This is a genomic window from Albidovulum marisflavi, from assembly GCF_025751435.1.
GTDB classification, from domain to species: Bacteria; Pseudomonadota; Alphaproteobacteria; order Rhodobacterales; family Rhodobacteraceae; genus Albidovulum; species Albidovulum marisflavi.
Genome location: NZ_JAOWKY010000003.1, coordinates 330,481 through 385,272 on the forward strand (window position 1 = coordinate 330,481; position 54,792 = coordinate 385,272).

Here is a 54,792-nt window from a genome sequence, read left to right on the forward strand (position 1 = left end):
TGCAGTCTGCCGCGGTCGCGCTTGGAGCCTGGCTTGCGATAAGGGGCCAACTGAGCGGCGGCGCGATCGTCGCGGGATCGCTGCTCTTGTCACGCAGCCTCGGCCCGTTCGAACAGGCGCTGGCCATCTGGCCGTCTGCGTGCAGGGCCTGGCGGTTTTTGCGCCAGAGCGCGCCGGCGCCTACGACGCGGAGACCTTGGCAGGCTGGTGCCGGGATCGAGGCGCAGGGACTGACAGTGCGGCCAAACGGTCTGTGCATCCTGGATGATATCAGTTTCACCGTCGGCCCTGGCCAAGTCATGCTGGTCCTGGGGCGCTCGGGTTCGGGGAAAAGCGCGCTGATCAGAGCGATTGCCGGCGCGATGCCGCTGGACCAGGGGCGTTTGACGCTTGGCGGCGCAGCGATCTCGTCATCCGGTGCCTTCGCGCGGCCAAGCTTGGGATACCTGCCGGAACGACCGGTCTTCGGGCCGGGCAGCGTCGCCGAGGTCATCGCTGGATGGGGGGCGGCCCGATCTGCCGCGCGGGCGGCGGGGATTGAGGGGGCTATTCTTTCGCTGCCACAGGGCTTTGACACGCCGATATCGACCGCCGAGGATATCCTGTCCGGCGGGCAGCTACGCCTTTTGGCTCTTGCCCGGGCCTTGTCCGGGAATCCGGAGGTTCTTTTGCTGGATGACCCCGACCCCGGCGGTGATGCCGAGGCGAGGGCCGTCCTTTTTGCCGCGTTGCGAGCGGCACGCGAGAGGGGCGCATGCGTCGTCGTGGCTGCGCGGCAGTCTACGCTTCTGCCGCTTTGTGATCTTGTCCTGATTCTGGAAGGTGGTCGGGCCCGTGCCTTTGGTCCCGTGGCAGAGGTTCTTCGCGACCTGCCGCGCCACCACTGGCAGTCCGCGGCTGGCCCGAAGGCAGGGGCGGCCTGATGCCGCGAAGGCAGAAATCCCCGGCGCTGCGCGGCAGTATCCTTCTGGGGCTGGTGGCGCTGTCGCTGTTCGTCGGGGCGACGGTCCCCGCCTCGGTGTTCATGTCGATCGACGGCGCCCTTATTCTGTCCGGACGCGTGCAGAACATGCCGGAGCCGGTGCAGGTTCAGGTTGTGGATGGCGGGGTCTTGCTGGATGTCACCGTCTCTCCGGGGCAGCGCGTTCGCCAGGGTGAAACGGTCGCACGGCTGGACGCTAGTTCGCTTGCGGCCGAGCGCGACCTGCTGCGGCGAGAGCGCTTTGAAGCGGCCCTGCGCCGCGAGGTTTATCTGGCCGAAAAGGCAGGCCGCGCGACGCTTGACCTGACGTGTTGCGGTGACGCGACCGTTTCGGATCCGGTCTGGGCCTCCGCACGTCGTGCTGCCGCGCTGGATCTGTTCGACGCGCGCCGCGACAGCCGCCGCGCGGACATGGATGTCCTGATAGCGCAGTTGCAGGACGCCACCAGTCGGCGTGAGGGGCTTGAGGCAGAGCGAACGATCCTTGAACGTCGCGTTTCGCTTGCCGCTCGGGATCGGGCACAGGTCGCGAGGCTCGCAGACGCCGGGCTTGCACTTGCCTACCGCGTTGGCGCTCTGGAGCGGGAGGAAGCCGATATTGCCGGAGCGATCGCCCGGCTTGACGCGGCAATCCACCAGGCTCAACGCAACGGGCAGGCGGCCGCGCAAGAGATTGACGCGCGCAGGGCGTCATGGCGGCGGGAAACCGAGGAGTCCTTGGCTGAAGCTGATCACGAGGCGGTTCTGTTGGGCGCGCGGATTGCCGAAGTTGACCGGCGGATCGCTCGTTCGCGGATCGTGGCGCCGGTCGGTGGAACCGTGGTTGACCAGCCTCCCGTTCCCGGCGCCGTTCTGGCCGCGGGGCAGGTCGTCGTGACACTCGCCCCCGCCGGGGCAGCGCTGCGCGTGATCGCACCGATTGACCCCGGCGATATGGATGCGGTTCGGTCCGGTCAGCCAGCGCGGCTCAGGCTGACGGCGTTTTCCGGCGCGATGACTCCCGAAATTCCCGCACGGCTCGAGAAGCTTTCCGTCATGCCCCTGACGGACGAACGCAGTGGAAGGCTTTACTACGAGGCCCGTTTCAAACCCGAAGCCGCGGCGTTGGAATCCCTGCCCCGACCGGGCCTTCTGTCCGCGATGCCGGTCGAGATCTTCGTTCGGACCGAACCGAGAACGCCGCTCACGTTCCTGAGCCGCGCGCTGTCGGACTACTTCGCGCGTGCCCTGCGCGGCGGCTGATCACATGGTTGGAAGCGCCGCGCGTTCCACCATGCTGCGCAACGCAAAGGACGACCGCACCGACCTGATACCGGGCACTCGCATCAGGCGTTCCTCGAGAAATCGGTCGAAATCGGCGAGATCGGCGGCAACGACCCGCATGAGGATGTCGCGCGACCCGGTCATCAGATGACACTCCATCACCCGGTCGAAGCCGCGGATTGCGCGCTCGAACGTGTCGATCGCCTCTTTCGACTGCGTTTCCAGTTCAACCCATATGAATACCGACACCGGCAGGCCCAGGGCCTTCTGGTCGATCCGCGCCGTGTAGCCGCGAATGACGTGGTCGCCTTCCAGTCGCGCGACGCGCCGTGCGCAGGGCGTCGGGGACAGTCCGACGGCGTTGGCGAGGTCGGTCATGCTCATTCGGCCGTCCCGCTGAAGCGTGGCGATGATGCGCCGATCGATGGCGTCCATGGCGGAAATCTCCATACTTGTGTCAAAAAATAGAGAAAAACCGCGCTATGTCCAGATTGGCGATCAGAGAACGCCGAAATCCCCCAAAGTCTTGGTGATATACTCTGCACGGGAAGAGTGCGGAGGACACTATGCAAATCACCCGGCTGGACATCGACAGCCATGAGGAAGTCTATCGGCTTCGGGATCCGAACAGCGGGTTGACCGGTTTCATTGCGATCCATTCCACGCAACTTGGCCCCGCGGCGGGCGGTCTGCGCATGCGCCCTTACGAGGACGAGAGCGAGGCGCTGCGGGATGTGCTCCGGCTATCACACGGCATGACCTTGAAGAACGCCGCGGCCGGGCTCCCGTTGGGGGGCGGCAAGGCGGTGATCATCGGCGATCCGGCAGCCCGCAAGACGCCCGCGCTTCTGCAGGCCGTCGGGCGTGCGGTCGAAAGCCTTGAGGGGCGTTACTGGACGGCTGAAGACATGGGGATGACGACGGCTGACATGGCCGTCATTGCAACTGAAACACGCCATGTCGCAGGCTTGGCCGAGGGGCTCCATGGGTCCGGCGATCCATCCCCCGTCACGGCGCGGGGCGTGTTCAATGCGATCCGCACCGCACTTCGCCAGCGTTTCGGCGCCGATGATCTTGCGGGACGGGTCGTTGCGGTCCAGGGGTTGGGCAATGTCGGACGCAATCTTTGCGCGTTGCTTCACGCCGCGGGTGCCCGGCTGATCGTGGCCGATGTCGATCCGGTTCGCGTCGTGCAGGCGGTTGAGGACTGGGGGGCAGAGGTGGCCGAAGTGGCCCGTATCCACGCTTCAAGCGCCGACGTATTTGCGCCGTGCGCGATCGGCGGGATCCTGAACGAACGGACCGTGCCGGAGGTCGCCGCCGCCATCGTCGCGGGTGCCGCGAACAACCAGTTGGCCGCGCCAGGGGACGCCGTGGCGCTGCATCGGCGCGGCATCCTGTACGCTCCGGATTTCGTCGCGAACGGCGGCGGGATCATCAACGTTGCCGCGGAAATTCTGCGATGCCCCGACCGCGAAACCTGGGTCGCCGAGAAACTCGCGCGGCTTGACGCGACGATGGGCGCGATCTTGGCACGCGCCGCCGCCGAAAATGTCGGGCCGAACGAGGTCGCGGAGCGGGTGGTGGCGGAGCGCATGGCCGCGCAGGCCGCATGAGGGACTTGACCTTGACCGCCGGCGGGTCGATCAATGGCCGGCTTTGAGGCAGGAGGCAATGGGATGAAATTCTCGGTTCCCGACATGAGTTGCGGCCACTGCAAGGCGGCGGTCGAGCGTGCCATCGTATCGCAGGACGCTGCGGCCCGCGTTACGGTCGATCTTGGCGCCCGGGAGGTCGAGGTGGAAGGCGCCCTTGATGCGGACAGGGTGATCGCCGCCCTCGCGTCCGAAGGCTACCCCGCAACCCGGCTTGGCTAAGGCCGGGATTGCCAACGGCGTTCTTGGTGGGCATACTCTCGCGCCGTGAACCATGGCTGGGCTAAAAAGGCCGTGCATAGGGGGCAGTATGAAGATCGCGCGTCGGGTCGCGGCGATTGCCGCATCGGGTTTTATTTGTGCTGGGGTGGCTCAGGCAGGGCCTGTCGAAACCGCGTGCCTGAAGTCGGGAAGCGCCTCGGCAAGCCCGGCTATCTGCACCTGCATCCAGTATGTCGCGGACATGACGCTTTCCGGCTCCGACCAGAAGATGGCCGCCAAGTTCATCAAGGATCCCGACAGGGCGCAGGAAATTCGCACCTCCGACAACGCCAAGCACGAGGCGTTCTGGCTGCGCTACAAGAACTTCGGTGAAACCGCCGAAACCTTCTGCGCTCAGGGCTGAGACGCGATCCGATCCAGAAATCCGTCGGCCGCGCGCTCGATCAGATCCAGCGCCGCGTCGAAGTCCCGCGTGAAATAGGGGTCGGGCACCTCGGTCGCGCCGCAGCCGGGGGCGTGGTCGAGAAACAGCCGGACGGGTGTCTGATTTCCCTTGGGGCGCAGGGCTTCGACCGCCTGCTGGTTCGCGCGATCCATGACAAGGACGACGTCGAAGCGCCCAAAGTCCTGCGCCAGGAATTGACGCGCCCTGAGCGGTGCCAGGTCGTAACCGCGAAGCGCGGCGGCGCGGATCATGGGCGGATAGGGTGGTTGTCCCACATGCCAGTCGCCGGTTCCTGCGCTGTCCAGCGACACCGCCACGCCGCGTTCGTGCGCCTTGGCACGGACGACAGCTTCGGCCGCCGGTGATCGGCAGATATTGCCGAGACAAACGAAGATAGCATTGAGCGTCATGATGTCAGCGCTACGCGAGCGTCCTGACCGATGTCAATTCCGGCCGCTGGACATGCGGCGGAAACGGGCCTTGCGGGCCCACTCCGCCGCACGATTGCCGGTTCTTAGCGGCTGTTGTCGACCGGGATTTCGACCGTGATTTCACCGGCCTGTTCGAAGGTCAGAGTGACGGTCAGCGCTTCGCCCGGCGCGTCCTTGAGCCCCATGAACATGAGGTGATCACCGCCGCGGGCCAGCGCATGGGTGCCGCCGGCGGGGAGGGCGATGCCGTCCTCGATCGCCATCATCTGCATCGTGCCGTCAGCGGTCTGCTTGTGGGTGTGCAGTTCCGCCTTCATCGCCACATCCGAGGCTGCGCCGACCAACCGGTCATCGACGTCGGAATGATTTTCGATCATGAAGAAGGCCGCGCCTGCGTTGGACCCCGGCATGATGCGGGCATAGGCGTCAGAGATCATCATGCCGTCTTCCGCGAAGGCGGGGGTGGCGACGGCGAGGGAAAGCGCGGCAAGCGCGGATTTGAACGTTTTCATTGTCTTGTCCTGTCAGTGAAGTTTGGGTTTCAGTTCAGGACAAATCTCGGTGGATCGCGCGCCGTGTTGCCGGGAAGAACGCGCCCCTCGCCGTGGCGGGCCGGGTCGATCAAATTCAGGCGTTGCCATAGCTGAAGCGGAGTGGTCTCGGGCGGCGCGGCGGAGAGCGCCGCCAAGAGGTTGGAGGCAAGGTCAGGGCAAAGGTGGCTTTGTCCGGTCGGGCGGCCCTGCGAATCAAGCGTGATCTGGACCAGGCCGCCGCCCGAGCAAAGGACAACGACCTGGCCCGTCTCGTCGAAGGCCTGGCCGCGCGCGAATGCCGTTGCGAAGCCTGTCAGCATCAGAACGAGCGACAGGGCAAAGGCGGCAAATGTGCGGGGCAAGGGCGTCATGCAGATGGGATACAGCTTTGCGGGCAACTTGCCGAGGGGGCGAAATGAAGCGGCCCCGCCTTTCGGTCGGGGCCGTTCGAAACCTGTCGATGGGCTGGCCTCAGGCGGCCTGCGCCTTTTCGATGTCTTTCTTGATCTTCAGCGCCTTGGACGACAGCTCTTCGTCCTTCGCCTTGGCAAGGAAGGCGTCAAGCCCGCCGCGGTGGTCGACCGTCCGCAGCGCGGCGGCAGAAATGCGCAGCTTGAACGACTGGCCCAGAGCATCGGAGATCAGGGTGACTTCGTTCAGGTTGGGAAGGAAGCGGCGACGCGTCTTGTTGTTCGCGTGGCTCACGTTGTTGCCCGACATCGGGCCCTTACCGGTCAGTTCGCAGACGCGCGACATTTTCTTTTCCTTCGTTCGGCTGGACCCGGCGCCCTTGGCCGAACCCTCATGTCCATAACATTCTGGACGCGGCAGGGGCCACGCCTTGAATTCTGTCGGGCGCTCATACGCGGAATCGCTTTGAGCGTCAAGCGCGACAGGGTGCATTCACCCACGGCGGCTCTCTGGACAGATGCCATCCGCGCGCGCATCCTGCCGCCATGCCCCACGATCATCACGACCACCCGCATACGCTTCTGCCTTCCGACCCCGCGCTGCGCGTCAAGGCGTTGGAGACGATCCTGACCCGGAAGGGCCTGGTCGATCCCGCTGCGTTGGATGCGATCCTCGAGACCTACGAGAACCAGGTGGGGCCGCACCTTGGGGCCAAGGTCGTGGCGCGGGCCTGGTCCGAGCCGGATTTTCTTGCAGAACTTCGCCAAGATGCCTCGGGCGCGATCGCGTCAATGGGAATATCGGGGCGACAGGGCGAACATGTCGTGGTGGTTGAAAACACGCCAGACGTGCACAACATGGTCGTCTGCACACTCTGCTCCTGCTATCCGTGGCCGCTTCTTGGTATCCCGCCCGCCTGGTACAAGTCCGACGCCTATCGCGCCCGCGCCGTGCGCGAGCCGCGCAAGGTTCTGGCCGAGTTCGGCGTGACCCTGCCCGAAAGCCAGAAGGTCCGGGTTTGGGATTCGACGGCAGAGGTCCGCTACCTTGTCATCCCCATGCGTCCGGCAGGCACCGAGGGGCTTGGACCCATGGAACTGGCGGACCTGGTCACCCGCGATTCGATGATCGGAACCGGCGTGCCAAGGGCGCCCGAATGACCCGCGTCCACGACATGGGCGGGCGCTACGGCGACGGGGAAATCGTGCCAGAGCCGCAGGGTATCGTGCCGTTCGAAAGGGAATGGCACCGCACGGCGCTGGCGTTGACGATTGCGGCCGGTGGTTTGGGCGCCTGGAACATCGACGGATCGCGCCATGCGCGGGAATGCCTCGCGCCAAAGGATTACGCGCGGTTTTCGTATTACGAGAAATGGATCGCGGCGCTGGCCGATCTGCTGGTTGCCAAGGGGCTTGTCACCGAGGCCGAACTGGCTGCCGGCAGTGCGGACGCTGCCCCCCCCCATCCCAGGCTGTTCCAGGCCGCGTCCGTCGCGCCCGCGCTGGCCAAGGGCTCGCCTTATGCGCGACAGGGGGGCGCCCCTGCCTTCGCGGTCGGGGACCGGGTTCGGGCGCGTCTGCCCGCGCGCAACAGCTTTGTTCCCGGCGGCCACACCCGCCTGCCCGCGTATGCAGCGGGGCATGTGGGGACCGTCGTCCTGATGCACGGCGCCCATGTCCTTCCCGACACGAATGCCCACGGCCTGGGCGAACACCCCCAGCCGCTCTACACGGTCGCGTTCGACGCAGCCGAGCTTTGGGGCGAGCCAGAGAGGGCAGGCGACGAGGTCACGCTGGACCTTTGGGAAAGCTACCTGGAGCGCGCATGACCAAGGATCATGCCCCATTCGACGAACCCTGGCAGGCACAGCTTTTCGCGTTGACCGTCGCGTTGAGCGAGGCCGGGCATTTTTCCTGGCCTGACTGGACACGCGCCTTCGGCGCCACTCTCCAACTCCACGGCGCGGCGCGGCCGCTTGACGGGCGGGACGACTATTGGAACGCCTGGCTGGTCACGCTGGAAGGGATGCTCGAACACTCGGGCGCCGCCGCGCGGGACGAGGCGGAGGCCATCCGCGTCCTGTGGGAACGGGCCTATCTTTCCACGCCGCACGGCCAGCCGGTGCGGCTGGACCGGTGACCAGGCCGTTCTGGACCTAAATTCCGGACGCGCCTGGACCTATCCCGGCAGCCCGCTTCCGTGTGAACTGGTCGATGATGCCGGCCCCGCCGGCCCTTATTCGCATTGCGAGGGTAGAATCATGACCATTCCCGTACTCGGAAACGACCTGACCGAGGTGATCGAGGCGGACCGCGCCCACCTCTGGCACCACCTGATCCAGCACAAGCCCTTCGAAACCGTAGACCCGCGGGTCATGGTCGAAGGCAAGGGTATGCGCGTCTGGGACGCCAAGGGGGTCGAGCGCATCGACGCCGTCTCGGGCGGCGTCTGGACCGTCAACGTGGGCTATGGGCGCGAGACGATCGCCAAGGCTGTGTATGAACAGCTGGTGAAGATGAACTACTTCGCCAACTCTGCCGGGTCGATTCCCGGCTCGCTCTTCGCCAAGCGCCTGATCGAGAAGATGCCGGGGATGAGCCGGGTCTACTACACGAACTCGGGGTCCGAGGCCAACGAAAAGGCCTTCAAGATGATCCGCCAGATCGCCCACAAGAAGTACGGCGGCAAGAAGTACAAGATCCTGTATCGCGACCGCGACTACCACGGTGGCACGCTGGCAACGATGTCGGCAGGCGGCCAGGACGAACGCGTGATGCAGTACGGACCGCTGGCGCCCGGGTTCGTGCGCGTGCCCCATTGCATGGAATACCGTCGTCATCAGCAGGACGGCGCACCGGTCGAGAACTACGGCGAATGGGCGGCCGACCAGATCGAACAGGTGATCCTGCGCGAAGGTCCCGACACCGTGGGCGGCCTCTGCCTTGAGCCGGTGACCGCCGGCGGAGGCGTCATCACGCCACCGGAAGGCTACTGGGACCGCGTGCAGGAGATCTGCAAGAAGTACGACATCCTGCTGCACATCGACGAGGTCGTCTGCGGCGTGGGTCGCACCGGCACCTGGTTCGGCTATCAGCACTACGGCATCAAGCCCGATTTCGTGACCATGGCCAAGGGCGTGGCCTCGGGCTATGCCGCGATCGCCTGCTGCGTCACGACCGAGGCGGTCTTCGACATGTTCAAGGACAACGCCGACGATCCGATGAACTACTTCCGCGACATCTCGACCTTCGGCGGCTGCACCGCGGGTCCGGCGGCGGCGCTTGAAAACATGCGTATCATCGAGGACGAGGGCCTTCTGGAGAATACCGTGAAGATGGGCGAGCGTACGGTCGCCAACCTGCGCGCGCTGATGGAAAAGCACCGGGTTATCGGCGATGTGCGCGGCAAGGGGCTGTTCTGCGGGGCCGAGCTTGTCGCCGACCGCCAGACCAAGGAACCCGTGAGCGAAAAGCAGGTGGCCGCGGTCGTGGGCGAATGCTTCGCCCAAGGCGTGATCATCGGATCCTCCAACCGCTCGGTGCCGGGGTTGAACAACGTGCTCTGCCTCAGCCCCGCGCTGATCGCCACGGCCGATGACATCGACGCGATCACCGGTGCAATCGACACGGCGCTTACCAAGGTCTTCGGCTAAGGGGCGGGATTGACGAAAAGGGGTTCGCCCGCCCGGCGCGGGCGAACTCAAGGCAGCCGTCGGATTGTTTCGGCATCAGGAAGGACAGATCGTGCAGGGAAGGATTGATGGAGCCAGATCCGCCGTGCAATAAGTCCAGTCATGCCGATCCCGGTCGAAACCTTTTTCCTTGCACCCGATGCCGGCGGAACGCTGCAGCAGCAGATCCGCGCGATGATCGCGGACGGGATCCTTGCGGGCCGGCTGCGGGCGGGGGACAAGCTGCCCTCAAGCCGGCGGCTGGCGGACCATCTGGGGGTCAGCCGGATCACGGTGACGCTGGCCTACACCGACCTCGTGGCAGGCGACTACCTGTGGGCGCGCGGCCGTTCGGGGCACTACGTTTCCGAGACCGCGCCAACCCGGCCCGATGTGCGGCGCCTTCCCAATGCTCCGGAAAGCGCGGTCGATTGGTCTGCACGGATCGTCGGAGATTTCTCGGGCCATGGCATCGTCGGCCGGCCGGAGGACTGGCGCAGCTATCCCTATCCCTTCATCTACGGGCAGGCCGATCCGGCGCTGTTCGATCACCAGAATTGGCGGCAATGCGCGCTGCGTGCGCTTGGCCGGCGGGATTTCGACGCGCTGACCGAGGACTACTACGAACGCGACGACCCGATGCTGATCGAATATGTCCTGCGATCGCTTCTGCCTCGGCGCGGGATCGCCGCAGCGCCGACCGAGGTGTTGCTGACGCTCGGCGCGCAAAACGCGCTTTGGCTGGCGACACAGGTCCTGCTGGGGCCGGGGCGCCAGGCAGTGACGGAAAATCCTTGCTACACCGGACTTCGGTCCATCCTCGGGCAGACCGCCTCGAACGTTCTTGCGGTCGATGTGGACGAAGAGGGGCTGCCCCCAGATGCAGTTCCCGCAGGGGCGGACGTGGTCTTCGTGACGCCCTCGCATCAGAGTCCGACGAACGCGACCATGCCGGTCCAGCGGCGGCTGGCGTTGCTCGACCGCGCCGGCCGGGACGATTTCGTCATTGTCGAGGACGACTACGAATTCGAGATGTCTTTCCTCCGGCCAGCCGCGCCCTCGCTCAAGTCGCTCGATGCCGAGGGACGCGTGATCTACGTGGGCTCTTTTTCCAAGTCGCTTTTCCCGGGGGTGCGGCTCGGCTACATCGTTGCGCCCGAAGCCTTCGTGCGCGAGGCGCGGGCGCTGAGGGGGGCGGTCTTCCGTCATCCCCCCGGCCATGTGCAGCGCACCGTCGCGTATTTCCTGGCGCTTGGTCATTACGACGCCCATCTGAACCGGCTGCATCAGGCCTACCGGCGACGGCGCGTGGTGATGAACGAAGCCATACGCGCGGCGGGGCTGACGGTCGCGGGCCGCGGCGACTTCGGCGGCTCAAGCTTCTGGATGGCCGCGCCGGAGGGCGTCGATTCCGAGGACCTGGCGCAACAGTTGAAAACGCGCGGCGTCCTGATCGAGCCGGGGCGCAAGTTCTTTGCCCCCGGTCGCGACACACGGAACACCTACAGGATCGCCTATTCGTCGATTGCGCCAGGGAAGATCCCGGAAGGCATCGCGCGCATCGCCGAGGCGATCGGCGAACGGGCGGACGCGGCGCGATAAGGCATGAAGCCCGCGCATGAGACGGGCAGGGGAGGATGAATGACGCGGCACGAACCCAGGCTTGATACCTCGCCCAAGGTGTCCGACGAAATTCGGCGGACCACGTGCTACATGTGTGCCTGCCGCTGCGGCATCAACGTGCACATGACATCCGGCAAGGTGAGCTACATCGAGGGCAACCGGGATCATCCGGTGAACAAGGGCGTGCTGTGCGCAAAGGGCGCGTCGGGCATCATGCAGGTGACCGCGCCTTCGCGGCTGACAAGGCCGCTGCGCAGGGTGGGGCCGCGCGGGTCCGGCGCGTTCGAAGAGATCAGCTGGGACGAGGCTTTGGGAATCGCGACCCAGTGGCTGGCGCCCCTGCGCGCCACCGCGCCCGAAAAATTCGCGTTCTTTACGGGCCGCGACCAGTCGCAAAGCTTCACCAGTTTCTGGGCGCAGGCCTTCGGGACGCCGAACTATGCCGCGCATGGCGGCTTCTGTTCCGTCAACATGGCGGCGGCGGGCATCTACACCATGGGCGGGGCGTTCTGGGAATTTGGCCAGCCCGACTGGGAACGGACGCGGCTTTTCGTGCTTTTCGGGGTGGCAGAGGATCACGATAGCAACCCGATCAAGATGGGTATCGGGCGGATAAAGTCGCGCGGGGGCCGCGTGATCGGCGTCAACCCGATCCGAACCGGATACAATGCCGTCGCTGACGACTGGATCGGGATCACACCGGGGACGGACGGGCTTCTGATCCTCTCTCTGATCCATGAGCTTCTGAAGGCGGGAAAGGTGGACTTGGACTACCTTGCCAGCTGGACCAACGCCCCCTGCCTGATCGATGAGACCGCGGGGGAGGAAAAGGGGCTGCTTCTACGCGACGACCTCGGCAAGCCGCTTGTCATCGACCGACGGACGGGGGACGCCGTCCCCTACGACACCGCCGGCGTGCGGCCCGACCTTGGGGCAACGCACAACGGGTGCAGGACCGTGTTCCAGCACATGGCGGAACGCTACCTTCGGGAGGACTACGCACCCGAGGCGGTGGCCGACAGATGCGGAGTTCCGGCCGCGCGCATCCGGGCGCTTGCCGCCGAGATCGCCGAGACGGCATTCAACCAGACGATCGAGATCGACCAGCCCTGGACCGATTTCCGCGGAGAGACGCACGAAAGGATGGTGGGCCGCCCGGTCAGCTTCCACGCCATGCGCGGCATCTCGGCCCATTCCAACGGATTTCAGACCGCCCGCGCGCTGCATGTGCTCCAGATCCTGCTCGGCACGGTCGAGGTGCCGGGGGGCTTCCGCTTCAAGCCGCCCTATCCGAAACCCGCGCACGCGCATCCGACGCCGCACAGCTACTTCATGCCCGGCCGGCCGCTGGACGGCCCCCACCTTGGTTTTCCGCAGGGGCCCGAACACCTTGCGCTGAAGCTGGATGACCAGACGCCGGCGCGGATCGACAAGGGGTTCACCTGGGAAAACCCGCTTTCGGCGCATGGGCTTATGCATATGGTCATTCCGAACGCGGTCGCGGGCGATCCCTACCGCATCGACACGCTGATGCTTTACATGGCCAACATGTCCTGGAACTCCTCCATGAACACCCGCGAGGTGATGGAGATGCTGACCCGAAAGGACGGCAACGGCGACTACATGATCCCGCGCATCATCTATTCCGACGCCTACGCGTCCGAGATGGTGGCCTACGCCGACCTGATCCTGCCGGACACGACCTATCTTGAGCGCCACGACTGCATCAGCCTTCTTGACCGTCCGATCTGCGAGGCGGACCATGCGGCCGACGCGATCCGCTGGCCGGTGGTGGAGCCGGACCGGGACGTGCGCGGGTTCCAGTCAGTGCTGGTCGACCTGGCGGGCCGGCTTGGCCTGCCGGGCTTCGTCACGGACGACGGACGCCCCAGGTATCGCGACTACGCCGACTACATCGTCAACCATCAGCGCCGGCCGGGCGTCGGACCGCTTTTCGGGTATCGGGGGCATGGCAAGGACGTGGGTCGGGGCGCGCCCAATCCCAATCAGATCAATGCCTATATCGCGAACGGGGGCTTCTTTGCCGCCGAGGTTCCGGACGGCGCAAAGTTCTTCAAGCCCTGGAACCGAGCCTATCAGGACTGGGCGGTCAGCATGGGCTTCTACGATACGCCCCAGCCTTACCTGTTCCAGCTTTACTGCGAACCGATGCGGCGCTTCCAGCTGGCGGCCGAGGGTTATCACGAACGCCAGCCGCCCGATTTCCTGCGTGACCGCATCAAGGCCACAATGGACCCGCTGCCGATCTGGTACGAGCCCTTCGGGGAGGAGGTCGGAGCAAGCTATCCGCTGCATGCGCTGACACAGCGGCCGATGGCGATGTATCATTCCTGGGGGTCGCAGAACGCCTGGCTCCGGCAGATTCACGGCCACAACCCGCTTTACGTGCCCACCACCGTCTGGACGAAGCATGGTTTCAAGGAGGGCGACTGGGCGCGGCTCTCCTCGCCCAACGGGGCGATCGTTGTGCCGGTTGCGCATATGGCGGCCCTGAATGGGGATACGGTCTGGACCTGGAACGCCATCGGCAAGCGCAAGGGCGCCTGGGCGCTTGACACGGCCGCACCGGAAGCGACGAAGGGGTTCCTGCTCAATCACCTGATATCCGAGCTTCTGCCCGACCGGGGTGACGGTCACCGCTGGTCGAATTCCGATCCGATCACCGGACAGGCCGCCTGGTTCGATTTGCGTGTCCGCATCGAACGCGTCGATCCACCGGACGAAGCGATGCCGGCATTTCCCGCGATCCCCTCACCCGTTCCTGCCGCGAAAAGGAACCGGCCATGACGTCTCTTCCTCCCCCCTCCGACAAGAAGCTGGGACTTGTCATCGACCTTGATATCTGTGTCGGGTGCCACGCCTGCGTGACCGCCTGCAAGGGCTGGAACGACCAGGGCTACGGCGCCCCCCTGTCAGATCAGGACGCCTGGGGCGCGAACCCCTCGGGCACCTTCCTGAACCGCGTGCACAGCTACGAGATCACACCGGAGGGCGGCGTCCCCCAGCTGGTGCATTTCCCCAAGTCCTGCCTGCATTGCGAAGATGCCCCCTGCGTGACGGTTTGTCCGACCGGGGCCAGCTACAAGCGGGCCGAGGACGGTATCGTCCTGGTCAATGAAAGCGCCTGCATCGGCTGCGGCCTGTGCGCCTGGGCCTGCCCCTATGGCGCGAGGGAGCTGGACCAGGCCGCGGGCGTGATGAAGAAGTGCACGCTCTGCGTGGACCGGATCTACAACGAAAACCTGCCCGAGGTGGATCGCACGCCGGCCTGTGTCCGCACCTGCCCGACCGGAGCGCGTCATTTCGGCGATCTGGGCGACCCCGACAGTGCCGTCAGCAAGCTGGTCGCGGAACGCGGCGGGATGGAGCTGATGCCGGAACAGGGCACGAAACCCGTCAACCGCTACCTTCCCCCGCGTGCCAAGGACCGGCTGGAAGAGACCGCGCCCCTTGCCCCCCTTCTTGACATTCAGGCGACCGGCTTTGCCGGCTGGCTCGACCGACTTCTGGATCGTATCTGATGCATCCTGCGCCATCCGTAATCATCTTCTCCGTCCTGACCGGCCTGGGCTTCGGGCTACTTGCGATGCTGGGTTTCGGGCTGGCGCCCGCGACCGGCTGGGCTGCGGTCGTGACCTATGGTGCCGGCTATGCCCTTGCGACGGCCGGGCTGATGGCCTCGACGTTTCATCTGGGCAATCCACAGCGTGCGCTCAGGGCCTTTACCCAATGGCGCACCAGCTGGCTGTCGCGCGAGGCATGGGCCTCGGTGGCCGCGATGATGCTCATGGCGCCTGTCGCGGCCTCGGCGGTTTTCGCCGGTCGCCTGATGCCGGTTCTGGGCGCGCTGGCAGCCGTGCTTTGCCTTGTGACCGTGGTGACGACGTCGATGATCTACACCCAGCTCAAGACCGTCCCGCGCTGGAACCACTGGACCACGCCCGCCCTTTTCCTTGGGCACGCGATCGCGGGTGGCGCGCTGCTGGCGGGGCTTGGTAACGCCCCCGTGCTGCTTTTGTTGCTGGGGTTGTTCCTGGCCTTGACCTTCCGCACGGGCGACGGCCGCTTCGCCGACCGGGGCCACACGCTTGCGACGGCCACGGGCTTGGGCGGCGGGTCTGTGCGGTCCTTCGCGCCGCCGCATACGGGCTCGAACTACCTGATGCGGGAAATGATCTTCGTCGTCGGGCGCAAGCATGCGGTGAAACTCAGGACCCTCTCGATCCTGCTGGTTTCGGTGCTACCTGCGCTTGTCCTGCTTGTCCTGCCCGCCGGATTGATCGCCACCCTGCTGGCTGCGGTCCTGCACCTGATCGGGGCCTTCATCGGGCGATGGCTGTTCTTTGCCGAGGCCGAGCACGTCGTCGGGCTTTACTACGGGCTGCGCTGATCAGCCGCCGTGCGGTTTGGCCAGCCGGCTGGACAGCAGGTCGCCCGTTTCTGAAAGGATGGGATAGGCCACCATCGAGAACGCGGTGTTGATCTGCTTCAGTGCCCTCAGCGTTTCCTGGTGGATGTTCGAGGTCTCGATGCTTTCGACCCGGCCCAGCTTGAGCCGGTCCAGATGCGACCGCTGGAGATCCTGTTCCAGCGCGCGGACGTGCTCCTTTTCCTCGACCAGGGCCCGCGCGGCGTCGGGGTTGAGCGTCATCAGGACATTCAGCGCCGACTGTGCATTCGAAAGAACCCGGTCGTGGAAATCGCGGACCTCCTTGCGTCCGGTTTCGGAAAACGCGGTGCCGCTGTCGTTCAGCCGCTTGGCCAGCCCCACCATCGTGCGCGCGACCGCATCGCCTGCGCTTTCCAGGTTCACCGCCATGTTGGCCAGTTCCAGGCCCTTGTGGGTCACTTCCTCTTCGGCGTGCGCGCGGTTGAGCTTGGCGAGGTAGAGTTTCGTTTCGAAATGCATCTTGTCGATGTCGGCTTCCTTGGCCGTGATCGCTTCGGCCACCTGGTCGTCCCAACGGTCGTAAAGACCGATGACGGTCCGCAGCATCGCCTCGATCCCTTCTCCCATCTGAAGAACTTCGCGCGAGGCGCAGGCCAAGGCGCGATCCGGGTCCGTCAGGGCTGCGGGATCAAGCGCGCTGACGCGCGACAGGATCGCGGGACTGGAGGGGGGCGTGACGAGGCCGGAAACAAGCCTCAGCACCGGAGCCGTGAACGGAAGTGCTGCCAACGCAAGGACAAGGTTGAAGCCCAGGTGCAGGTTGATGACCTGGCGGGCGGGCGACGATCCAAGCAGGTCGGGCGTCAGCAAGGACGCCGACACGGACAACAGGGCGATGGCCGCCCCCCCGCCGCGCAGGACAAGATTGGCGATCACGATCCGCCGCGCTTCGATCTCGGCCGTGAGCGTGAGGATATAGGCGATGAACGCGCCGCCAAGGTTCGCGCCCAGCACCATCGCCATGCCCGCAGGCACCGGAAGGACGCCCTCTGCTGCCAGCGTGACGAACAGCAGGACCGCGGCGACCGAGGAATGGACGGCCCATGCGAATAGCGCGCCGATGACGAAGGCGGTCACCGGGTCGCCGCCCAGGTAGCGCATCGCGGCCACCAGCGCCGGCGCGTCGCGCAAGGGTTCGGTCGCCTCGCGGATCATGCCAAGCGAGACGAAAATCAGGGCAAGCCCGATCAGGACGCGGCCCGCCTGGCGAAACTCTTTCCGCTCTGCCTTGAGAAACAGGACCACGCCAAGCACCAGCAGCAGCGGCACCGCCCAGTCAGCGCGCGACAGCAGTATCTGCGCCACGATCGCCGACCCGACGTCCGCGCCCAGCAGGATCGCAAGGCCCGCCGCCGCGGCCAGCGTTCCTGCGGACACGAAGTTCGAAGTCAGGATCGCCACCGCCGTCGAGCTTTGCAGAAGGACGGCAGCCCCAAGGCCGGAAACCGCCGCGACCCACCTGTTTTCGCCACCGCGCCGCAGCCAGCGCCGCAATTGCACAGACCAGCCCCGCTCAACCCCGGTCCTGACCAGCCGCACCGCCCAGATCAGAAGCGCGGCGGCACCCGCGACATGCAGGACGAAGAGAAGAGGGGAGTTTTCCAAGGTGCCGGACCTCGCTTCGCTGGCATGGCAGGTGTTACAAATATGTCTTGAAACCGTCACAAAAGCCGCGCGAAAGCAAGGGCTGTCGGTCACGGGGGCATTGACCATCATAGCGGGACTGCGCCTGATGTGACCAGCACAGGAGTTCGGCTTGGCATTCACCCTAAGGCAGTTGCAGTTCTTCGTGGCGGCGGCGGAACGTGGCAGCGTGTCCGGCGCGGCGCGCGCGCTGTCCATTTCCCAGTCGTCGGTGACCGAGGCGATCCAGTCGCTTGAGGACGACCTGGGCGTCATGTTGTTCGAGCGTCGCGCAAGGGGGCTGGACCTGACGCACAAGGGTTCGCTGTTCCTGCGCCACGCGACGCAGATCCTGGGGGACGTCTCCAACGCGCGCATGGCGTTCCGGGACGAGATCAGCAGCGCCTCCGGCCGCCTGTCGCTTGGCGTGACATCCCTTGTCGCCGGTTATGTTCTGTCCGACATCCTTTCGCGGTTCCGTCGCGCCTGGCCTCAGGTCGAACTGTCCGCGATCGAGGATAACGGCGACTACCTTCAACACCTGCTGATCGGCGGCGAACTGGACGTGGCGGTCATGCTGACATCGACCATTCGCGACCGCGCGGCGCTGCAGGTCGAATCCCTTCTGGTGTCGCCCTACCGGCTTTGGCTGCCGCTGGGCCATCGCTTGGCCGACGCCGAGGCGATCACGCTGGACGATCTTGCCGGCGAGCAGCTGATCGTGCTGACCGTGGACGAGATCGAGGAATCCACCCGCCGCCTGATGGGTGCGCTTTCGGTCAAGCCCGATATCGCCTTCCGAACCAGGTCGGTCGAGGCCGTCCGCTCGCTGGTCGCCACGGGCGCGGGGGTGGCGCTGCTGCCATCGCTGGTCTACCGGCCCTGGTCGCTTGAGGGCGACCGGATCGAGATCCGCGATGTGTCCGGGGATCTGCCCTCGGTTCAGGTGGGTCTGGTCTGGCGCAAGGGCGCGCCCCTGTCCGCCGTGTCGCGCAACTTCATCCGCTCGGCGCAGGGGGCCGTGCCGGAGCGATAGAGCCATCGGTTTTTCCGATGTCACCTATCTTCCTTTTGATATTGCGAATGATGAATGTGGCGCGCAGTCTGTAGGCGACGCGCCGGGGCCCGGTTTCGGTCGGCTGTCCATGCGACGGGCCACAAGTCTGGTTGGCGCGCCCAAACGATAACCGGAGGTCCATCATGAAATCACTTCTCGTTTCCACCACGGCGATGGCGATGGTCGTCGCCAACGCCGCCGCGGCAGACATGATCACCGAACTGGGCGCCCCTGAAGGCCAGGTCGATATCGTCGCCTGGCCCGGCTACATCGAACGGGGCGAAACCGATCCCGCCTTCGACTGGGTCACCAAGTTCGAGGAAGCCTCTGGCTGCAAGGTCAACGTCAAGACCGCGAACACGTCGGACGAGATGGTGGCGCTCATGAACGAGGGCGGCTTCGACCTTGTCACGGCGTCGGGCGACGCATCCCTTCGCCTGGTCGCGGGCGGCCGCGTCCAGCCCGTCAACACCGACCTCATCCCATCGTGGGCGACGGTCGACGACCGCCTGAAGGACGCGCCCTGGCACACGGTCGACGGGGTTCACTATGGAACACCCTATATGTGGGGTCCCAACGTCCTGATGTACAACACGACCGTCTTCCCGGAGCCGCCGACCTCATGGTCGGTCGTGTTCGAGGAGCAGATGCTGCCCGATGGCCAGTCCAACAAGGGGCGCGTTCAGGCCTATGATGGCCCGATCCACGTCGCGGACGCGGCGCAGTACCTCATGGCGCACAAGCCCGAACTTGGCATCACCTCGCCCTACGAGCTGAACGAAGATCAGTACGCGGCAGCGCTTGACCTGTTGCGCGGGCAGCGCGAACTGGTCAGCCGCTACTGGCACGATGCCTTCATCCAGATGGACGACTTCAAGAACGAAGGCGTGGTTGCCTCCGGTTCCTGGCCGTTCCAGGTGAACCTGCTGGCGTCCGAGGGTCAGCCGATCGCCTCGACCATTCCGTCCGAAGGGGCGACGGGTTGGGCCGATACCACGATGATGCATGTCAACGCCGCCCATCCGAACTGTTCCTACCTGTGGATGGAGCACACGCTGTCGTCGAATCTGCAATCGGATCTGTCGGTCTGGTTCGGCGCCGTGCCCTCGGTCCCGGCGGCCTGTTCGGACGGGCGCGGCATGCAGACCCAGGAGGGTTGCGACGCCAACGGTCTGGCCGATTTCGAGAAGATCCACTTCTGGACCACGCCGGTTGCGAACTGCAGCCAGGGTGAGGGTGCCTGCGTTCCCTATTACCGCTGGGTCTCCGACTACATCGGCGTGATTGGCGGCCGGTAAGGCACAACGCCACGCCCTGCCTCCGAACGGGGGCAGGGCGCCGATTTTCCGCGCGCCGCGACAGCCGGCGACACGCCCCATAGCCTCTCACCTCTTCGCGGGGGTGGGGCAGGCCAAAACCGCCTTTTCCTTCGGTAATCCCCATGACAGCTGCCGTCGAATTCCACAATGTCTCGCGCCACTTCGGTACCGTACGCGCCGTGGACCGTGTCGATCTCGCGATCGACGAAGGGTCGTTCTTTGCCATGCTTGGGCCGTCGGGCTCTGGCAAGACAACCTGCCTGAGGTTGATTTCGGGCTTCGAAAAGCCGACGACGGGATCGATCCGCATCTTCGGCGAGGATATGGGCGACGTCCCGCCGAACCGGCGGCATGTGAACACCGTCTTTCAGGACTATGCGCTGTTTCCGCACATGAACGTGCGCGACAACGTGGCCTACGGACTGATGGTCAAGGGGGTGGAGCGCCGAACCCGCCACGAAAGGGCTGAGGAACTGCTGTCCTTGGTCAAGCTCGACGGTTTCGGAGAGCGCAAGCCCGCGCAGCTGTCGGGCGGTCAGCGGCAGCGCGTTGCGCTGGCGCGTGCCCTGGTCAACGAGCCGCGCGTGCTGCTGCTGGACGAGCCGCTTGGCGCGCTTGATCTGAAACTGCGCGAGGCGATGCAGGATGAACTGAAGGCGCTTCAGCGGCGTCTTGGAATAACCTTCGTCTTCGTGACCCACGACCAGGGCGAGGCGCTGTCAATGGCCGACCGCGTCGCCGTGTTCAACGACGGCCGGATCGCCCAGGTCGGAACTCCTTCCGACGTCTATGATCGCCCCGCGACCAGGTTCGTCGCCGATTTCGTGGGATCATCGAATGTCCTGCCGCCCGACCTGACCCGAAGTTTCGGAGGGCCGAGGCTTTGGGCCAGCCTTCGCCCGGAATCCATACGCTTTACCGGAGCCTCGGATCCCAAGGCCAAGGGCCGTGTGACCGCCCTGCGCTACCTTGGCTCGGGCACCCGGGTCGCGCTAGAAACCGGCGGGCAGGAGATTGCGGTGCTTGTCCCGGCTGGCGCGCCGGTACCGGATATAGGAGAGGTTTCGGGCCTGACCTGGGACCCGGCGGCCCTGCACCTGATGGAGGACGCGTGATGGACAGCGCCCATCCTTCGCGCGGTGTGGCCGACCGTCTGACAGGCGTTTTCTGGAGCCGCCCGAAGCTTCTGACAGCACTTCTGATCGCGCCGCCCCTTCTGTGGCTGGGAGTGGTCTATGTCGGATCCCTTGCCGCGCTTCTGCTGCAAAGCTTCTATTCCATCGACGAATTCTCGGGCGTCGTCGTCCCGGAGTTCACCCTGAAAACCTACGCCGAGCTGCTGAGACCGTCCAATTTCGATGTGATCGTCCGGACGGTGACGATGGCTGCAGCGGTGACGCTGGCATCCGTTGCGGTCGCATTCCCGATCGCCTTCTTCGCCGCACGCTACGCACGTGGACGCTGGAAGGCGCTTTTCTACCTGGGCGTCATGCTGCCCCTGTGGTCGTCCTACCTGGTCAAGGTCTATGCCTGGAAGCTGATCCTGGCGAAGGAGGGCATTGTCACCTGGGCCGCCGAGGGGATCGGCGCCGGAAATGTCCTTGGGGCGGTGCTGGCCATTCCGGTGATCGGCGGCAACTCTCTTTCGACCTCGTACATCGGCACTTTTCTTGTCTTCGTCTATGTCTGGCTGCCCTACATGATCCTGCCGATGCAGGCGGCTCTGGAACGTGTGCCGGGCTCGCTTCTCGAGGCGTCGGCCGATCTGGGCGCGGGCGGGTGGCGCACCTTTCGCAGCGTGATCCTGCCGCTTGCGCTGCCCGGGATCATCGCGGGTTCGATCTTCACCTTTTCGCTGACGCTGGGGGATTACATCATTCCCCAGATCATCGGGTCGAGCCGGTTCTTCATTGGCCAGGCGGTCTACTCGCTGCAGGGGACCGCGGGCAACATTCCCCTGGCCGCCGCCTTCGCGGTCGTGCCCATCGTCATCATGCTGATCTATCTGGCCGTGGCGCGGAAGATGGGAGCCTTCGATGCACTCTGAGGCGCGCCCACCCCTGGCTCTGACCCTAGGTGCTGTCCTGGGGCTTCTGTTCCTGCATCTGCCGATCCTGCTGATCTTCCTCTACGCCTTCACGACCGAGGACCGCAGCTACCAGTTCCCGCCCCCCGACCTGACGACGAAGTGGTTCGGCGTGGCCTGGAACCGTGCGGACATCTGGCCCCCGCTTTACCTGTCGCTGCGCGTGGCTGCGATCTCATCCGGGCTTGCGCTTGTTCTTGGAACGTTGTGCGCGGCCGCGATGGCGCGCGCGCGCTTCTTCGGCCGCGACACGATATCGTTGCTTGTCGTGCTCCCCATCGCGCTGCCGGGCATCATCACGGGGATGTCGCTGCGTTCGGCGTTTGCCATCGCCGACATCCCGTTTTCGACCTGGACCATCGTTCTGGGGCACGCGACCTTCTGCGTCGTCATCGTCTACAACAATGCGGTGGCCCGTTTCCGGCGTTTGGGGGCCTCGATGCTCGAGGCGTCGGCCGACCTGGGCGCCAACTCATTCCAGACTTTCCGGCACGTGATCCTGCCCAATCTGGGTTCAGCGTTGCTGGCGGGCGGTATGCTAGCCTTCGCGCTGTCCTTCGACGAGGTGATCGTGACGACCTTCACGGCCGGCCAGCAGTCCACGCTGCCGATCTGGATGCTGAACGAGTTGGTCCGACCGCGGCAGCGGCCCGTCACAAACGTGGTCGCCATCGTGGTCTTCAGCGCGACCTTCCTGCCCATCCTCGCGGCCTACTACCTGACCCGAAGCGGAGAAGAGACCGCAGGCGGCGGCAAATGAAAGGAGACATGTCATGACCCTGCACATCGATACCGCCCTTCTGATCGGAGACGCGTTCGAAGCGGGACAGGAGCGGGCCGAAAAGGTGCTGAATCCGCGAAGCGGCGCGCTGATCCTCGAGGTGCCAGAGGCGTCCTCCGATCAGGTGGACCGGGCCGTGGCGGCCGCGCGTGGGGCATTCGACCACTGGTCGCGGACCACACCCGCCGAACGCTCTGCCGCGCTCTTGAGGATCGCGGACCGGATCGAGGCCGAGGCTGGCGCCTTTGCCGCACTTGAGGCGCTGAACTGCGGCAAACCGATCAACGCGGCCAAGGGCGATGAGCTGCCGGCTGTGGTGGACTGCTTCCGCTTCTTCGCCGGCGCCGTGCGCTGCCAGCAGGGAACTGCGGCGGGGGAATACCTGGCTGGCCACACCTCGATGATCCGGCGCGACGCGGTGGGCGTCATCGCCTCGATCGCGCCTTGGAACTATCCGCTGATGATGATGGCCTGGAAGCTTTGCCCTGCGGTGGGCGGCGGCAACACGGTGGTCTTCAAACCGTCCGAGCAAACGCCGCTGACCGCGCTGAAACTTGCCCGGATTCTGGCCGAAGAACTACCCGCGGGCGTCGTCAATGTCATTCCGGGCCGGGGCGAGACCGTCGGAAACTACCTGATCAATCATCCCGGCATCGACATGATCAGCCTGACGGGTGACGTTGCGACCGGCAAGAAGATGCTGGATGCCGCCGCGAAGTCGGTGAAGCGGACGCATCTTGAGCTGGGCGGCAAGGCACCTGTCGTGGTCTTCGACGATGCCGACGTCTCAGAGGTGGTCGAGGGCATCCGCGCCTTCGGCTATTACAACGCCGGACAGGATTGCACCGCCGCCTGCCGCATCTACGCGGGCAAGAAGGTCTATGACAACCTTGTCGCGGATCTGAGCGCCGCCGTTTCCACGATCCAGCTTGGCAACGCGGACGACGCCACGAATGAAATCGGGCCGCTGATCAGCCTTCGACAGCGCGACCGTGTCGCGAGCTTTGTCGAGCGCGCGCGCGAACAGGGCCATATCGAGGTCACCGCGGGCGGCGGTCTTCTGGGAAATGAAGGCTTCTACTACAAGCCTACGGTCATCGCCGGGGCCCGTCAGGAAGACGAAATCGTGCGGCGCGAGGTCTTCGGCCCCGTCGTGTCGGTCACGCCGTTTTCGGATGTCGAGCAGGCCGTGACATGGGCCAATGACAGCGACTATGGTCTGGCGTCTTCGGTCTGGACAAGGGACGTTGGCCGCGCAATGGCGACCGCGGCGAGGCTGCGCTACGGTTGCACTTGGATCAACACCCATTTCATGCTTGCCAACGAAATGCCGCACGGGGGGCTGAAACAGTCCGGATATGGCAAGGACATGTCGTCTTTTGCGCTAGAAGATTACACCGTTATCCGGCATGTGATGGTGAAGCACGGTTGACGGTCGGTTAACGACCGGTCAGCTTGCATCGCACGCCGAGACGCGACGCAGCCGCGCGCCTTCGGTCAGGGGCGCGTTCTGGTGGAGCAGGCGCGCCCCGCTTTATCCGGCGATCGCCCTTGCGATGATACCCGGAACAGAGGCATGGACGCCAAGCGGTGGAAGGCAGTCTGCGGCAAAGCCCGCCGCATCCAGAGCCGCGGGCACGTCGGATACGACATGGCCCCAACGCGCCACGAAAAGCGGCAGACACAGCGCGCGGCGGTTCGCGTCCTTGGCGGCATCCTCCAGCAACGGGGCTTCTTCGATGAACCCAAGGCGCAGATCGCCGATCGGCAGCGCGTGGGCGATGGCGTCACGGATCCGCGCCGCGGCCTCCGCCGGCGCTCGGCTTCGGCCCGATCCGTGTGCGGCGAGGACCACCGTGCTGTCTTCCGCGTTCCAGCCGCGCTGTGAAAGGGCGTCGCGCACGATCTGAACGGCAAGTGCCGCCGCCTCTGGCATCAGGCCGAAGGCCGGCAGGGTCATGAACCCCTGCGCCCCCGCTGCCGCCAACCGTCTGGGAAGCTCAATCTTGGTGAACCAGCCATCGGACATGAAGAACGGCATGACCCGCGCCCCGACGACGCCATCGACCGCAGTCTCGAGCGCGCCAGGAGTGGCAAGCGTCGCCGCGCGGATGTGCCAATCCGGGAGGCACCTGGAAACGGCCCTGGCCACGTTGTCCAAGTCGCGTTCCGCCGGAGCGGGATCGGAGGGTTGGCCATGTGCGACGATCAAGGCGTGTTTGGTCATGTTTTCTGCGATCCCCGTCTTTGGCCCGGCTAAAGTGGCGGCAACCTCAGTCCCGCGCAAGCGCCACCGATTTGAGGATCGCATGGCAAGCCCGGCCGGGGCTGAGCTCCAAGTTGCGGACCGATCTGTGCGTCACGCGCGCGCGAACCCGGCTGCCGTTCATATCCAGGATCACATCGGACGAGGCCGCGTTGACCTGCCCGACCGCATGCACGACCGCGGGCAGGATGTTCAGCGCCGACAGACCCTCAGGTCGCGCGGCGGCGATCATCACGTCGCGCGCGCGGACGAAAACCCGCACCTTTGCATCCTTCGGCCCCACTGGTTCAGGCAACAGGATCTCTCCCCCGGCGAAGCCAAGGCGGCAAAGCCCGTCGTCCGTCATGCCGATCACGCGCGCCGCGATCAGTGATCCGGGTTCCTCGCCGCCAAAGGCGACCGCGGCTGCGCTGTTCGCAAAGACGTCTTCGGCCGGACCAAGGCTGGCCACGTGGCCCTGAACCATGGCAAGCACATGGGTTGCCAGTCGCGCGACCTCGCCGACCGAATGGCTGACATAGAGGATGGGAAGCCCCAGCCGGTCGCGCAGGCCCTCGACAAGGGGGAGGATTTCGGCGCGCCGCGCCTGATCCAGCGCTGAAAGCGGTTCGTCCATCAGGATGAGCCGCGGGCGCGTCAGCAGCGCGCGGGCCAGGGCGACCCGCTGCGCCTCTCCGCCCGAAAGTCCGCCGGTCCTGCGGGGCAGAAGCGGCTCCAGCCCCAGATCGCGCACCACCGGTGCGATTTCGGCCCCGCTTCTTCGCGCGGCATAGGACAGGTTGCCGCGCACGTCGAGATGGGCAAAGAGCCTTGGCTCCTGGAACACGGTCGCGACCCGCCTGCGATGCGGCGGCACGAAATGCCCCTGGTCCGACCACACCTGGTCCCCGAAGGCGATGCGCCCCTCGGCCCGCTCGAAACCTGCAACCAGGCGCAGGAGCGTGGACTTCCCCGCGCCCGAGGGGCCAAAAACGGCGGTCAGGCCCGATGCGGGCAACGCGGCCTGAACCGCGAGCGAGAAATCGCCGCGACTGTGGCGGATGTCGAGGTCGAGCCCGGTCATCCGGCCGCCTCGCGCCGGTTCGTGCGGAACAGGAGATAGAGTGCGGCGAAGGACAGGGCGACCAGTAGGGCCGACATGCCGTGCGCGGCAGGATAGTCCAGCACTTCGACCCGCTCGTAGATGGCGATGGCGACGGTCTTGGTCTGACCGGGGATGTTGCCCCCGACCATGAGCACCACGCCGAATTCCCCAAGCGTGTGCGCAAAGGTCAGGACCGCAGCCGCCAGGTAGCCCCGCCGCGCAAGCGGCACTGCGACGCTCATGAAGGCATCGAGCGGCCCCGCCCCGCAGCTTGCGGCGGCCTCGATCGGTTTGCGGCCGATCTCGGCAAAGGCTGCCTGAAGAGGCTGGACCGCGAAGGGAAGCGAATAGATCAGCGATGCGACGACGAGGCCGGCGAAGGAAAAGGTCAGGCTTGTCCCCGTCGCATTCATCCAAAGCCCGCCAAGCGGGGTGGAAGGGTTCAGCGCAACCAGAAGATAGAAGCCCAGAACGGTCGGCGGCAGGACCAGCGGCATCGCGGTCACCGCCTCGATCATCGGTCGCATGCGACTTTTGCTGTGGGCAAGCCACCAGGCAAGCGGGGTGGCGGCCACCAGCAGGATCGCCGTCACGATCGCGGCCAGCCGCAGCGTCAGCCAGAAGGGCGCGAGGTCACCGGCGGTCATGGCCAGGTTCCGTAGCCGGCGGCCGCGATGTCGGCTTTCGCTTGCGCGCTGGTCAGATAGGCCAGAAAGCCGATGGCGGCCGCATTCTCCTTGCCATGAGCCAACAGGAGCGCGTCCTGACGGATCGGATCATGGGCCTCATCGGGGACGGGCCAGATGGTTCCGGCGGGCGGCTCCGGCATCACGGAGGACGCCGCCACGAAGCCCGCCTCTGCGGCGCCAGAATGAACCAGCGCAAAGGTCTGACCGATGTTTTCTCCCTGCACGATCTTGTCTGCGACCAAGGGCCCGAGACCCAGATGCTCGATCGTCTGGACGGCCGCCAGACCATAGGGTGCAAGGTTGGGATTCGCGATCGCGACGTGGCGGGCGGCGGTCAGGATCGTTTCGGGATCCGGCGCGACTTCGGGGTCCGATGTCCAAAGCAAAAGACGGCCTATGGCAAAGGTGAAAAGGCTGCTGGCCTCTGCCAGCCCCGAGTCGACCAGGCGTTCAGGCGTGGCCGCGTCTGCCGACAGGAACGCATCGAACGGCGCCCCATTGGCGATTTGCGCCGCCAGCTTTCCCGTCGCACCGCCGACAAGGACTATCTGGTGGCCGGAACTATTTGCGAAGTCTGCCGCAAGGTCTTCGGCGACAGTCAGAAAGTTCGTCGCCACGGCGATCATTGCCGTTTCGGCCCGCGCGGCAGACGCCGTTGCAAAAAGGACTAGCGCGATAAGCAGTCGCATCGTCTTTCCACGTCATATCCAACCGGAGATAACGGAGCTTTCGCGCGCTTGGCAAGCGTTATTTCTTGTCGGACATATCGGCGAGCGAAAGCAGTTCTGCCATGTCGTCCGCGACCGCACGGTCGGCGTTTGCCTGCATGGTGCGGAAAAGCCTTAGAACAAGCTGCCCGGTATCCGTCAGCGCCGCTCCGCCATGCCCCGCCCCGCCGCGGCTGGACGTCACGAGCGGTTCAGCGAACATGTCGTTCAGAACCTCCACCAATCCCCAGGCGCGCTTGTAGCTCATGCCAAGTCTTCGGCCGGCGGCCGAAATGGATCCGGTTTCCGCGATGCCCTGCAAGAGATCGGCCTTCCCCGGTCCCAGCCAGCTGCCGTCGGGAAGGACGAATCGCAACTTCAGCCCATGCCTTGATGTTTTCGCCCGTGCGGTCATGCCCGTTCTTCCTGCTTCGGCGGAATCATAGGCTTTGGTCCCTTGGTGTGGAAGGCATTCCTACTCCGGCGGCGGGCAGCGCGAGGGCCAGTCCGTCGCGCCGTGATAGGCATGCCCAAGCGCTAGGATTTCGGCATCGGCGCGATGCGGGCCGATCAGCTGAATTCCGGTCGGAAGCCCCTGCGCGCCGAAACCCGCGGGGACGCAAAGCGACGGCAAGCCGATAAGGCTGACCGGGATCACCACCTCCATCCAGCGGTGATAGGTGTCCATTTGGCGGCCCGCGATTTCTCGTGGCCAGCGCCAATCCGCGGGGAACGGCCAGACCTGCGCGGCAGGCAAGGCCAGAACGTCGAACCGGCTGAAAAGGCGGTGCGCCGCCGCATACCATTCCGAACGCGCAACCTGGGCCTGATAGACGCTTCGTGCCGCAAGGGTCTGTCCCTGCTCGATCTCCCATATCGTTTCGGGTTTCAGAAGCGCGCGCTTTGCTGGGTCTTCGTAGTGTGACCGCATCGCATTGCCGTTCAGCATTGCCCGAAGGGTTACCCAGCTGTCCCAGATCCGCTCGGCAGGGAAGGGGGGTGCCAGAGGTTCGATGATGGCACCCTGGTCTTCAAGCACGCTCAGCGCGCCCTCGCAGGCGTCCAGGAGCCCCGGTTCCATGGCATAGGCGCCGCCCCAATCAGCCAGCCAGCCGATGCGCAGGCCCTGGATCGGCCGCTCCAGGCGGTCAGCGAAGCTTTCCTTCGGCAGGCAGAAGGGTGTTTCGGGATTCGGCCCCGCGATCACCTCGAGTAGGCGGGCAAGGTCTTCGACGGTGCGCGCCATCGGGCCTGCGGTCGACAGCGTGCTGAGGTACGTTTCGCCCGCTGCGTCATGCGGAACCCGACCGTAACTTGGCCGAAAACCGTAGACGTTGCAGAAGGCGGCCGGATTCCGCAGCGACCCCATCATGTCCGATCCATCGGCGACAGGAACCAGCCGCATGGCGAGCGCCGCAGCCGCCCCGCCAGAGGATCCGCCCGCCGAACGGCTTGTATCGTAGGGGTTCAGGGTGGTGCCGAACACCGGGTTGAAGCTGTGCGATCCCATGCCCCATTCGGGCACGTTCGTCTTGCCGATGAAGATCGCGCCGGCCGCTCTGAGCCGCGCGGCCAGAAGATCATCCTTCGCTGGCACATGATCGGCGAACAACGGCGATCCGTGGGTGGTTCGTAATCCTTGGGTTTCGGTCAGGTCCTTTACGGCGAAGGGCAATCCATGCAGCCAGCCCCTGCGCGGGCCCTCGTCGGCCGCTTTCGCCTCTGCCATCAGGTCCTCGCGCGGACGTGGCGATACGATGGCGTTCACCTTGGGGTTCAGGGCTTCGATCCGATCAAGGAAGGCCGCCATGACCTCGGTTGCGGAAATGTCGCGGGCGGCAAGGCGGGCGGAAAGCCGTGTGGCAGTCAGATCGGTCAGCATCGGATCACAGGGCGATAGAGGGGCGGCGATGTGCCCAGGGGCGGGCGGCTTCAAGTTCGGCGCAAAGCGACATCAGTTCCTCGTCGGCGCCGAAACGGGCGGCAAGATGAATGCCTAAGGGCAAGCCCTCGTCGTTCCATACCAAGGGAACCGAGGCGGCGGGCTGGCCCGAAGCGTTGAAGGCGGCACAGAAGGGTGAATAGTCGAAGACCATGCCGGGGCCCGTCCGGAAATGCACGAAGTCACGCTCCGTATGGGCAAAGCGGCCGATCTTGGCCGGGGGCTCTGCAAGCGTCGCGGTCAAGAGTATGTCCCAGGGCTGGAAAAATGCCGCAAGCTCACGCCCAAAGGCGTGGATCTTGCCCACAGCCGCCAGGTAATCGGCGCCCGATAGGGTCGCGGCATGGTCGATGGCCCCCAACGCAAGGTCTTCCACTTCCCCCGGTTCAAGCGGATGCCCGCGCGCGGCGCATTTCGCCCGGATCGACAGAGCCGTGCCGCAGGCGACGATGTCGGTCCACGCCCGCATCATGCCCGTGATGTCGGTGTAGGGCCGCGCCGGTTCGACCTGGTGGCCAAGGTCGTCCAGCAGGCGGGCGGCATCGTGAACGGCGGCGCGGCAATCCTCGTGGATCGGGCGGCCATCCAGCATGGTGTCGCACAGCGCCACGCGCAGCCGGCGTGGTGGACGCTGAATCGCGGCGAGGTGACCGGCGCCAAGCGGTGGCGCCCAATAGGGGGCGCCAAGGTCCGCACCGGCACAGGCGTCGTGAAATGCCGCCGCATCTCGGACCGACCGCGTCAGAAAGCCGTCAATCGCCATGCCGGCCCAACCTTCGCCGACATAGGGGCCGTCGGGTAACCGCGCGCGGGTCGCCTTGAACCCGAAGAGGCCACAGGAAGACGCCGGGATCCGCACCGATCCACCGCCGTCCGAGCCATGCGCGGCGGCCACGATCCCGGCGGCAACGGCTGCGCCGGCACCCCCCGACGATCCGCCGGGCGTTCTGGATAGATCCCAAGGGTTCCGTGTTGGGCCGCCATAAACAGCCGATTCCGTCGCCGGACCCACGCCCCCCTCGGGTGCGGTCGTCCGGCCGAAGGCCACGATACCGGTTGCGCGGATCCGGTCCCAGATCGCGCTATCCACCGGATAGCTCGTGTTCGCGAAAAGCCGCGACCCGTTGTGCGAGGGAAAATCCACGGCCTCGCAACCCAGGTCCTTCAGAAGGAAGGGCACGCCGCGAAAGGGCCCGTCCGGCAGTCCCCGGCGTATCGCATCCCGCGCGGCGCCTTCCTGCACCAGGACCACCGCGTTCAGCGCGGGATCAAGCTGTTCGACCTTGCTCAGCGCCGCGTCAAGGAGTTCTTCCGCGCTGGTCTGTCCGTTCTCGACAAGCGCGGCAAGGCCCGTTGCGTCATGTTCGGCATAGTCTGCTAGCATGTCGGCTCCTGAGAATGGATGCCGATACACTGGCGGCAATTGATGCCGAATGCCAGCGCGACGCGAGCGCCCGCTTCACATCGAAGCGCGTGCAGACCGGCAGCCCTTGCAGCCCCCGGCACGCGCAACTAAGACTCGGTCAAGGAATTCAGGACAAGACTTCCCCGGCAACAGCAAGAGGCAGGACGGATGAAGGACCCCATTGATCTTTACATGAACACGCTCGTGCCGATGGTCGTCGAGCAGACCTCGCGCGGGGAGCGGGCCTACGACATCTTTTCGCGCCTCCTGAAAGAGCGGATCATCTTTCTGTCCGGTCCGGTTCACGACGGCATGTCCACGCTGATCTGCGCGCAGCTTCTGTTCCTTGAGGCGGAAAATCCCTCGAAGGAAATCGCGATGTACATCAACTCGCCCGGTGGCGTGGTGACGTCCGGCCTGTCGATCTACGACACGATGCAGTACATCCGTCCGAAGGTTTCGACGCTGGTTATCGGGCAGGCCGCATCAATGGGATCGCTGCTGCTGACGGCGGGCGAAAAGGGCATGCGCTTCTCGCTTCCCAACAGCCGGGTCATGGTTCACCAGCCATCGGGCGGCTATCAGGGCCAGGCGACGGATATCATGATCCATGCGCAGGAAACCCAGAAGCTGAAGAACCGGCTGAACGAGATCTACCACAAGCATACCGGCAAACCGGTCAAGGATGTGGAAGCGGCTCTGGAGCGCGACAACTTCATGTCGGCGGAAGAGGCGAAGGACTGGGGTCTGATCGACGAGATTCTCTCCAGCCGTGACAAGGGAACGGATGAGCCGAAGTCGTGACATTGTTTCCTGCCGTCAGGGCAGGAAGGGCGATTTCGCATTGTGATGATGGTGGGGCTGGCCTAGTCTTAAGGAACAGGGCAGCTTCTGGAATACACGGGAAGCCCGGCTGGGCCTCAGAGGATGACGATGGCGAACAATTCAGGCGGCGAAAGCAAGAACACCCTCTACTGTTCGTTCTGCGGAAAGTCGCAGCACGAGGTGCGCAAGCTCATCGCCGGTCCGACCGTTTTCATCTGCGATGAATGCGTCGAACTGTGCATGGACATCATCCGCGAGGAATCGAAGACCACGGGGCTAAAGTCCTCGGACGGCGTGCCAACGCCGCGCGACATCTGCAAGGTTCTGGATGACTACGTGATCGGACAGGAGCACGCAAAGCGCGTGCTGTCGGTCGCGGTGCACAACCACTACAAGCGCCTCGCCCATGCGACGAAGTCCGCGGACATCGAGCTTGCCAAGTCGAACATCCTGCTGATCGGCCCCACGGGCTGCGGCAAGACGCTGCTGGCGCAGACGCTGGCCCGTATCCTGGACGTGCCCTTCACGATGGCCGACGCCACGACGCTGACCGAGGCGGGCTATGTCGGCGAGGATGTCGAGAACATCATCCTCAAGCTTCTTCAGGCATCCGAATACAACGTCGAACGCGCGCAGCGCGGTATCGTCTACATCGACGAGGTCGACAAGATCACGCGCAAGTCCGACAACCCCTCCATCACGCGCGACGTGTCGGGCGAGGGCGTGCAGCAGGCGCTCCTGAAGATCATGGAGGGCACCGTCGCCTCGGTCCCGCCGCAGGGGGGCCGCAAGCATCCGCAGCAGGAATTCTTGCAGGTGGACACGACCAACATCCTTTTCATCTGCGGCGGCGCCTTCGCGGGGCTTGAAAAGATCATCGCGCAGCGTGGCAAGGGGACCGCGATCGGCTTCGGCGCCGAGGTCAAGGACCCCGAGGCGCGCGGCGCCGGCGAACTTTTCATGGAACTCGAACCGGAGGATCTGCTGAAATTCGGCCTGATCCCCGAGTTCGTCGGCCGACTGCCGGTCATCGCCACGCTGACCGATCTGGACGAGGCGGCGCTGGTATGCATCCTGACCGAGCCGAAGAATGCGCTGGTCAAGCAGTACCAGCGTCTGTTCGATATCGAGGGCGTAAAGCTGACCTTCACCAGCGATGCGCTGACAGCGATCGCCAAGCGCGCGATCAAGCGCAAGACGGGCGCGCGTGGCCTTCGGTCGATCATGGAGGATATCCTTCTCGACACCATGTTCGAACTGCCGGGAATGGCTTCGGTGGAAGAGGTCGTGGTGAACGAGGAATCGGTGGACAAGGGCGCAAAGCCGCTGCTGATCCATTCGGAACCGAAGAAGGGATCCGCCTCGGCTGGCTGAGGCGGTATCGATATTCGATCTTTTTGCGCGAAACCACGGCGTCTGGCATGTCCCGGCGCCGTCGTTTTGATTCGCTTCCGGCTTGATGATCCGGGGCTTGCGGCCCTAAGGGGGCGGTGAACACCCGGACCGCTCCCTTGGCTCTGGACCTCGCCGTGCCCTGCGCTATAAGGGGGCAGGTCGTCCCGGAGGTTGCCCAATGAAATTCCTGCTGCGTCTCTTGACCTGGTGGAACAGCCAGACGCTCAACACGCAAGTCTACACATGGCGCAAGGGCGTGAAAGTGGGCGAGGATGCCGAGGGCAACGTGTTCTACCAGACACGCGACGGCAAGCGGCGTTGGGTCATCTACAACGGCGAATCCGAGGCTAGCCGCGTATCGCCGGATTGGCACGGCTGGCTGCACCACACCTGGGATCAGCCGCCGACCGAAAAGGCCCTGCCGCACAAGGCATGGGAAAAGCCGCACCAGGAAAACCTGACCGGCACCGACGCGTCCTACGCACCGCCGGGTTCGATCCGCCGCGCGGCGCCCGCCGAGCGTCGGGACTACGAGGCCTGGGTGCCGGAATAAGATGGCCGAGAATACCGCAGAGGTTCTGACAGGCGCCGCCGTTCTGGCAGCGGCCCTTGGTTTCCTGGTCTACGCGGGCCAGGGCAGCGGCTTGGCCCCGACAAGTGGCAGCTATGAGCTGAAGGCAAGCTTTCGATCGGTCGAAGGGATTTCCGTCGGCACCGACGTCCGGCTTGCCGGCGTCAAGGTCGGAACGGTGACGAGCCTTTCGCTGAACCCGCAGACCTTCTTCGCGGATGCCACGATCCTGGTTCAGGACGGCATCGTTCTGCCTGACGATAGTGCGATCCTGATAAGTTCCGAGGGCCTGCTTGGCGGATCCTTCGTCGAGCTTCAGCCCGGCGGCAGCTTCGAAAACTTTGGCCCCGGGGACGAGATCGAGGACACGCAGGGCGCGATCAGCGTCGTGAACCTCCTGTCCAAGTTCGTCGCCAACGGCTCGGGCGGCGATGCGGGGACGGAGCAGTGAGGCTTCGCGCCCTTGCCCTTCTGTGCCTGCTGGCCCAACCGGCCGCCGCGCAAGAGGCATCCGATGCCCCCGGTGCGATCCTTCGCGCCTTGGACAAGGTTTCGGGGCAGGCGCAGGACATTGAGGTGCATAACGGCGAAAGCGCCTTTTTCGGCTGGATCGAGATCACGCTGAGCGCTTGTCGATACCCGACCGGGGATCCGACCTCGGATGCGTTCGCGCATGTTTCCGTGTTCGACACGACCGCGCAGGTCACGGCATTCGACGGCTGGATGATCGCTTCAAGCCCCGCGCTTTCGGCGCTTGACCATCCCCGCTACGACGTCTGGGTGCTGCGTTGCCTGATCCCGGCGACCAGCTCCGACGGCTGAGGGGTTCGGGGCGCCGCAAAATCCGCTTCGCCGACCAGGGCGCGGCCTAACCTGCGGCGGTAGTCCGACCGTGAAATTTCGACCGCGCCCATGGACGCCAGGTGCGGCGTGAGGAACTGCGTATCGAACAGCGTGAAGCCCGCATTGACCAGGCGATCCACCAGGTAGGCCAGTGCGATCTTGGATCCGCCCGTGCGGGCGGAAAACATGCTTTCCCCGAAATAGGCGCGTCCCAAGGTGATGCCGAAGACGCCCCCCGCGAGCGCGCCCTTCTGCCAGACCTCAAGGCTGTGGGCGTGACCCGCTTTGAAGAGTTCGTCATAGAGTTGAATGAGTTCGGCGTTGATCCAGGTTTCAGGCCTGTTCGCGCAAGCACCGACCACCTCGCGGAATGCCGTGTCTGTTCGGATTTCGTAGTCCGCCCGCAAAATCTGGCGACAGAGCGTTCTGGAAACGTGGAAGCGTTCCAAGGGGAAGATGCCGCGAAAGCGGGGATCGACCCAATGAAGCGTGTCGGCGTTACGGCCTTCGGCCATCGGGAAGATGCCCCGCGCGTATCCCGAAAGCATCATTTCGGCCGTCAGCATTCTGCCCCTCCGCTCCGGCGTCGGGCGCCGGGGATCCGGGGGTCGCCCCCCGGATCGGCGTCAGCCGTAGTGTGCGGCCAGCCACTTCTCCAGCCAGTGGATCGAGTAGTCGCCTTTCTGGATGTCGGCCTCTGCCAGAAGCGCGTGGAACAGCGGCACGGTCGTTTCTACTCCCTGACCGTCCACGATCAGCTCTGACAACGCCCGCTTGAGCCGTGCGAGCGCTTCGGGGCGGTCGCGGCCATGAACGATCAGCTTGCCGATCAGGCTGTCGTAGTAGGACGGGATCGTATAGCCGTCGTAAAGGGCCGAATCCATGCGAACACCCAGCCCGCCCGGCGCGTGGAACTGAGTGATCTTTCCGGGCCGGGGCGCGAAGTCGGGAACCTTTTCGGCGTTGATGCGCACTTCGATCGCATGGCCCCGCACCTTGAGGTCCTCTTGGCGGAACTCCATCGGCAAGCCAGCCGCGACGCGGATCTGTTCGCGCACCAGATCGACGTCAAAGATCGCCTCGGTGACCGGGTGTTCCACCTGAAGCCGGGTGTTCATCTCGATGAAGTAGAACTCGCCGTCCTCGTACAGGAACTCGATGGTGCCGGCGCCGATATAGTTGATCTTGGCGACGGCGTCGGCACAGATCTGACCGATCCTTGCGCGGGTCTCGGCGTCGATCACCGGCCCGGGCGCCTCCTCGAAAACCTTCTGGTGGCGGCGCTGCAGCGAGCAGTCGCGTTCGCCCAGATGCACCGCCTTGCCCTTGCCGTCGCCGAAGACCTGGATCTCGATGTGGCGCGGCCTCTGCAGGTATTTCTCGATATAGACCTCGTCGTTGCCGAAGGCGGCCTTCGCCTCGCTGCGCGCGGTACGGAATGCGACTTCAAGCTCGTCTTCGGTTCGCGCGACCTTCATGCCGCGCCCGCCGCCGCCCGCGGTGGCCTTGATGATGACGGGATAACCGATCTCGGCCGCGACCTTCTTTGCAGCGGCAGTATCAGCCACGCCGCCATCGGATCCCGGCACGACCGGAATGCCAAGGCGCTTGGCGGTGTCCTTGGCGGTGATCTTGTCCCCCATGATGCGGATATGTTCCGCAGATGGGCCGATAAAGGTGATCCCGTGATCCTCCAGGATCTGGACGAAGCCGGCGTTCTCGGACAGGAAACCGTATCCGGGATGGATCGCCTGGGCCCCCGTGATCTCGCAGGCGGACACGATCGCGGGGATCGAAAGGTAGCTTTGCGAAGACGGGTTCGGCCCGATGCAGACGCTTTCGTCGGCCATACGGACATGCATCGCGTCGGCATCGGCGACCGAGTGAACGGCGACCGATTTGATCCCCATTTCCTTGCAGGCGCGGATCACCCTAAGCGCGATCTCGCCGCGGTTGGCGATCAGGATTTTATCGAACATCACCGCCTCACTCGATGATCAGGAGGGGTGCTCCGAACTCGACGGGCGTTCCGTCCTCGACCAGGATGCGCTTCACTGTTCCGGCGCGGGGGGCCGGGATGTGGTTCATGGTCTTCATCGCCTCGATGATCAGGACGGTCTGGCCTTCCTTGACCTGCGCTCCGATCGCAACGAACGGATCCGCGCCCGGTTCGGGGGAAAGGTAGGCCGTGCCCACCATGGGCGATGTCACCGCGCCCGGATGGCTGGCCGGGTCGCCACCAGCCGCAGGCGCGGCAGAGGCGGCGGGGGCGGCTGCCGCAGGGGCAGCGGCCGCAGGCGCGGCGACCGCAACTGGCGCCGCGTGATAGGCGGGGGCGGCGGGGGCCGCGTATTTCGACACCTTCACGTTCAGACTGTCGTGTTCGCCGAACTCGCGCTTGACGCTCAGTTCGGCAAGGTCGTTCTTGTTCAGAAGCTCCGCCAGGGCCTGGATGAAGGCCACATCGCTTTCGTGCGGGGTTTTGCTCATTGCCGTCCTCGATCGGTCCTGTCTGACCACCCGTATTTCCACGCGGGGCCAACCTTGTCCAGCCGCTTATACGCGCGCGTGGGCGCCGTGGCTAGGTTAGATGGCTGATGAATGCGGGTCGCGCGGTCCTGCGTAAAAATTTTACCGCTTGATAAAAAACAGATTCGGTGTCAGCGTCTTTCTCAAGAAACAAAGGGGGAGGCCGCGATGACCAACAGCCAGTTGACGCCGGGTGTGGTGGCCGGGCGCCTTGCGGCAGACGATTACGCCCGCAACTTTTCGGATATCGCGCCAAGGCTTGACCCGCACGAAGCCCGCGTCGCGGCCGATCGCTGCTATTTCTGCCATGACGCCCCGTGCATGACGGCTTGCCCGACCTCGATCGACATTCCGCTGTTCATCCGTCAGATCGCGACGGGAACACCCGAGGCGGCGGCCAGGACAATCCTGTCGCAGAATATCCTGGGAGGAATGTGCGCCCGTGTCTGTCCGACCGAAACCCTGTGCGAACAGGTCTGCGTCCGGGAGACGGCCGAGGGCAACCCGGTCGAGATCGGGCGGCTGCAGCGCTTTGCGACCGACACATTGATGGATAAGGGCGTTCACCCCTTCACCCGCGCCGCGGCGACGGGTCGGCGTGTGGCGGTGGTCGGGGCTGGGCCTGCAGGGCTGTCGGCGGCCCACAGGCTGGCCATGAAGGGGCACGAGGTAACGGTCTACGATGGGCGCGCCAAATCGGGCGGGCTGAACGAATTTGGTATTGCCAGCTACAAGACGACAGACGGGTTCGCGCAGGCAGAGGTCGAGTGGCTGCTGCAGATCGGCGGCATCACCGTCGAGAATGGCAAGGCGCTTGGTCGTGACATTACGCTTGATGACCTGAGGGCGGGTTTCGACGCGGTGTTTCTTGCGATGGGCCTTGCCGGCGTCAACGCGCTGCGCGTCGAGGGCGAGGGGCGCGACGGGGTTGCCAACGCAGTCGACTTCATCGCCGAGCTTCGGCAGACCGCGGACCTTTCCAACCTTCCGGTCGGCCGCGATGTCGTCGTGATCGGCGGCGGCATGACGGCGGTGGATGCGGCCGTGCAGTCCAAGCTTCTGGGTGCCGAAAACGTCACCATCGTCTATCGGCGCGGCAAGCAAGGGATGAGCGCGTCGGAGCATGAACAGGACCATGCCGCAAGATGCGGTGTCCGGATCATTCACAATGCGGCCCCGGTCGCTGTGCATGGCAACGGCGCGGTGCGTGAGGTTGAATTTGCCTACACCAAGCAAACGCCCGAGGGCCTGAAGCTGTCCTCCGAAACCTTCAGGCTGCGGGCGGACCAGGTCTTCAAGGCGATCGGCCAGACCTTGCAAGGCGTGCCCGAGGGGCTTGCCATCGATGGCGGCAAGATCGCGGTGACCGGGCCGGGGCGGACCTCGGTCAAGGGCGTATGGGCGGGCGGCGACTGCGCGTCGGGCGGGGAAGATCTGACCGTCACGGCGGTGGCGGAGGGACGCGACGCCGCAGAAGACATTCATGCGAGCCTGACGGGAGGCCAAGATGGCTGATCTGACGACGAATTTCATCGGGATCAAATCCCCCAACCCGTTCTGGCTGGCCTCGGCGCCGCCCACCGACAAGGAATACAATGTCCGGCGCGCATTCGAGGCGGGCTGGGGCGGGGTCGTCTGGAAGACCTTGGGCGCCGAGGGCCCTCCGATCGTGAACGTGAACGGGCCGCGGTACGGCGTCGTCCACGGCGCGGACCGCCGGGTTCTGGGGATCAACAACATCGAACTGATCACCGACCGCCCACTTGAGGTGAACCTGCGAGAGATCAAGTCGGTCAAGCGCGACTATCCCGATCGGGCGCTGGTCATCAGCCTGATGGTGCCCTGTGACGAAGACAGCTGGAAGGACATCCTGAAGCGGGTGGAAGATACCGGGGCCGATGGGGTCGAGCTGAACTTCGGCTGCCCACACGGGATGGCGGAGCGCGGCATGGGCTCTGCCGTGGGGCAGGTGCCCGAATACATCGAGATGGTCACGCGTTGGGTCAAGCAGTTCAGCCGCATGCCCTGCATCGTCAAGTTGACCCCGAACATCACGGATATTCGCCGCCCGGCAGAGGCTGCCAAGCGCGGCGGCGCGGATGCGGTGTCGCTGATCAACACGATCAATTCGATCACCAGCGTCGATCTCGACAATTTCGCGCCAGAGCCTACCATCGACGGAAAGGGCACCCATGGTGGTTACTGCGGCCCGGCGGTGAAGCCCATCGCGCTGAACATGGTGGCGGAAATCGCCCGGTCAGCGGAAACGGCAGGTTTGCCGATTTCCGGCATCGGCGGCGTCACCACCTGGCGCGATGCGGCCGAATTCATGGCGTTGGGCGCGGGCAACGTGCAGGTCTGCACCGCTGCGATGACCTACGGCTTCAAGATCGTCCAGGAAATGATCTCTGGCCTCAGTCAGTACATGGACGAAAAGGGCATGACCTCGACCGCCGACCTGGTCGGTCGCGCGGTCCCGAACGTGACCGATTGGCAATACCTCAACCTGAACTACGTCACCAAGGCGGTGATCGACCAGGATGCCTGCATCAAGTGCGGCCGTTGCTACGCTGCGTGCGAGGATACGAGCCACCAGGCGATCGCGATGTCTGCGGACAGGACATTCACGGTCAAGGAAGACGAATGCGTCGCCTGCAACCTGTGTCTGGATGTCTGCCCTGTCGAAGGCTGCATCAGCATGCGCGAGCTTGCATTGGGCGAGGTCGATCAGCGGACCGGCAGAAAGGTCGGGACCTATGCCAACTGGACAACGCACCCGAACAATCCGTCCGCGCAAGCGGCCGAGTAGTTGCGGGCGCGGCACACCGGGGTTGGCCCTGCAGCCCCGGTGTCTGCCATTCGAAGGCCGCTGACCATGCCCTTGTGAGGGCTCCGTCCGAATGCGCACCGCAGGTGGCGCCCAAGGTTCACGGGGTCAGAAGCTTCGTAAACAAAAGATCAAGGAAATCGTGGGCTTCGGCATATGGGTCGTGACCTTCGCCCAGGACGGCGCGCACCTGGACCTCGAAGTCGGCGTAGTGCTGCGTCAAGGCCCAGATCGCAAAGATCAGGTGCTGTGGCGGCAGATCTGCGATCCTGCCCTCGCTGGCCCACTGGCGCAGCACTTCCGATTTTTCATCCACAAGCGCCTTGAGCTTGCCACCCAGAAGTTCCGTCAGCCGGGGCGCGCCCTGCAGGATCTCGTTCGCGAACAACCTGCTTTCACGCGGAAAATCGCGGCTGAGGTCCAGCTTGCGGCGGACGTATTCAAGGATCTCGGTCTTTGGGTCACCCGCCGGATCAAGCGCCCGCAAGGGATCGAGCCAAGTATCCAGCAACTGCGACAGCAGGTCGAGGTGGATCGCCTCTTTCGAAGGGAAATAGTAAAGAAGGTTCGGCTTCGATAGCCCCGCGCGTTCGGCGATCTGATCCAGCGTCGCGCCGCGAAAGCCCTGCTGCGAGAACACATTCAGCGCCGCCTCCCGGATCAGTTCGCGGTTGCGTTGCTGAATACGCGTTTTGGCGCGCTGCTTCTGCTGGTCCTCGTTCAAAACCGTCTCCGGTCCGTCGCCTTTCGACGCTATACTTTCTGCTAACTTGGACCAACCGTTAACGCAACCTGCGATTGCCCTCTCTGCGGTTTGCCCAGTCCTTATTGTGATAGCTTCCGACGATGCTTGTGCCCTGAATCCACCGCCCTCATCGGATCAGCGGCGACTTCGCCATCCGGGTCCGCTCAAGTTCCAGTTCGTCCAATCCTGCATCCCGCCGCAGCCGAGCAGGCAGCCGGTCCGTGCCGTGGCGCGGTCGGACGGTGCGGTTGATGACCGCAAGACTTGCCTTCACGCGCTCAACGAATCCCATTTTCTGTTGCGCGAACGGCGCATCGCAGATCTGAAGCTCTTGCAGGTTGACGGGCTTCATGGTCGCCTCCGTGTGTTCTGATGCCCAGAAGTCTGCCCGACTGCGCACGGCGCGCTCAAACGCCGTTCCTTGACAGCGATTGTTCCAAAAAGTCACAAAGAGGGATGCCGCGACTCTTGCCCCCTCTGAACGCTTTGCGCGCCTTCGAGGCCGCCGGGAGGCTTGGGAGCTTCACGAAGGCCGCGGAAGAGTTGAACGTGTCCCATTCCGCGATCTCGCGGCATGTGCGCGGGTTGGAGGATCGTCTTAACGTCCATCTCTTCCGGACGCAGAACACCGGCGTCGCCCTGACCGATCAGGGCCGCGCTTACTTGTCCGAGATCACGCCCGCCTTTGACCGGATCGCCGATGCGACCGAAGCGCTTTCGGTTCCTCCAAAAGGCACGGTAACGCTCACGACGGAAAACACCGCCGCCCAGAAGTGGCTGATCCCTCGCCTCGCCCATCTGAAGGCTCGCCATCCCGACATAGACCTCCAGATCTCGGTCACGACGCAGGTCATGGATATCGAGGCGCATGATTTCGACATGGGGCTGCGGTATCTGCGTGCCGAGCCGTCGGAAGAACACCAGCTTCTCTTCCGATCCGCAGTTCGCGCCTACGCGGCGCCGGGCTTCGCACCGACCGCCAACGGTCGTGTGGATCTCGGGGCGCTGGCGAGGGGCCCCCTGATAGAAGATGCGACGTTCCGACTTTGGCCGGAATGGTTCAGGCTGGCAGGGCTTGTGGATGTTCCGGTCCTCGACCTGCCGCACCCGCTGGGTGCAATTCTTGCGATTCAGTCGGCTGTGGCGGGTTTGGGGGCGGTCCTGATGGACAAGAACCTCTGCGAACCGGAGGTTCGGTCGGGCGCCCTTGTCGAACTGGCCAGCGTCGAGCTTCCGTTTGGAGGATACTACTTGATCGTCAACAAGCGCGCGCGTCGCCGGAAAGCCGTCCGCGCCGTCTGCCAATGGCTGCTTGATGAATGCGCTGAAGCCGATGCAGCGCATGGTGCGTGATGCTGTGCTACGTGACGCCGAAGGAATACCTTGGCCTTTCCGGCCGCGACGACGTGAAGACGGGGCTGATCACCTACAAGCTGGCCGCGCATGACGCCGAACTTGCCAAGGGACATCCTGGCGCGCAGCGGCATTCCGGACCAGTGACCTTGTGATTGATCTGCGCCGGCCTGACGCCCCCGAACCAGCGGACCTTGTGCCGGTGACGGATCAGCGCGTGGTCTTCGTCTGCGGACCCCGAACCTGTCGGAGCTGGGGGAGCTCGCTCGCCGATTGGGCCTGCCGGACAGCGCGGCCGAAGATGATCGGGTCGCGTCACTGGTAGAACAGGTCTGCCCGGCGGTTCTGGTCAAGGGCGGGCATGCGGGCCACGGTTCGATCTGCAAGGGGCGTCTCTACTTGCCGCAGGGCCCGACTTGCGGTTCCGGGGGCCGCGCTTTCCCATCGCGCTTCGCGCTTCGCGCTTCGCGGGACCGGTTGCCAGTTGGCCGGCGCGATCGCCGTCGCGCTTGCCATGCGGAAGGATATTCCAGAGGCGGTGAGGGTCGCGCGCGGCCTTCTTGAGGCCTGATTTCGGGACGCTCAAGCGCAAGCGGGCGGCGCCCTGGCGTGAGCCGGGAGGCCCTGAAGCGGGCTTGCGGCACGAGGCGGTCAACCCGTGCACGATGCAACAGGTATCCAGCCCCGAGGTGTGATCAGAGCGCCCTTTGACGCCCAGGGGCGCCTTGGCGATCGCCGGGTTAGTGCAGTGCATTTCGTTCCTTTGCCGGCAAGTCTTTGGCGGCTGTCGCTTGGACAGGGCCTGTGCTCCGGAATCACCCGTAAACGAGAAAACTATTTTCACGAACGCGCATGGCAGGGGTGAGGTCGACGAAATATGCCATAAATATATGACCGTTATGGATATCCCGTCTTACCGGTCATGCGTTGATTTGGCGTTTTCAAGGTGACTCCAGGAAAAATGAAGAAAATAATTTACAAAAGCGCAAGTCCGGCTATAGCTTGTGGAAGTGTTCCGGAATCACCCGGGCCCCGGATGTCGGAAGAGGAGCCGGCGGGGCTTGACGGGCGGGCACTTCGCTCGACGGCTGGCCGTCGCAACTCAGGGAGAGAGAAATGTTCTACAGACCCAAGACCGCGCAGGCTACGCGCATCAGCCGCCGCCGGTTCCTCGAACTTGGCGGCTATGGCGCCACCATGCTGGGCACCGGATCTCTGGCTGTCGGCCTGAACTCCACGATCATGTCCACGCCCGTCCAGGCGGCGTCTTCGGACGAGGCGAAGTGGAAGCAGTACGCCGGCTCGAAGCTGACCTTCCTGTCGGAGAACACGCCCCCGTCCTTCGCGATCCGCGACAACATCAAGGCCTTTTACGATCTGACCGGGATCGAGGTCGAGATCCTGACCGACGACCTGCCGGTCGTGCAGCAGAAATGCGGGATCGACCTGCGCTCGGGCAAGTCGGACTACACGCTCCAGTACGTTCAGGACAAACCGATCGGTTCGCCCTTCGCCGATTTCTACGTCGACCTCTCGAAGATGTTCGGCGACGAGACCCTGCCGCAGGATATGGAAGGCTACGGCGACGACGCCTGGTTCGAGAACTTCCTGTCGGCCTGCGGCCGCTTCTACTCGGGCGAGAAGATCATCGCGCTGCCCTATGACGCGGCGATCGCGGTCACTTTCTTCCGCCAGGACCTGTTCGAGAAGCACACCAAGGACTTCGAGGCCGAATACGGCTACCGCCTGGAATATAACGCCGACAGCACCTGGAAGAACGTTCTCGACATCGCGACCTTCTTCAAGAAGCTGAAGGAAGGCGGCGCGGATGTTCCCTACGGCTACGCGCAGCACCAGGGCAGCTTCGCTTGGACGACGCAGCTCGATATCCAGCGCATGATGTTCGCCCACGGCCGCTGGATCGACTTCAACATCGACGACAAGATCGGCTCGAAGGAGCCTGGGCCGACGAACTGGGGTGATGCCCAGTCGGTCCTGATGCTGGAGAAGTTCAAGGCGCTGGCCGATGTGTCGCACCCCGACAACCTTGCCAACGGGACGCTGGAACTGAACACCGTCTACCAGTCGGGCAACATCGCGATGCAGGTCCAGTACCACGAGTTCGCGGCCTCGGTCGAAGATGCCAACACCTCGGTCGCGGCCGGCGGCAAGACCGCCTACGCGCCCTGCCCGAAGGGTGAGGCGGACTGGATCCTGAACGGTGGCCCCGCGGTCAACGGCACGAACTGCGGCATCGGCGGCATCGGCATCAACGCCAACGCGCCGGAAGAACTTCAGCGCGCGGCCTACCTCTTCGCGATCTGGTCGACCTCCAAGAACATCCAGTACGATGTTCTCAAAGGTCTGGGCGGCACGCCGACCCGCAAGTCGGTGCTCGAGATCCCGGAAGTGCAGGCGGCGCAGCAGCGTCCGAGTGCGATGCCCAACGCGCTGACCTTCGATGCGGTCTACAACTACGGCATCAAGGACCCGAACTTCGTGCTTGGCCCGAAGATCCCGGAGGCGAACGAGTATCACTCGATCATCGCGTCCGAGACGCAGCGGATGCTGTCGGGCGACATGAGCCCGGAAGAGACCGCGGCCTCGCTGAAGTCTCAACTCGACGATCTCAACGAAGTCCAAGGCTGATACGAGCCGGCAGCCCTCTGTGGGCTGCCGCACCTCACCCCTTTCTGAAGCCGTCCCCCGGGCCTGCTTGCCGGCCTTAATGAAGGAGCGACGACCGACATGACCGACGTGTCCCCCATTTCCGCCAACCCGCGTGCGGTCGCCGCGCAGATTTTCCGCGCTCGGGCACACTCCGCCGAGGTCGAGGCCCGCCCGCAAAGCGAGATCACGAACAGGCCGCGCAGCTTCAACCCGCCGATGCCGAAACGCTACTACTACTACCTGATGGCGCCGGCGATCGCGATCCTTGCCTTCATCTCGCTCTACCCGTTCTTCTGGCTGATCGTCATGTCCTTGCAGGACGTCGATATCGGTGGAGGCGAATGGGTGGGTTTCAAGAACTACGTGAAGCTCTTCTCCGACGGCCGCTTCCTGGACGGCTGGTGGCTTCTGGCGCAATACAGCGTCATGTGCCTGGGGCTTCAGGTCGGACTGGGTGTCCTGCTGGCGGTCGTCGTCAACAGCTCCAAATACGAAAAATACCTGGTCACCGCACTTCTGATGCCGATGATGATGGCGCCCGCCGTTGCCGGTCTGTTGTGGCTCTTCCTCTACAACGGCACCTTCGGCTGGTATCACTGGATTCTGCAAAGCGTGGGCATCCTCGACAATGCCTCGATCCTGGCCAGCGCCAACACCGCGATGTATGCCATCGTCCTCGTCGACGTGTGGCAGTGGACGCCGCTGATCACCATCATCGCTCTTGCCGGTCTGAAGCGCGTGCCGCGTGACCAGCTTGAAGCCAACATGGTCGATGGCGCCTCGCCGCTGCGCAACTTCTTCGCGATCACGATGCCAAACCTTTACCCGGTCCTGCTGATTGCCGTGCTGCTGCGCTTCATGGACAACTTCCGCTTCATCGACTCCGTCCTCGTTCTCACGGGCGGCGGGCCGGGCAGCGCGACCAAGATCCTGCCGGTCTACCTTTTTGAAGTGGCCTTCAAGTTCTTCAAGCTTGGCCGGGGTGCCGCAATCGCGCTGACGCTGCTTATCGTCACCATCATCCTGGGCAAGCTTCTTGTCCGCGTCTTCGAAAAACCCCAGAACGAGAAGGGCTGATCAGCATGGCATCCCGTGACGTCGTTTCCTACGATACCCCGCTTTCGCGCGCCCTTAAGGTTCTGGCCGGTCTGTTCCTTGCCCTCTACCTGGTCTGGACGCTTCTGCCCTTCTTCGTGATGTTCGTTTCGTCCTTCAAGGACCTGCTGGAGGCTTTCAAGCTTCCGGCGGTCGGGGACTGGGCGGGGATCACCGTGTTCTTCGAGTTCACGCCGACCTTCAAGCACTACACCTCGCTCTTCACCGAGAACAGCTTTGGGACCTACATCCTGAACAGCCTGATCGCGGCGGGCGGCTCGGCGGTGATCTCGGTGATCTTCGGATCGCTGGCGGCCTACTCGCTCAGCCGGGTGGATTTCCGGGGCAAGCAGGATCTGTTCTTCTGGATCATCTCGACCCGGATGGCGCCGGTGGTGGCGGTGATGGTGCCCCTTTACGCGATCTTTCGCAGCCTGGACCTCGTGGGGACGCTTCCCGGTCTGATCCTGGCCTACACGACCTTCAACCTGCCCTTCGCGATCTGGATCCTGAAAGGCTTCTTCGACAACGTGCCCTTCGCGATCGAGGAAGCGCAGATGGTGGACGGCTCGACCCGGTTCCAGGCGTTCCGGTCGATCCTGCCGCTCGTCGCGCCGGGTATCGGGGCCTTCGTGGTGCTCTGCATCCTCTTTGCCTGGAACGACTTCCTGTTCGCCGCCATCATCGGCTCCGGCGGGGCGAAGACGCTGCCGGTCGCGACCCGCGAACTGGTCCAGCCGCAGAACATCCAGTGGGGCTCGATCATGGCGGCAGGCGTGGTGACCACGGCCCCCATGATGCTCCTCGGCCTTGTGATCCGCAAATACCTGGTGACCGGCCTGACGATGGGCGCAGTCAAGGAATGAACCGGGCGGCGCGCCAAGCGGCGCGCGCCCAGACCAACCCCCTTGGGAGGAATTGAGACATGGCGACGGTAACCATCAAGAACGTCTGGAAGTACTACGGCGAGACGCCGGCCGTTAAGGACCTTAACATCACCTGCCCGGACGGCAGCTTCGTGTCGATCCTAGGCCCCTCGGGCTGTGGCAAGTCCTCGACGATGCGGATGCTGGCGGGGCTGGAGCACATCAGCGCGGGCGACATCCTGTTCGACGATCAGCGGATCAACGATCTGGCGCCCAAGGACCGCGACGTCGCGATGGTGTTCGAAAACTACGCGCTCTACCCGCACAAGACCGTCTATGAGAACATCGCGAACCCGCTGCGCCTGCGCAAGGCGAGCGAGGACACGATCAAGGCGCGTGTGACCGGGGCGGCGAAGCTGCTTGAAATCTCTCACCTGCTGGAGCGCCGCCCGCACGAGCTTTCGGGCGGCCAGAAGCAGCGCGTGGCGATCGGGCGGGCCATCGTCCGCGAACCAAAGCTCTTCCTCTTCGACGAGCCGATCGCGCACCTCGACGCCAAGCTGCGCGCCCACATGCGCGGCGAGATCAAGCACCTTCAGCGCACGCTTGGGACCACGATGATCTACGTGACCCACGATCAGTTGGAGGCGCTGTCGATGGCCGACTACATCGCGGTCATGCATGACGGCGAGTTGCAGCAGTGGGGCACGCCGGCCGAGATCTTCAACCATCCGGTCAACGCCTGGGTCGCGGGCTTCGTCGGTGAACCGGCGATGAACTTCCTGACCTGCGACATCAAGGGGCAGGGCGACGATGTTCTTCTGCGCCACAGCAACTTCGAAATCCCGCTGCTGCCGGGCCAGGTGCGCCAGCTCAACGGTGCGGCGCAGGCCGGGACCGCGCGGATGGGCGTGCGCCCCGACGCGCTGTCGATCAGCATGACACGGCCCGACGAGGCCGCGATGCAGGGCGAGATCTTCGTGAACGAGCTTCTGGGCGGCGACATGCTGGTCGAGGTCCAGTTGGACGACTGCCGCATCCGGGTCAAGACAACGCCGGAGTTTGAGGGCAAGCCGGGCGAGAACTGCTTCCTCTCGGTCAACCGCGACAAATGGCACGTCTTCGACGCGGGCGACGGGCATGCCTACTTCTGAGGCCATCGCCGCCAGGGCGGGCCGCGAGGTCCCCTATGAGGAGGCGCTCGACGCCTTCCTGGCGACGCATGTGCCTTCGCGCGGGGCGGCCGGTCTGGTTCAGGCCTACCGCGCGGTGCAGGCGATGCCCTACTTCTCCGGCCCCGACCGGACGCCGCAGGCGGCGCTCCGGGACGGGCGGGGGGCCTGCACGGCCAAGCATCTGGTTTTGCGCGATCTCCTGCGGCGCCTGGGTCACCCGGCGGAGGTGGAGATTGTCGAGGGGGATTTTGCCTCCGGTGTCCCGGTGCATCCCTCGATGCCATACGCACTCATGAAGATTATCCGGGACGAGAGGGTCACGGATTTCCACTGCCGGGTGCGGGTCGGGGGCCAGGCAGTTGATGCAACCTGGCCTCTCGACCTTCTCCGCTGGGGCTTTCCGGCCGACACAGATTGGGCCGGACAGGGCGATACGAAACAGGCTATCGAACGGGTGGTCGTCCGATCGGTGGAGGAGGACGTCCTGGGCGCAAAGGCCCGGCTCTTGGCGGGATTGTCAGAGGAGGCAACCCGCCGCCGCGCCGAGTTCCTTGCGCTTCTATCGAATTGGCTCACGGATCTGGCGTGGCCGGAAGAAGAAACGATCTGACGACGGGGGAGGAAAACTTGTCGGGCACGGGTAAGGTTTTTGTCGGCATCGATGCCGGCACGACGGGCTGCACGGTCATGGTCTTCGACGAGAAGGGCAATGCCATCGGCCACGGCTATCAGGAATACAACTGCTCCTCGCCGCAGCCCGGCTGGATCGAGCAGAGCCTGGATGACGTCTGGGCGGGGATCTGCTCGGCCACGAAGCAGGCGGTGAAGAAGGCGGACGTGCCTGCCTCGGCCTATCACTCGGTCGGCCTGTCCAGCCAGCGCGGTACCTTCGGCATCCTCGACGCGAACCGCCGTCCGCTGATGAACTCGCTGGTCTGGAACTGCGGGCGGGCCCTGAAAAGCGTGGCTGCTATCGCCGCAGAGTTCTGCCCGGAGGAGCACCAGCAGCACACCGGCATGCAGATCAGCCCGCTTTGGTCGGCCGCCAAGATCGTCTGGCTGCGCGAAAAGCGCCCGGATCTTTTCGACGCCACGCGCTGGTTCGTGAATGGGCAGGAATACTTCCTCTGGCGCATGGGGGCCGACGATTGGGCGACCGATCCGGCGTCCCTGACGCTGAACGGGATGATGGACATCGCCAGGCTCGACTGGTCGGACCGTGTCCTGAAGGCCTGCGGCATCGATCGTGACCGCCTGCCGCCGGTGGGCACGCCCGCGACGATGGTCGGCCGCCTCTCGAAGGCCGCGGCGCATGAAACCGGCCTGCCCGAAGGCGTGATCCTGTGCCGGGGCGCGGGCGACCAGCAATGTGCGGCGATAGGCGCCGGTGTCATTCGCCAGGGCATGGCCGAATTCACCGTCGGCACCTCCGGCGTGATGGTGGCCCATCTCGACAGCGTCGAGCGGATCAAGGGCAACAAGCTCTGGTGGGGTGGGCATGGCGTGCCCGGCGCCTGGGACATCGAGGGCGGGGCCTTCAGCCTCGGTGCATCGCTGCGCTGGTGGCGCGACCATCTGGGCCGCAACGAGCTTGACGAAAGCGCCAAACGCAATTGCAGCGTCTATAGCGTGATGGTGGAGCAGGCCCACAACTCGAAGCCCGGCGCCAATGGGGCGATGTTCCACAGCTTCATGGCCAGCCAGGTCACCCCCTACTACGACGCGGTCGCCCGCGGCGGCTTCCTGGGGCTTGGCCTTTACCACGAGCGTCATGACCTGATCCGTGCGCTTCTGGAAGGTTGCGCGCAGGAAATGAAGATGGTCTTCGACAGCTTCCAGTCCGATATCGAGGGCGGCATCACCGATTTCCGCCTGACCGGCGGCGGCACCAAGTCCGACGGCTTCGTGCAGATCATGACCGATATCATCGGCGTGCCCTCGACCGTGACGAAAGAGCGCGAATGCACGGCGCTCGGCGCGGCGATCCTCGGGGCCTTCGGCTCCGGCGCCTTCGGCACGATCGACGAGGCGGTGGAATCGATGGTGCAGGTTGAATCGACCTTCGATCCCAACCCCAAGCTGCGTGAACTCTATGACGAGCAGCACGCCATCTACCGCGGCATGTACGAGGCCATCGCCAGATCGGGCCAGTACGCCGCGCTCAGCGACTTTTCGCAGAAATATCAGTGATATCAGACAGGAGACCCTGACATGGCAATTCCCGGCATCCGCGGCATGGAACACGTGGGCATCACGGTTCCCGACATCAACGAAGCTTGCGATTTCTTCACCCGCATTCTCGGCGCCGAGGTGCTTTTCACCGCCGCCACCGATTTCCGCGGCGAGGGCGACTGGATGCACGAACATCTGCGGGTCCATCCCCGCGCCGAGATCAAGGAGTTTCGCTACGTGCGCCTTGGCAACGGCACCAATCTTGAGGTGTTCCAGTATTCCTCGCCCGACCAGAAGACCGAGGGGCCGCTGAAGAACTCCGACATCGGGGGCCACCACATGGCCTTCTATGTCGATGACATGGATGCGGCGATCAAGTTCCTCCAGGACAACGGGGTGGAGGTTCTGGGCGAACCCACCAGTTACACCGACGGTCCGAACCTTGGGCTGACCTGGTGCTATTTCATGGCGCCTTGGGGGCTTCAGCTTGAGGTTGTCTCCTCACCCAAGGGCACGACCTTCGACAATGAGGCGAAGGCCGCTGGCCGCCGCCGCCTGTTCGACCCCTCGCGCGCGGCCGAAACGCTGATCTGAACGCGCATTGCTTCGGGGGCGCACCTTGGCGCCCCCAACCTTCCTGAAAGGATATCTCATGCCCCTGGTTTCCATGGGCCCGATGTTGCGTCGGGCCCGGGCGGATGGCTATGGCATCGCCGCCTACAACATGATCGACTTCAACTCCGCCAAATCCATCATCGGCGGTGCGGCAGAGTTGTCCGCCCCGGTGATCGTGCAGGTCAGCGTCAAGACGGTGAAGCACTGGGGATACGGACATCTGGCCTCCTGGGTGCGGATGCTGGCCGAGGACGCGCCGGTGCCGGTCGCGCTGCATCTGGACCACTGCACCGACATTGAGGTGATCACGCGCTGCATCGACGCGGGCTGGACCTCGGTCATGTTCGACGGATCGGCCCTGCCGTTTGCCGAGAACCTCGACAAATCCGCGCAGGTCTACGCGCTGACTGAGGCCGCCGGCATCGGGCTTGAGGCCGAGATCGGCGCCATCGGAGGGGTCGAGGACGACAAGGTGGTGAACGATGACCAGTCGCGCCTGGCCGATTTCGACGAATGCCTGAAATTCGTGGCGGCGATGCCCAACCTCGCGGTTTTTGCCCCCGCGATCGGGACCGCGCACGGTTTTTACAAGGGCGAGGCGAAGATCGCCTATGACCTGCTCAAGCGGATCACCGATGCGATCCCGACCCCCATCGCCCTTCACGGCGGCACGGGGCTGACGGACGAACAGTTCCATCGCTGCATCGAACTGGGCTGCGGCAAGGTCAACATCTCGACCATGCACAAGCGGCTCTTCATCGAAGGCTTCGTGAACCTCAAGGCGGAGAAGCCCAAGCTTGCGGAACCGCTGCCCTTCATTCAGGCACAGCACGACGCGATGAAGGCCGATGTCATGGCCTGCATCCGTACCTTCGGCTCCGAAGGCCGCGCGGCGGAGGCAGCCCATGCCGCATGAGATGCAGGCGCTGATCTTCGACTGCGACGGGGTTCTGGTGGACACCGAACGCGACGGGCACCGTGTGGCCTTCAACCGCGCCTTCGCGGCGGAGGGGATCGGCGCCGAATGGACGGTGGAGCGCTACGGCGAACTGCTGACCACGGGCGGTGGCAAGGAACGGATGCGGCGCCACTTCGACGAGACCGGCTGGCCGGTCGCGCCGGAGGAGCGCGACGGGCTGATCGCGCGGCTGCACCGCACCAAGACCGATCTTTTCATGGACCTCATTGAGACGGGCGCGCTGCCGTTGCGCCCGGGTGTCGCGCGCATGGTGGACGCCGCGCAGGCGGCGGGGCTGAAGGTCGCGGTCTGCTCGACCTCGAACGAACGGGCCGTCGAAACGGTGGTGCGCGTGCTGTTGGGGCCGGGCCGGGCCGAGCGGATCACCATCTTTGCCGGTGACGTGGTGCCGAAGAAGAAGCCCGATCCCGCGATCTACACCCTTGCCGCCACGACGCTGGGCCTGACGCCCGCCGCCTGCGTGGTGGTGGAGGATAGCCACATCGGACTCCGCGCCGCCAAGACCGCGGGTATGAACTGCGTCGTCACCCGATCCACCTATACCCACGACGAGGACTTCACCGGGGCCGACCGGATCGTGGATCACCTGGACGAGGGCATCGACCTCGGCCTTTGCCAGGCCTTGACCCAGAGGGAGGATATCGAATGCCGCTGACCGTCGTCGCGAGGCTCAAGGCGAAAGCCGGCAAGGAGGACGCACTCTACGAGGTGCTGACGGGGCTACTGGCGCCAACTCGCGCCGAGAAGGGCTGCGTCTTCTACGACATGCACAAGTCGGCGGACGAGCCCGGGCTGTTCATGTTCACGGAAGAGTGGGAAACCCGCCCGTTGTGGGACGACCACATGAACTCCCCCCATCTGACGGCGTTCTCGGCCAAGCAGGACGATCTGGTCGAAAACTGGACCCTTTTCACCGGCGAGAAGGTTTAAGCCCATGAAAATCAAGTTCTACGCCCACGCGAGCTTCCGGCTGGAGGGTGACGGGCTTTCCGTCATCACCGACCCGTTCAACTGCGAGAAATCAAAATTCGACCCGATCAACGAACCCGCCGACATCGTTCTCATGTCCTCGGACACCGACGATTTCCATTCCGATCCCAGCCATATCCTGGGCGAACCGGAGGTGGTCAACACGCTGGCGATCCCGGTCGGGGGGCGCGACGTCAAGGGCATTCATGTGACCTCCTACCCGGCGACGGAAAGCCTGACTTTCGACTACCAGACGGAATATGGTCGCGACCCGGACGCGAACGCGCTTTACCACTTCACGCTGGACGGGATGCGCGTGCTGCACATGGGTGATATCGGCACCGCGGTACCCGACGGGCATCTTGAGGCGCTGAGGGGCAAGGTCGATGTGCTGCTGGCGCTGACCGGCGATCATGCGACGATCCCGCTACCGGACCTCGATCACGCGATCAGCGTGATTGGCCCCAAGGCGGTGATCCCCATGCATTACTACAGCCCCAAGGGCGTGCTGAAGATTGAGCCGGTCGAGAGCTTCCTCGCGCGCGTGCCCGAGGACAGCGTCACCCGCGTCGGCGGGTCGGAACTGGACCTGACCGCCGACATGCTGCCCAAGGACGGCGCGCCCCGCGTCTTCGTTTTCGAACAGTCGCGCTGAGCTTACCTCCGGCGCGTCTGCCTTGGCCCCCGCCGTCACGGCGGGGGCCTTTTTCCCAAGGGCCCGCAATGACCGACCTGACCCCGACCCACGCCCGTAACATGCGCCTTCTGGGGCATACCGACCAGGGCGGGCGGCCCGACGGCGTGCAACTGATGGTTCATCGCGGGTACGGCTATGTCGGCCACATCTTTTCCAAGGGATTCAGCGTCATCGACCTGCGCGACCCGGTGAATCCGCGGCCCGTGCGTTTCATCCCTGCGCCGCCGAACACCTGGTGCCTGCACCTTCAGACCCATGACGATCTGCTTCTGGTCATCCACAACAAGGACATGTTCGCCCAAGCCGACATGGCCGACGAGAAGTCTTACTACAAGGGCGGGGTCAGCCACCACGCGGACGGCGCCCGCGACTGGTCGGCGGGGATGGCGGTTTACGACATCTCGCGCCCCGAAGCGCCGCGCCAGATCGGCTTCATGCCGGTCGAAGGGACCGGGTTGCACCGGATCTGGTATACAGGCGGGCGCTGGGCCTATGCCTCGGCGCTGCTCGACGGGTTCACGGACTATATCCTCATCACCATCGACATGGCAGACCCGACACGGCCCCAGATGGTCGGTCGCTTCTGGCTGCCCGGCATGAACGCCGCGGCGGGGGAGGTGCCCGACTGGCCGCTGCCGCAGGGCCGCTTCGGGCTGCATCATCCGATCGTGCACGGCGATATCGCCTATTGCAGTTGGCGCGATGCCTGTCTCGCGATCGTGGACGTCTCTGACCGCCATGCGCCGAAGCTGAAGAACCACATCGTCTGGTCGCCGCCCTTCGGCGGGGGCACGCACAACGCCCTGCCGCTGCCCGGGCGCGATCTTCTGGTCGTGGTCGATGAAACCGTGCTGGACCACGGCGAGGACGGGTTCAAGCCGATCTGGATCTTCGACAACCAGGTGAAGAGCAAGCCCATCAGCATCTCAACGATGCCGCCGCCCTCGGATCGCGACTACCATGCCGTGGGTGGGCATTTCGGCCCGCACAACATCCACGAGAACCGCCCCGGAACCTTCGTGTCCGAGGATCTGATCTTCGCGACATGGCAGAACGCGGGCGTGCGCGTCTACGACATCCGTGACCCCTTCCGCCCGGAGGAAGTGGGCGCCTGCGTGCCGCCGCCGCCCACGCGCATGGTAGATCCGCGCCCCAACCGCGCGGCGGTCCTGCATTCGGCGGATGTTCATGTCGACGCGCAGGGCCTGATCTACGCGACCGATTTCAACGCCGGGCTGAGCGTGATGGAATACCTCGGCTGAGCCGCGCCTCAGGCCTCGCCGCCCGATCGCTGGTAGAAGCGCTCCAGCGCGCTCGCCGTTTTCTTGAGGTTGCTTGAGCGGCTGCTCTCTTCCTCGAACAAGAGGCCGATATACATCAGGTCGATCAGATAGATCTGACTGATACGCCCTTCCAGAAAGTCGCCGTAAAGTGGAACCGAGGGGGTGGCCGAGCTCCAGGTCACGAGTGTCGTCGATGCCGCACGCCCGACCGGAGAGGCCGGGTCGCTTGTCAGTGCGATCGTCGTCGCGCCGTTTTCGCGCGCAAGCTTCAGCGCGCTTGCGATGCCCATCGTCGTCCCCGTGTGAGAAATTCCGATCATGACGCAGTCCGGACCAAGGTTCGCGGCAAGCACGACCTGCGTGTAGTGGTCGTCACTGGACTGCGCATCAAGGCCCGCCTTCATGAAAAGGTGGGCGGCCTCGTCGCAGATCGCGGCGGCGCCGCCCACGCCCACCAACACGATCTTGCGCGCATCGCGGATCGCCTGGATGCAAGTGTCGATCCGTTCGGTGTCGAG

The 54,792-nt window shown here is 64.7% G+C and carries 58 protein-coding genes and 1 pseudogene (2 of these 59 cut by a window edge); 40 read left to right on the plus strand and 19 right to left on the minus strand.

Annotated elements, in window-relative coordinates; translation table 11 throughout:
* Together OEW28_RS13485 and OEW28_RS13490 are read left to right on the plus strand one after the other, a co-directional pair.
* Positions 1-923 carry the 3' portion of an ATP-binding cassette domain-containing protein gene (locus tag OEW28_RS13485; protein ID WP_263735286.1) on the plus strand. Its footprint begins 706 nt before the window's first position, so 923 of the gene's 1,629 nt are visible here — the last part of the coding sequence; the start codon falls outside the window, past its left edge; its stop codon occupies positions 921-923.
* Positions 923-2,224 (plus strand): HlyD family secretion protein, encoded by a 1,302-nt coding sequence (locus OEW28_RS13490; protein ID WP_263735287.1) that lies wholly within the window; start codon positions 923-925, stop codon positions 2,222-2,224. The genes OEW28_RS13485 and OEW28_RS13490 overlap by 1 nt, the downstream gene beginning before the upstream one ends.
* Here OEW28_RS13490 and OEW28_RS13495 read toward each other — a convergent pair whose 3' ends face one another.
* A complete protein-coding gene (locus OEW28_RS13495; RefSeq protein WP_263735288.1) occupies positions 2,225-2,680 on the minus strand; it encodes an Lrp/AsnC family transcriptional regulator in 456 nt (151 codons plus the stop codon).
* A gap of 131 nt (positions 2,681-2,811) precedes the next feature.
* Here OEW28_RS13495 and OEW28_RS13500 point away from each other — a divergent pair, with 131 nt between their 5' ends.
* The 3 genes from OEW28_RS13500 to OEW28_RS13510 all read left to right on the plus strand — a co-directional run bounded on the left by OEW28_RS13500 (position 2,812) and on the right by OEW28_RS13510 (position 4,525).
* Complete coding sequence (locus OEW28_RS13500; protein WP_263735289.1) at positions 2,812-3,861, plus strand: Glu/Leu/Phe/Val family dehydrogenase; 1,050 nt, start codon at positions 2,812-2,814, stop codon at positions 3,859-3,861.
* 63 nt (positions 3,862-3,924) lie between these two features.
* Positions 3,925-4,122 carry a heavy-metal-associated domain-containing protein gene (locus tag OEW28_RS13505; protein WP_263735290.1) on the plus strand — a complete coding sequence of 66 codons (198 nt, stop codon included), beginning with the start codon at positions 3,925-3,927 and terminating at the stop codon, positions 4,120-4,122.
* A gap of 88 nt (positions 4,123-4,210) precedes the next feature.
* Positions 4,211-4,525, plus strand: a complete 315-nt coding sequence (locus OEW28_RS13510; RefSeq protein WP_263735291.1) for a hypothetical protein — start codon at positions 4,211-4,213, stop codon at positions 4,523-4,525.
* On the opposite strand, the gene OEW28_RS13515 is transcribed toward OEW28_RS13510, so the two are convergent.
* The 4 genes from OEW28_RS13515 to rpmB all read right to left on the minus strand — a co-directional run bounded on the left by OEW28_RS13515 (position 4,516) and on the right by rpmB (position 6,287).
* Positions 4,516-4,977: a low molecular weight protein-tyrosine-phosphatase gene (locus OEW28_RS13515; RefSeq protein ID WP_263735292.1), complete on the minus strand. Its 462-nt coding sequence runs from the start codon at positions 4,975-4,977 to the stop codon at positions 4,516-4,518. The two genes, OEW28_RS13510 and OEW28_RS13515, sit on opposite strands and share 10 nt — an antisense overlap.
* 104 nt (positions 4,978-5,081) lie before the next feature.
* Positions 5,082-5,510: a copper chaperone PCu(A)C gene (locus tag OEW28_RS13520; RefSeq protein ID WP_263735293.1), complete on the minus strand. Its 429-nt coding sequence runs from the start codon at positions 5,508-5,510 to the stop codon at positions 5,082-5,084.
* 29 nt (positions 5,511-5,539) lie between these two features.
* Entirely contained in the window at positions 5,540-5,893 is a 354-nt protein-coding gene (locus OEW28_RS13525) for a hypothetical protein (RefSeq protein ID WP_263735294.1), read from the minus strand.
* Between the two features lie 109 nt (positions 5,894-6,002).
* A complete protein-coding gene (gene rpmB / locus OEW28_RS13530; protein ID WP_263721406.1) occupies positions 6,003-6,287 on the minus strand; it encodes a 50S ribosomal protein L28 in 285 nt (94 codons plus the stop codon).
* A gap of 200 nt (positions 6,288-6,487) precedes the next feature.
* On the opposite strand from rpmB, the gene nthA reads away from it, so the two are divergent.
* The 8 genes from nthA (at position 6,488) to OEW28_RS13570 (ending at position 15,646) form a co-directional block, all read left to right on the plus strand.
* Entirely contained in the window at positions 6,488-7,102 is a 615-nt protein-coding gene (gene nthA, locus OEW28_RS13535; protein WP_263735295.1) for a nitrile hydratase subunit alpha, read from the plus strand.
* Positions 7,099-7,770 carry a nitrile hydratase subunit beta gene (nthB, locus tag OEW28_RS13540; protein WP_263735296.1) on the plus strand — a complete coding sequence of 224 codons (672 nt, stop codon included), beginning with the start codon at positions 7,099-7,101 and terminating at the stop codon, positions 7,768-7,770. The genes nthA and nthB overlap by 4 nt, the downstream gene beginning before the upstream one ends.
* Positions 7,767-8,081 carry a nitrile hydratase accessory protein gene (locus OEW28_RS13545; protein WP_263735297.1) on the plus strand — a complete coding sequence of 105 codons (315 nt, stop codon included), beginning with the start codon at positions 7,767-7,769 and terminating at the stop codon, positions 8,079-8,081. The genes nthB and OEW28_RS13545 overlap by 4 nt, the downstream gene beginning before the upstream one ends.
* Positions 8,082-8,202: 121 nt before the next feature.
* Positions 8,203-9,594, plus strand: coding sequence for an aminotransferase family protein (locus OEW28_RS13550; protein ID WP_263735298.1), 1,392 nt, complete (start codon positions 8,203-8,205; stop codon positions 9,592-9,594).
* A 141-nt stretch (positions 9,595-9,735) separates the two neighbouring features.
* Positions 9,736-11,214 carry a MocR-like pyridoxine biosynthesis transcription factor PdxR gene (pdxR, locus tag OEW28_RS13555; RefSeq protein ID WP_263735299.1) on the plus strand — a complete coding sequence of 493 codons (1,479 nt, stop codon included), beginning with the start codon at positions 9,736-9,738 and terminating at the stop codon, positions 11,212-11,214.
* A gap of 39 nt (positions 11,215-11,253) precedes the next feature.
* Positions 11,254-14,043, plus strand: a complete 2,790-nt coding sequence (locus OEW28_RS13560) for a molybdopterin oxidoreductase family protein (RefSeq protein WP_263735300.1) — start codon at positions 11,254-11,256, stop codon at positions 14,041-14,043.
* The gene (locus OEW28_RS13565) at positions 14,040-14,777 is read left to right on the plus strand and encodes a 4Fe-4S dicluster domain-containing protein (RefSeq protein ID WP_263735301.1); all 738 of its coding nucleotides are present in this window, start codon (positions 14,040-14,042) and stop codon (positions 14,775-14,777) included. The genes OEW28_RS13560 and OEW28_RS13565 overlap by 4 nt, the downstream gene beginning before the upstream one ends.
* On the plus strand, positions 14,777-15,646 hold the full coding sequence (locus OEW28_RS13570) for a dimethyl sulfoxide reductase anchor subunit family protein (RefSeq protein WP_263735302.1): 870 nt from the start codon (positions 14,777-14,779) through the stop codon (positions 15,644-15,646). Before OEW28_RS13565 ends, OEW28_RS13570 begins: the two co-directional genes overlap by 1 nt.
* Here the strand turns inward: OEW28_RS13570 and OEW28_RS13575 are convergent, their stop codons facing one another.
* Positions 15,647-17,311 carry a Na/Pi cotransporter family protein gene (locus OEW28_RS13575; RefSeq protein ID WP_263735303.1) on the minus strand — a complete coding sequence of 555 codons (1,665 nt, stop codon included), beginning with the start codon at positions 17,309-17,311 and terminating at the stop codon, positions 15,647-15,649.
* Between the two features lie 151 nt (positions 17,312-17,462).
* Here OEW28_RS13575 and OEW28_RS13580 point away from each other — a divergent pair, with 151 nt between their 5' ends.
* The 6 genes from OEW28_RS13580 (at position 17,463) to OEW28_RS13605 (ending at position 24,004) form a co-directional block, all read left to right on the plus strand.
* Complete coding sequence (locus OEW28_RS13580) at positions 17,463-18,365, plus strand: LysR family transcriptional regulator (protein WP_263735304.1); 903 nt, start codon at positions 17,463-17,465, stop codon at positions 18,363-18,365.
* A 164-nt stretch (positions 18,366-18,529) separates the two neighbouring features.
* Positions 18,530-19,684, plus strand: a complete 1,155-nt coding sequence (locus tag OEW28_RS13585) for an ABC transporter substrate-binding protein (protein WP_263735305.1) — start codon at positions 18,530-18,532, stop codon at positions 19,682-19,684.
* Between the two features lie 143 nt (positions 19,685-19,827).
* Positions 19,828-20,820: an ABC transporter ATP-binding protein gene (locus OEW28_RS13590; RefSeq protein ID WP_263735306.1), complete on the plus strand. Its 993-nt coding sequence runs from the start codon at positions 19,828-19,830 to the stop codon at positions 20,818-20,820.
* Positions 20,820-21,752: an ABC transporter permease gene (locus OEW28_RS13595; protein ID WP_263735307.1), complete on the plus strand. Its 933-nt coding sequence runs from the start codon at positions 20,820-20,822 to the stop codon at positions 21,750-21,752. Before OEW28_RS13590 ends, OEW28_RS13595 begins: the two co-directional genes overlap by 1 nt.
* Positions 21,742-22,551: an ABC transporter permease gene (locus OEW28_RS13600; protein ID WP_263735308.1), complete on the plus strand. Its 810-nt coding sequence runs from the start codon at positions 21,742-21,744 to the stop codon at positions 22,549-22,551. Before OEW28_RS13595 ends, OEW28_RS13600 begins: the two co-directional genes overlap by 11 nt.
* Positions 22,552-22,564: 13 nt before the next feature.
* On the plus strand, positions 22,565-24,004 hold the full coding sequence (locus tag OEW28_RS13605; RefSeq protein WP_263735309.1) for a gamma-aminobutyraldehyde dehydrogenase: 1,440 nt from the start codon (positions 22,565-22,567) through the stop codon (positions 24,002-24,004).
* 102 nt (positions 24,005-24,106) lie between these two features.
* Here OEW28_RS13605 and OEW28_RS13610 read toward each other — a convergent pair whose 3' ends face one another.
* From OEW28_RS13610 to OEW28_RS13640, 7 genes are read right to left on the minus strand one after another with little or no spacing between them, the layout of a single operon-like run.
* Positions 24,107-24,799 carry a sirohydrochlorin chelatase gene (locus OEW28_RS13610; RefSeq protein WP_263735311.1) on the minus strand — a complete coding sequence of 231 codons (693 nt, stop codon included), beginning with the start codon at positions 24,797-24,799 and terminating at the stop codon, positions 24,107-24,109.
* A 46-nt stretch (positions 24,800-24,845) separates the two neighbouring features.
* The gene (gene modC / locus OEW28_RS13615; RefSeq protein WP_263735312.1) at positions 24,846-25,901 is read right to left on the minus strand and encodes a molybdenum ABC transporter ATP-binding protein; all 1,056 of its coding nucleotides are present in this window, start codon (positions 25,899-25,901) and stop codon (positions 24,846-24,848) included.
* Positions 25,898-26,569, minus strand: a complete 672-nt coding sequence (modB, locus tag OEW28_RS13620; protein WP_263735313.1) for a molybdate ABC transporter permease subunit — start codon at positions 26,567-26,569, stop codon at positions 25,898-25,900. The genes modC and modB overlap by 4 nt, the downstream gene beginning before the upstream one ends.
* The gene (gene modA / locus OEW28_RS13625) at positions 26,566-27,300 is read right to left on the minus strand and encodes a molybdate ABC transporter substrate-binding protein (protein ID WP_263735314.1); all 735 of its coding nucleotides are present in this window, start codon (positions 27,298-27,300) and stop codon (positions 26,566-26,568) included. Before modA ends, modB begins: the two co-directional genes overlap by 4 nt.
* A 58-nt stretch (positions 27,301-27,358) precedes the next feature.
* Positions 27,359-27,733 carry a winged helix-turn-helix domain-containing protein gene (locus tag OEW28_RS13630; protein ID WP_263735315.1) on the minus strand — a complete coding sequence of 125 codons (375 nt, stop codon included), beginning with the start codon at positions 27,731-27,733 and terminating at the stop codon, positions 27,359-27,361.
* Positions 27,734-27,793: 60 nt separating this feature from the next.
* A complete protein-coding gene (locus OEW28_RS13635) occupies positions 27,794-29,200 on the minus strand; it encodes an amidase (RefSeq protein ID WP_263735316.1) in 1,407 nt (468 codons plus the stop codon).
* A gap of 4 nt (positions 29,201-29,204) precedes the next feature.
* Positions 29,205-30,644 (minus strand): amidase, encoded by a 1,440-nt coding sequence (locus OEW28_RS13640; protein WP_263735317.1) that lies wholly within the window; start codon positions 30,642-30,644, stop codon positions 29,205-29,207.
* Positions 30,645-30,833: 189 nt separating this feature from the next.
* Here OEW28_RS13640 and OEW28_RS13645 point away from each other — a divergent pair, with 189 nt between their 5' ends.
* The 5 genes from OEW28_RS13645 to OEW28_RS13665 all read left to right on the plus strand — a co-directional run bounded on the left by OEW28_RS13645 (position 30,834) and on the right by OEW28_RS13665 (position 34,278).
* Positions 30,834-31,469: an ATP-dependent Clp protease proteolytic subunit gene (locus OEW28_RS13645; RefSeq protein ID WP_263735318.1), complete on the plus strand. Its 636-nt coding sequence runs from the start codon at positions 30,834-30,836 to the stop codon at positions 31,467-31,469.
* 129 nt (positions 31,470-31,598) lie between these two features.
* Complete coding sequence (gene clpX, locus OEW28_RS13650) at positions 31,599-32,864, plus strand: ATP-dependent Clp protease ATP-binding subunit ClpX (protein ID WP_263735382.1); 1,266 nt, start codon at positions 31,599-31,601, stop codon at positions 32,862-32,864.
* A 199-nt stretch (positions 32,865-33,063) separates the two neighbouring features.
* Positions 33,064-33,438 (plus strand): NADH:ubiquinone oxidoreductase subunit NDUFA12, encoded by a 375-nt coding sequence (locus OEW28_RS13655; protein WP_263735319.1) that lies wholly within the window; start codon positions 33,064-33,066, stop codon positions 33,436-33,438.
* Between the two features lies 1 nt (position 33,439).
* On the plus strand, positions 33,440-33,907 hold the full coding sequence (gene mlaD, locus OEW28_RS13660) for an outer membrane lipid asymmetry maintenance protein MlaD (RefSeq protein WP_263735320.1): 468 nt from the start codon (positions 33,440-33,442) through the stop codon (positions 33,905-33,907).
* Positions 33,904-34,278 carry a DUF2155 domain-containing protein gene (locus OEW28_RS13665; RefSeq protein WP_263735321.1) on the plus strand — a complete coding sequence of 125 codons (375 nt, stop codon included), beginning with the start codon at positions 33,904-33,906 and terminating at the stop codon, positions 34,276-34,278. The genes mlaD and OEW28_RS13665 overlap by 4 nt, the downstream gene beginning before the upstream one ends.
* On the opposite strand, the gene aat is transcribed toward OEW28_RS13665, so the two are convergent.
* The 3 genes from aat to accB are packed head-to-tail and all read right to left on the minus strand — an operon-like array spanning position 34,224 to position 36,789.
* Positions 34,224-34,865 carry a leucyl/phenylalanyl-tRNA--protein transferase gene (gene aat / locus OEW28_RS13670; protein WP_263735323.1) on the minus strand — a complete coding sequence of 214 codons (642 nt, stop codon included), beginning with the start codon at positions 34,863-34,865 and terminating at the stop codon, positions 34,224-34,226. The genes OEW28_RS13665 and aat overlap by 55 nt on opposite strands.
* Before the next feature lie 60 nt (positions 34,866-34,925).
* Positions 34,926-36,278, minus strand: coding sequence for an acetyl-CoA carboxylase biotin carboxylase subunit (accC, locus tag OEW28_RS13675; protein WP_263735324.1), 1,353 nt, complete (start codon positions 36,276-36,278; stop codon positions 34,926-34,928).
* Positions 36,279-36,285: 7 nt separating this feature from the next.
* Positions 36,286-36,789 carry an acetyl-CoA carboxylase biotin carboxyl carrier protein gene (gene accB / locus OEW28_RS13680; RefSeq protein ID WP_263735325.1) on the minus strand — a complete coding sequence of 168 codons (504 nt, stop codon included), beginning with the start codon at positions 36,787-36,789 and terminating at the stop codon, positions 36,286-36,288.
* Between the two features lie 207 nt (positions 36,790-36,996).
* Here accB and OEW28_RS13685 point away from each other — a divergent pair, with 207 nt between their 5' ends.
* Both OEW28_RS13685 and preA read left to right on the plus strand, forming a co-directional pair.
* On the plus strand, positions 36,997-38,343 hold the full coding sequence (locus OEW28_RS13685) for an NAD(P)-dependent oxidoreductase (RefSeq protein ID WP_263735326.1): 1,347 nt from the start codon (positions 36,997-36,999) through the stop codon (positions 38,341-38,343).
* On the plus strand, positions 38,336-39,637 hold the full coding sequence (gene preA, locus OEW28_RS13690; RefSeq protein ID WP_263735327.1) for an NAD-dependent dihydropyrimidine dehydrogenase subunit PreA: 1,302 nt from the start codon (positions 38,336-38,338) through the stop codon (positions 39,635-39,637). The genes OEW28_RS13685 and preA overlap by 8 nt, the downstream gene beginning before the upstream one ends.
* 118 nt (positions 39,638-39,755) lie before the next feature.
* Here preA and OEW28_RS13695 read toward each other — a convergent pair whose 3' ends face one another.
* Both OEW28_RS13695 and OEW28_RS13700 read right to left on the minus strand, forming a co-directional pair.
* The gene (locus OEW28_RS13695; protein ID WP_263735328.1) at positions 39,756-40,379 is read right to left on the minus strand and encodes a TetR family transcriptional regulator C-terminal domain-containing protein; all 624 of its coding nucleotides are present in this window, start codon (positions 40,377-40,379) and stop codon (positions 39,756-39,758) included.
* Between the two features lie 148 nt (positions 40,380-40,527).
* Positions 40,528-40,752, minus strand: a complete 225-nt coding sequence (locus OEW28_RS13700; RefSeq protein ID WP_263735329.1) for a hypothetical protein — start codon at positions 40,750-40,752, stop codon at positions 40,528-40,530.
* 104 nt (positions 40,753-40,856) lie between these two features.
* On the opposite strand from OEW28_RS13700, the gene OEW28_RS13705 reads away from it, so the two are divergent.
* From OEW28_RS13705 to OEW28_RS13770, 14 genes and pseudogenes are all read left to right on the plus strand, one after another.
* Complete coding sequence (locus tag OEW28_RS13705) at positions 40,857-41,753, plus strand: LysR substrate-binding domain-containing protein (RefSeq protein WP_263735330.1); 897 nt, start codon at positions 40,857-40,859, stop codon at positions 41,751-41,753.
* Positions 41,747-41,884, plus strand: a pseudogene (locus tag OEW28_RS13710) (phosphomethylpyrimidine synthase ThiC); the annotation flags it as partial. The gene OEW28_RS13705 and the pseudogene OEW28_RS13710, both read left to right, overlap by 7 nt.
* 985 nt (positions 41,885-42,869) lie before the next feature.
* Positions 42,870-44,402: an extracellular solute-binding protein gene (locus OEW28_RS13715; RefSeq protein WP_263735331.1), complete on the plus strand. Its 1,533-nt coding sequence runs from the start codon at positions 42,870-42,872 to the stop codon at positions 44,400-44,402.
* A 99-nt stretch (positions 44,403-44,501) separates the two neighbouring features.
* Complete coding sequence (locus OEW28_RS13720; RefSeq protein ID WP_263735332.1) at positions 44,502-45,500, plus strand: carbohydrate ABC transporter permease; 999 nt, start codon at positions 44,502-44,504, stop codon at positions 45,498-45,500.
* 5 nt (positions 45,501-45,505) lie between these two features.
* Entirely contained in the window at positions 45,506-46,384 is an 879-nt protein-coding gene (locus OEW28_RS13725) for a carbohydrate ABC transporter permease (RefSeq protein ID WP_263721334.1), read from the plus strand.
* Positions 46,385-46,443: 59 nt separating this feature from the next.
* Positions 46,444-47,538 carry an ABC transporter ATP-binding protein gene (locus OEW28_RS13730; RefSeq protein WP_263735334.1) on the plus strand — a complete coding sequence of 365 codons (1,095 nt, stop codon included), beginning with the start codon at positions 46,444-46,446 and terminating at the stop codon, positions 47,536-47,538.
* Positions 47,525-48,169: a hypothetical protein gene (locus OEW28_RS13735; RefSeq protein ID WP_263735335.1), complete on the plus strand. Its 645-nt coding sequence runs from the start codon at positions 47,525-47,527 to the stop codon at positions 48,167-48,169. Before OEW28_RS13730 ends, OEW28_RS13735 begins: the two co-directional genes overlap by 14 nt.
* Positions 48,145-49,749, plus strand: coding sequence for an FGGY-family carbohydrate kinase (locus tag OEW28_RS13740; protein WP_263735337.1), 1,605 nt, complete (start codon positions 48,145-48,147; stop codon positions 49,747-49,749). Before OEW28_RS13735 ends, OEW28_RS13740 begins: the two co-directional genes overlap by 25 nt.
* A 21-nt stretch (positions 49,750-49,770) precedes the next feature.
* Positions 49,771-50,325, plus strand: a complete 555-nt coding sequence (locus OEW28_RS13745) for a VOC family protein (protein ID WP_263735338.1) — start codon at positions 49,771-49,773, stop codon at positions 50,323-50,325.
* A 58-nt stretch (positions 50,326-50,383) separates the two neighbouring features.
* Complete coding sequence (locus OEW28_RS13750) at positions 50,384-51,262, plus strand: class II fructose-bisphosphate aldolase (protein WP_263735339.1); 879 nt, start codon at positions 50,384-50,386, stop codon at positions 51,260-51,262.
* The gene (locus OEW28_RS13755) at positions 51,252-51,980 is read left to right on the plus strand and encodes an HAD family hydrolase (RefSeq protein WP_263735341.1); all 729 of its coding nucleotides are present in this window, start codon (positions 51,252-51,254) and stop codon (positions 51,978-51,980) included. The genes OEW28_RS13750 and OEW28_RS13755 overlap by 11 nt, the downstream gene beginning before the upstream one ends.
* Positions 51,971-52,255, plus strand: a complete 285-nt coding sequence (locus tag OEW28_RS13760) for a putative quinol monooxygenase (protein ID WP_263735342.1) — start codon at positions 51,971-51,973, stop codon at positions 52,253-52,255. The genes OEW28_RS13755 and OEW28_RS13760 overlap by 10 nt, the downstream gene beginning before the upstream one ends.
* Positions 52,256-52,259: 4 nt before the next feature.
* The gene (locus OEW28_RS13765) at positions 52,260-52,949 is read left to right on the plus strand and encodes an MBL fold metallo-hydrolase (RefSeq protein ID WP_263735343.1); all 690 of its coding nucleotides are present in this window, start codon (positions 52,260-52,262) and stop codon (positions 52,947-52,949) included.
* A gap of 68 nt (positions 52,950-53,017) precedes the next feature.
* Positions 53,018-54,253, plus strand: coding sequence for an LVIVD repeat-containing protein (locus OEW28_RS13770; protein ID WP_263735344.1), 1,236 nt, complete (start codon positions 53,018-53,020; stop codon positions 54,251-54,253).
* Positions 54,254-54,261: 8 nt separating this feature from the next.
* On the opposite strand, the gene OEW28_RS13775 is transcribed toward OEW28_RS13770, so the two are convergent.
* On the minus strand, positions 54,262-54,792 hold the 3' portion of the coding sequence (locus tag OEW28_RS13775) for a MurR/RpiR family transcriptional regulator (RefSeq protein ID WP_263735345.1). It continues 375 nt past the right edge of the window; the window shows 531 of its 906 coding nt (coding positions 376-906); the start codon falls outside the window, past its right edge; its stop codon occupies positions 54,262-54,264.

Coding starts and splice junctions, on each gene's coding strand:
- OEW28_RS13630 (WP_263735315.1), bottom strand. CDS start 27,733: ATGACCGCACGGGCGAAAACATCAAGGCATGGGCTGAAGTTGCGATTC.
- OEW28_RS13700 (WP_263735329.1), bottom strand. CDS start 40,752: ATGAAGCCCGTCAACCTGCAAGAGCTTCAGATCTGCGATGCGCCGTTC.
- OEW28_RS13610 (WP_263735311.1), bottom strand. CDS start 24,799: ATGACCAAACACGCCTTGATCGTCGCACATGGCCAACCCTCCGATCCC.
- OEW28_RS13730 (WP_263735334.1), top strand. CDS start 46,444: ATGGCGACGGTAACCATCAAGAACGTCTGGAAGTACTACGGCGAGACG.
- OEW28_RS13560 (WP_263735300.1), top strand. CDS start 11,254: ATGACGCGGCACGAACCCAGGCTTGATACCTCGCCCAAGGTGTCCGAC.
- OEW28_RS13500 (WP_263735289.1), top strand. CDS start 2,812: ATGCAAATCACCCGGCTGGACATCGACAGCCATGAGGAAGTCTATCGG.
- modB (WP_263735313.1), bottom strand. CDS start 26,569: ATGACCGCCGGTGACCTCGCGCCCTTCTGGCTGACGCTGCGGCTGGCC.
- modA (WP_263735314.1), bottom strand. CDS start 27,300: ATGCGACTGCTTATCGCGCTAGTCCTTTTTGCAACGGCGTCTGCCGCG.
- OEW28_RS13490 (WP_263735287.1), top strand. CDS start 923: ATGCCGCGAAGGCAGAAATCCCCGGCGCTGCGCGGCAGTATCCTTCTG.
- OEW28_RS13505 (WP_263735290.1), top strand. CDS start 3,925: ATGAAATTCTCGGTTCCCGACATGAGTTGCGGCCACTGCAAGGCGGCG.
- OEW28_RS13755 (WP_263735341.1), top strand. CDS start 51,252: ATGCCGCATGAGATGCAGGCGCTGATCTTCGACTGCGACGGGGTTCTG.
- OEW28_RS13770 (WP_263735344.1), top strand. CDS start 53,018: ATGACCGACCTGACCCCGACCCACGCCCGTAACATGCGCCTTCTGGGG.
- pdxR (WP_263735299.1), top strand. CDS start 9,736: ATGCCGATCCCGGTCGAAACCTTTTTCCTTGCACCCGATGCCGGCGGA.
- OEW28_RS13750 (WP_263735339.1), top strand. CDS start 50,384: ATGCCCCTGGTTTCCATGGGCCCGATGTTGCGTCGGGCCCGGGCGGAT.
- OEW28_RS13515 (WP_263735292.1), bottom strand. CDS start 4,977: ATGACGCTCAATGCTATCTTCGTTTGTCTCGGCAATATCTGCCGATCA.
- OEW28_RS13705 (WP_263735330.1), top strand. CDS start 40,857: ATGCCGCGACTCTTGCCCCCTCTGAACGCTTTGCGCGCCTTCGAGGCC.
- OEW28_RS13640 (WP_263735317.1), bottom strand. CDS start 30,644: ATGCTAGCAGACTATGCCGAACATGACGCAACGGGCCTTGCCGCGCTT.
- rpmB (WP_263721406.1), bottom strand. CDS start 6,287: ATGTCGCGCGTCTGCGAACTGACCGGTAAGGGCCCGATGTCGGGCAAC.
- OEW28_RS13565 (WP_263735301.1), top strand. CDS start 14,040: ATGACGTCTCTTCCTCCCCCCTCCGACAAGAAGCTGGGACTTGTCATC.
- OEW28_RS13655 (WP_263735319.1), top strand. CDS start 33,064: ATGAAATTCCTGCTGCGTCTCTTGACCTGGTGGAACAGCCAGACGCTC.
- OEW28_RS13510 (WP_263735291.1), top strand. CDS start 4,211: ATGAAGATCGCGCGTCGGGTCGCGGCGATTGCCGCATCGGGTTTTATT.
- OEW28_RS13550 (WP_263735298.1), top strand. CDS start 8,203: ATGACCATTCCCGTACTCGGAAACGACCTGACCGAGGTGATCGAGGCG.
- OEW28_RS13590 (WP_263735306.1), top strand. CDS start 19,828: ATGACAGCTGCCGTCGAATTCCACAATGTCTCGCGCCACTTCGGTACC.
- OEW28_RS13715 (WP_263735331.1), top strand. CDS start 42,870: ATGTTCTACAGACCCAAGACCGCGCAGGCTACGCGCATCAGCCGCCGC.
- OEW28_RS13605 (WP_263735309.1), top strand. CDS start 22,565: ATGACCCTGCACATCGATACCGCCCTTCTGATCGGAGACGCGTTCGAA.
- OEW28_RS13765 (WP_263735343.1), top strand. CDS start 52,260: ATGAAAATCAAGTTCTACGCCCACGCGAGCTTCCGGCTGGAGGGTGAC.
- nthA (WP_263735295.1), top strand. CDS start 6,488: ATGCCCCACGATCATCACGACCACCCGCATACGCTTCTGCCTTCCGAC.
- clpX (WP_263735382.1), top strand. CDS start 31,599: ATGGCGAACAATTCAGGCGGCGAAAGCAAGAACACCCTCTACTGTTCG.
- OEW28_RS13685 (WP_263735326.1), top strand. CDS start 36,997: ATGACCAACAGCCAGTTGACGCCGGGTGTGGTGGCCGGGCGCCTTGCG.
- OEW28_RS13735 (WP_263735335.1), top strand. CDS start 47,525: ATGCCTACTTCTGAGGCCATCGCCGCCAGGGCGGGCCGCGAGGTCCCC.
- aat (WP_263735323.1), bottom strand. CDS start 34,865: ATGCTGACGGCCGAAATGATGCTTTCGGGATACGCGCGGGGCATCTTC.
- OEW28_RS13520 (WP_263735293.1), bottom strand. CDS start 5,510: ATGAAAACGTTCAAATCCGCGCTTGCCGCGCTTTCCCTCGCCGTCGCC.
- OEW28_RS13585 (WP_263735305.1), top strand. CDS start 18,530: ATGAAATCACTTCTCGTTTCCACCACGGCGATGGCGATGGTCGTCGCC.
- preA (WP_263735327.1), top strand. CDS start 38,336: ATGGCTGATCTGACGACGAATTTCATCGGGATCAAATCCCCCAACCCG.
- OEW28_RS13635 (WP_263735316.1), bottom strand. CDS start 29,200: ATGCTGACCGATCTGACTGCCACACGGCTTTCCGCCCGCCTTGCCGCC.
- OEW28_RS13725 (WP_263721334.1), top strand. CDS start 45,506: ATGGCATCCCGTGACGTCGTTTCCTACGATACCCCGCTTTCGCGCGCC.
- OEW28_RS13595 (WP_263735307.1), top strand. CDS start 20,820: ATGGACAGCGCCCATCCTTCGCGCGGTGTGGCCGACCGTCTGACAGGC.
- OEW28_RS13760 (WP_263735342.1), top strand. CDS start 51,971: ATGCCGCTGACCGTCGTCGCGAGGCTCAAGGCGAAAGCCGGCAAGGAG.
- accC (WP_263735324.1), bottom strand. CDS start 36,278: ATGTTCGATAAAATCCTGATCGCCAACCGCGGCGAGATCGCGCTTAGG.
- OEW28_RS13600 (WP_263735308.1), top strand. CDS start 21,742: ATGCACTCTGAGGCGCGCCCACCCCTGGCTCTGACCCTAGGTGCTGTC.
- mlaD (WP_263735320.1), top strand. CDS start 33,440: ATGGCCGAGAATACCGCAGAGGTTCTGACAGGCGCCGCCGTTCTGGCA.
- modC (WP_263735312.1), bottom strand. CDS start 25,901: ATGACCGGGCTCGACCTCGACATCCGCCACAGTCGCGGCGATTTCTCG.
- nthB (WP_263735296.1), top strand. CDS start 7,099: ATGACCCGCGTCCACGACATGGGCGGGCGCTACGGCGACGGGGAAATC.
- OEW28_RS13545 (WP_263735297.1), top strand. CDS start 7,767: ATGACCAAGGATCATGCCCCATTCGACGAACCCTGGCAGGCACAGCTT.
- OEW28_RS13570 (WP_263735302.1), top strand. CDS start 14,777: ATGCATCCTGCGCCATCCGTAATCATCTTCTCCGTCCTGACCGGCCTG.
- OEW28_RS13495 (WP_263735288.1), bottom strand. CDS start 2,680: ATGGACGCCATCGATCGGCGCATCATCGCCACGCTTCAGCGGGACGGC.
- OEW28_RS13745 (WP_263735338.1), top strand. CDS start 49,771: ATGGCAATTCCCGGCATCCGCGGCATGGAACACGTGGGCATCACGGTT.
- accB (WP_263735325.1), bottom strand. CDS start 36,789: ATGAGCAAAACCCCGCACGAAAGCGATGTGGCCTTCATCCAGGCCCTG.
- OEW28_RS13720 (WP_263735332.1), top strand. CDS start 44,502: ATGACCGACGTGTCCCCCATTTCCGCCAACCCGCGTGCGGTCGCCGCG.
- OEW28_RS13645 (WP_263735318.1), top strand. CDS start 30,834: ATGAAGGACCCCATTGATCTTTACATGAACACGCTCGTGCCGATGGTC.